This is a genomic window from Lamprocystis purpurea DSM 4197, from assembly GCF_000379525.1.
Taxonomy (GTDB): Bacteria; Pseudomonadota; Gammaproteobacteria; order Chromatiales; family Chromatiaceae; genus Thiodictyon; species Thiodictyon purpureum.
Genome location: NZ_KB902501.1, coordinates 1 through 54,264, shown reverse-complemented (window position 1 = coordinate 54,264; position 54,264 = coordinate 1). Strand labels below are relative to the sequence as shown.

Here is a 54,264-nt window from a genome sequence, read left to right as displayed (position 1 = left end):
CGTCATACTCGCCCGACTCCACTGCTGCCCTCACCCGACCAGAGCGACCCGATCGGAGCCATTTGCCCATCCGCCGGAGCCACGATGAAACCTGTCGCGATCCTTACTCTTGGGTTCTTTGTGCTGCTGCCGTTCGCCGGCCTGGCGGCGGTGGACGCGGATTCCCGCGGTTCGGCTGGAACGTCCGCGGAGCCCAAGACGGAACCGCCCGTCGCCAAAGCGTCGGTGCCCCGAGCGCCCTTGCCGCGAGCCCCCGGTGGTGCCAAACCGAGCCGCGACCAGGTCGGCGCCATGATCGATGCGGTGGCGGATGAGTTCGGCGTCGAGCGGCAGTTGGTGCGGGCGGTCGTCGCCGCCGAATCCAACTTCAACGCCCATGCGGTCTCACCGGTCGGCGCCGTGGGGCTGATGCAGGTGATGCCGGCGACGGCCGGCGACTACGGCGTCAAGTCTCACGAAGCCTTGTTCGACCCCAAGACCAACCTCAAGACCGGGACCCGTCATCTCAAGCGGCTGCTCAAGAAGTACCAGGGCGACTACGGGCGGGTGATCATGGCCTACAACGCCGGTGAAGGTGTGGTGGACCGCACCAACAGCAATGTAACCTACCAGGAAACCCTCAACTACACTGAGGCGGTGATCAAACACTACCGCCGTCAGGGCGGGAGCGCACCGACCCAGGGTGCCTTGTCCAAGGTCCACGCACTGCGCGGGATGCGCAACAAGGGGCAGGCCCGACGCCTGTTGAAGCGGTACCTGGATCCCTCGCTGTTGTCGCTGAAGGTCAAGCCGACCTTAAGTCTGCGCTCGCTCAACCCGGCATTACACCGGGTTGGTCCGGAAAGCCGCCCCATGTTCGAGCTGGATGTGGAGGCGATGCCCTGAAGCGTGCTGGACGAATGCGGGAAAACCCTGCAACATCGTCACAGTTTACCCGCACCTGGAGCCCTCCCGTGGTCGCCGATCCGCTTGCCGTCGTTGAAGCCTTTTTTGCCGCCCGCGAGTGCTTCGACTTCGAGCGGGCGCGCGGCCTCCTGGCCGACCACGGATTCAGTTTCCGCAGCCCCATCTTGTGCTGCGACAGCGCCGATCACCTGATCCAATATTCTGCCCACTCAAGCGGCATCATCCAGTCGACTGAGGTCCGCAAAGTGTTTGTGGACGGGCCCGATGTCTGTCACTTCCTCACCTACCGCATCCAGATCTCGGAGAAACAGGCGGTGGACGTCGCCCATTGGGCGCACGTCGAGCATGGCCGCATCCAACGCATCGAAGCCCTGTTCGATGCCTCGCTCTATCGCGAGCTCTTCCCTAGTAAGGATTCAGAACTAAGGTAAACAACGACAACGACCGAGAAGCCAAAGGAGTCCCCCAATGGACTTGTTTAACGGCCATGCAAGGAACATCCGCCACCCCGGACGATGAATGGCCCCCGTGGGAGCGGCGTCCCGCCGCGATGCGGTGCCGCGGTGATCGCGAACGCTGCGGTGACACGCCCGACCCCATCGCGGCGGGACGCCGCTCCCACGGGGTCGCTGCGCGACTTTCACGGTAAGTTATTAGTGAAGCGTTCTCAAGGCGTGTCACCCGCCGTCGATCCACTGGGCGAGGGTGCGGTACAGTTCGGCGAGTTTGACCGGTTTGGGGATGTAGTCGTCCATGCCGGCGGCCAGGCACTGCGCGCGATCACCCGACATGGCGTTGGCCGTCATGGCGATCACCGGGACCCGCGGTTCGCCGTTGCGGTGCTCTCTGGTGCGCAACGCGGTGGTCGCGGCGAAGCCGTCGAGCACCGGCATCTGCACGTCCATCAGCACCGCGTCGTAGTGACCGGCGGCAAGCAGGTCCAGGGCCTGGGCGCCATTATCCGCTACCGTGACGGTCAATCCCAGCTTGCGTAACATGCCGCAGGCCACTTTCTGATTGATCGGGTTGTCCTCTGCCAGCAGGACCTGACCGGTGAGCTGTTTCATGGTCGATGCGGCCATGGCCGTTGCGGCGGGCTCCGGGGTGCGGCCGTGGACCAATTGGAACAGGGCATCACGCAGCAGGGACAAGCGTACCGGCTTACCGAGTGACAGATCGATCCCGGGGGCGTCCTCAGGAGCCGGTTGACCCGCGGAACTCAGCAGCACGAGACGGATCGGTGCGATCAGCGGGTCCGCCCGGATCGTGCGGGCCAGATCCAGACCGTCCATGTCCGGCATCTGCAGGTCCAGGATGGCGACCTCGCAGGGCTGGCCGCGCGCCGTTGCCGCGCGTAGGTGCGTCAAGGCCTCCGCGGCCCGGCTGACGCAGTCGTAGTGCACGCCCCAACCGCGCAAATAGTGTCCCAGAATTTCCAGGTTGGTCGGGTGGTCGTCCACCGCGAGCATCCGCCGCCCATCCAGTCCGTCGGCCTGTGGCGGCTCACCCGTGTCGGCCTGGGGAGTGAAGGGGATACGGATCAGGAAACGCGAGCCCTGGCCGAGCGTACTCTGCAATTCCAGGGTACCGCCCATCAGCTCCACCAGGTTCTTGCTGATGGTGAGTCCGAGTCCGGAACCGCCGAAGCGGCGCGTGGTGGAGCCGTCGGCCTGAACGAATGGGCTGAAGAGTCGCCCTTGTTGTTCCGGCGAGATACCGATGCCTGTGTCACTGATCGCGAAACACAGGGTCAAGGTGGTCGGTTCGTGTCGGCACTCACTCACGTGCAGCAGCACCTCTCCCTGTGGGGTGAACTTGACCGCATTGCCCAGAATGTTGGTCAGGATCTGACGCAGCCGCGTCGGATCCCCGATGACGCGATTGCAAACGCTGGGCTCGACGAAGCAGGCGATCTCGATGTGCCGACTTTGCGCGCTCGCACTGAACAGCGCGGCTACGTCTTCCGCCAGCAGGCGCACATCGAACGGGATGGATTCCAGGTCGAGTTTACCGGCCTCGATCTTGGAGAAGTCCAGGATGTCATTGATGACGGTCAGCAGACCTTCGGCCGAATTGCGGGCGATTTCGACATAGCCGCGCTGGATCGTGCTGAGGTCGGTTTGCGTGAGCATCTCCAGCATTCCCAGGACGCCGTTCATGGGGGTGCGGATCTCATGGCTCATGTTGGCCACGAACTGGCTCTTGGCCTGACTGGCGGACTCCGCCCCTTCTTTGGCCTGGACCAGGGCCTCGGCGACGGCACGCCGCTCTTGTACCTCGCGTTCCAATTCCTGGTTGAGGTTGCTGATGCGCTCCTGTTCCCGCGTCAGACAGCCAGCGTGCGAAAGAAAACGGTGAAAAATGCGAAAGAATTGAAAAAAGGGGGTGGGCGGGAGGTAGGCGGGAGGTGGGCGGCCAACAGAGTGTTGGCCACACCAACAGGGCTTAGTCGCGGTCGAGGAGGCAGGCTACGGAGTGAATGGGGATGCGGGTGGGGGTGTGGCGTTGGCGGTCGCGCAGGGTGATTCCGTCGAGTTCGCCACGGTCGATCATCCGATAGATGCAGCGGCGGCTGACCTGGAGCAAGACCGCCAGCTCGTCGACCCGATAGCTGCCCTTGACCGCAAGGCCGGCAGCAGCCAGCCAGGTGGTCAGTTCGGGGGTGATGGTGGGGTCAGGACGCGGGCCGGGCATGGCCGTGTCTCTGGAGTCCCTTGAGCCCTTCGATGATGGCTGCGGCCGCCGCGTAGCTGCGCGGTGCGGTGGCGGGGTCTTGGTGGAGGTTGGTCTGGAGCCAGCCGTGATAGCCGTCCGCGGTGCGCCAATTGATCTCGTCCACCAGGCGGGCGATGAAGGCGCGTTGGGCGGGGGTCGGCAGGGGATGCGCTCCGGCCGCGGCTTGGGTCTGGGCGTCGACGCGGCTGCCGCTGTAAGGGCCGCCGACGGGGGCCCCGGCGAGGGTCCAGCGGGTGATGAGGGAGCGGGCTTGCCGGCGGCTCAAATGCAGGCTGGAGGTGCAGGGGGCGCCGAGCGCGGGCCAGTCCTCTCCGACCGGGCGCGGTCCGGTCGGCGCGGTGAGGGTGCAGCGGTAGTTGGCCAGGGCGCGGCGGTAGGTGGCCTCGTCCAAACCGAGCCGGGTGCGCTGGGTATGCAACGCGGCGATCTGCTTGCGGGTGGCGGGGGCGGCCGTGTCGGTGCGCGGTGGTGCGACGCTTTTAGCCATGGTGGCCTCCGGCGACGGCCGCGGGCGCGGCGCTGTTGGTCTGGGCCAGCAGGAAGTCCGTGATGCTCTGTTGGGCGGCGGGGTCGCTGCGTTCGCCACTCAAGATGCGCGAGACTTGGCTGTCGGAGACGTGGCGGCCGGTGGCTTCCTTGAGGTGGGCGGCGATCTGGACGTTGGTGACCTGGGCGGCCTTGGCGAGTTCGCGCAGGCCGCTGTGGGTGACGCGGATGGCATCGGTCTGGTCGATGGCGCGGCGCCCCGCAGCTTGGGCCAGGCCCAGGGCCTGATCGACACGATCTTGCAGGGTGAGCCAGTTGCGGCAGTCCCCACACTGGCTGAAGACCTCGCGGGCCGCGGGGGTGCAGACCGGACCCAGGGCCAGTTCCACGGCCTGGGCGATCTCGGCAGGCAGTAAGCCTTGCATATCCATGGTGTCACTGCGTAGCGCGATCTCGGCATTGCCGGCGAGGGTGTCACGCTGCCCAATCAGAATGACGCCGCACAGCCGGTCATCGACGCCGTGACGCAGCTCGCGCAGGCTCTTGAGCGCGCTGATGGTGGCGTGGTGGTAGCGGTGGGTCTCTTCCAGCACGACGACGACGGGGCCGGTGCGGTCGGCTTGGCCGAGGCAGCGGGCGAGTTGGCGCGAGCGGATTTCGCCGCGGGTGGCGATGCGCTCGGACGCGGGTCGCGGCAGGTCGGTGAGGATGGCCATTTCAATATCTGAGATGGTGATGCGCTCCTTATAGAGGCGCTGCACATAGACCCAGTGCGGGGCTTCGGGCTGCCCGTGCCGGTCGGTGGTGCGCTGGCCTTCGAGGGCGGTGGCGACGGCGCTGGACTTGCCCGCACCGCGCTCGCCCAGGATCTGGATGAGGGCGGGCGGGGTGCGGCGGCCAGCGCGGTCGCGGGTGCGCACGGTGGCCCGCACCAGGTCGTCGACGCGGGCCTGATCGGCGGTGCGCAGGCTGACACGTGACCACGGATCGGCGGGAAGGGAAAGGCCTAGACGGGTGAGGATGCGGCTCATGGTGGTGCTCTGGTGGGTCAAACGATGGACAGGGTTGGGCGGACGGGCGCGGCGGGCGCCGCCGCCAGGGTGGTGAGTTGCAGGGCAAGATCGCGGACGGCGGTGCGGTTGAGCCCGGACCCAATCACAACCTGCTCGACGAGTTGTTGCTGGAGTGGGTCCAGCGGCCCGGTGTAGATGGTGCGCAGGGTTTGCATGGCGTCGGCCAGGTTGCGATAGCTGGGGCTGATCTCCAACGGGTCCGGCAGGTCCGCGACGGGCTTGGCGCGCGGCGGCAGGTGGACCACGTTGGGGGCCTCGGCGGTGGCCGGCCCGAAGTGGGGGGTGGCACAGATCAGGTCGGCGCCGCGCACCTTGGCGCGCTCGGCCGGCAGTTCGGGGGGCTGTCCTTTGAACGTGCCGTAAGCCAGCGGCCGGTGCAGTTCCGCGGCGACGCGTTCGCCGGTCTCGGGGATTTCGATGATGACGCGGTCGGAACCGTCGAGCGCGCGGCGGGCGATGATCTTGCGGCTGTGCCACTTGGGCACTTCGTACTCGACACTAGCCCAACTGAAAACCCCGCAGGAATCGAGCGTGCGATAGACCTCGGTGGCCAGGGTCTCCAGGGCGTCGGCCGGGCACGGGCGCAGACCGCCCTCGCGATTGATGCCGCGGACCCAGGCATCACGGCGGCTGAGGTGGGTATCGCCGCGCGCGGGCTTGGCGTTGATCTCCACCAGGTATTCGGCCAGTTCGGCGGAGTACTCCGACAGGCGAAGGGTAAATTTTTCCCCTTTGTGGGTGCGCAGGAAGAATTGGTTCTCGAAGCGCGCCCACACGTTGCGCCAGGTGTTTTCGATGCCGCTCTGGCGGGTGTGCTGGTAGGGCTTGCCGACTTCCACATGCACGTCCAGTCGCTCCAGGAGGTCGCGCGTGGCGGGGTATTTCACCAGCGGGCCCTGGTCGCACCAGAGGTCTTCGGGCTTGCCGCGGAAGGGGTCGCGCGGGTCGTCGCTGCCGACCCAACTGGCGACCAGATAGTCCATCGCATCCAGGCCGGACTCGCCCAGGGCGGCGCGGGCGCGGGCGTGGCGATAGCCGGTGCACATGTCCCACTGACCATAGATGACGAGGCGCTCGCGGTCTTCGCCCAGGGGTTTGTTCTTGTAGCCGCTGGCCGGGTCCGGGCGGTGCCAGAGTGCCAACAGCCGATCGCCGTCGTCGAGCTGGCGCAGCACGCGGAATGACCGCGACGTCGTGGCATCGAACTGCACCGCCTGCATGGGGTATTCGGCGCTGAGCCGGCGGCCGCGCTGTTCGGTCTGGCGATAGCCGCGCTCGCGGATCAGGCGGGCGTATTCGTTGACGCGGACCTGGCCGGCGGCGGGCGGCAGCAGGCCATCGCGCAGGGCGGCTTCCAGGCACAGGTCGAGCGGGATGGTGCCGACCGGGGCTTTGAGGGTGAGCGCGGCAAGGGTGTCGGCCCAGGCGCCGCGTTCGGGGAATTTGGCCTGGCGCGGGTGCGCGGGGCCGGCGTGGCCGACCGCCGCGAACGCGCGATACAGGGTGGCGCGGCTGCAGCCCAACCGGGCCGCGAGCTGATCCGCGATGGCGGTGCGCCCCTTGGGGGGCGCGGCCGTCCATTCGGCCAGCGCGAGCCGGACCGCCGTTGGATCGATGGCCATTGCTGCTGCTCCGCGAGGTTCCAGGTCAGTCGTCCAAGCCCAGGTCGAGCACGCGGTCTTGCCAGTTGGCCCAGAGGTCCTTGAGGCGGATGGAGCCGCTGCTGATGCAGGATTCCAGATCCAGGCGCAGGCCGCGCAGATCGCCGCTCGGCAGCGGGGCGAGCTGGTCGATGAGGCGGTCGGCGGTCTCGGCCAGGGTCTGGACGGCTTCGCGCAGGGCGCGGGCGGTTTTGCGGGCTTGGGCCACATCGCCGTCGAGCGCGGCATGGGCTTGAGCGAGGTCGTCGCGCAGGGCGTCGTTCTCGCTGCGCAGGGTCTTGGTCTCTTCGGCGACGATGCGCTGGGTGTCGGTCCTGCGGCGGCGCAGTTCGTCCTTGAGCTTGCGCACCGGCATCAGTTCCACCTCGTCGAGGGTGAGTGTGGGGTGGGTGCCGTCGACGACCTTGGCGAGATCATCGCCGCTGATGCCCTGGATGAGGGAGAGGACCTTGCAGTATTGGTTGGCGGCCAAATGGCGCAAGGCGGGGTTTTCATCGACCGCATCTGCCACTTGGATCAAGCCATAGGCGGTGGAGCGGCTCAGACCTTGACGCTCCAAGAAATCGCGGAAGCGGAGGTCGTCAGCGTCGCAAAGGCCGCGGTACTTGCGCAGGATGGTCCCGTATTCGTAATGGGCATGGACGATCGCAGCGCGGGCGTCGTCGGCCTCACGCTCCAGGGTGGCCAGTTGCGCCTCGCGGCTGATCCATTCGCCGTCCATGGCCGCGGGGACCAAGTCCGTGCCGGGGCCGGCAGTTACCAGGGCGGTGCCGGTGCGCTCGATCTCGGCGATTGAGGCGTCCTCTTCGGCGCGGGTGCGCTCGGCATCGGTCAGGGGTTCGCGGGGGGTGCGACGCCGACCGCGGACGGGGCCGCTGAGATAGTTGGCCTTGAACGCCTCGCGATCGGCGGGGGCGTTGGGGTTATACCCTTGCTCCTGCATCTTGGTGCGCATCCACTCCGGCAGGATGCCGCCGTCGTAGACATTGGCGGGGTTCTCCGGATCGACATAGCGCGTGCGCAGGGCCGGCCCTTCGGGCAACGCGGTTCCGGCGCTGCCGGCGACGATCTCGCCGTCGATGATGCCGGCGTCGATGGCGGCCTGAGTGATGCTCATGCGGCTCTCCCGAGATAGGTGGTCAACAGGGCCGCGGTGCGCTGGCGGATGCGCTCGGCCGCGGTGGTGAGGACCGGGCCGATGGTCCAGCCGGCGGGGCTTTCATCGGCCTGGCGGGCAAGCGCCAGGTTCTTGAGACCCCGATAGCACTGGTCGCGGCTGTAACCGGTGCGCGCGGCCAGGGTGCTCGGGGTCTGCGGCTCGGGCCAGGTGTCGAGCAGGGCGCTGATGAGCGTCAGCACCACTTGCTGCGGCTCGCTCTGGTAGTCGCGGGCGGGGGGCGCGAGGTCGGTGGGGGTGTCGGTGGCCATCAGCGGTCCTCCGGCGCGGTCGCTGACTGGAGGTCTGCCTTATAGAGCGCGACCAGTCCGGTATAGGTTTCGATGAGTTCGCGGTCGAACGCGTCCAACTGGTCGAGCCAGCGGGCGGCGCCGGGGAGCGCGGGGTCGGTCTCGACCAGCACGCGGCTTTCGCGTTGGGCCAGCAGCCGCATGACATGCCGGGCGCCGATGGTGAACGCCGTCAGGGGGGCGTCCGTCATGGTGCGGCCTCCGGGGTCTCCACCACGACTTCAACCGCCCGCGTCAACGCCTGATCGGCGCGCAGCACGACGCGACGACGCGCCGGGACGCTGTAGGGCTGGCCGTTCGGACCCTGGCCAGTGCGGGCCGGGGTGTCCTTCGCCGACAGGATGCCGAGGCCCTTGATGCGCACGCGGCGGCCCTGGCCGAGTTCATCGCCGGCCAGCAGCGCCAGGGCGTCCAGGATCAGGTGCACGCGGGTGCGCGGGGTTTGGGTGATCTCGGCGAGTTGTTCGACGAGTTCGGTGTAGCCGAGCATGGGGGCCTTAGGGGTTGCCATCGGTGGTCTCCGGGCGACGGAACAGCGCGTTGTTGGTGTGGCGGATGTCGTCCGATTTGCCCCAGTCGCGCGAGTGGGCGCCGGGCGGCAGTTGGGTGGCAGCGCCCCCGGTGGCCGGCTGCGCTTTGAGGGTGGCGTCGGGCAGCGGCGCCAAGTCGCGCAGCGAGAAACCGGCCGGATAGCGCGGCCGGTAGTCGCGGAATGGCTGATCGACCGGGCTGGGGCCGTGGTGCAGGAAGTCCACGTTCGGCAGCAGGCAGAGGTTAGGCATGGGGAGCCTCCGGGGCGGCCGGACTGATGATCGAGAAGTCGAGCGGCACTTGCTGCCAGGGTTGGGTGGCGTCGGCCCGCTCGTAGGCGCGGAAGTAGGTGGTGCTGCCCTGGGCCTGGAGTGAGTCGCGGATGGCTTGCTGGGCGTTCTTCCAGCGCTGGTCGTCGATCTTGACGGCGACGAAGTCCAGCAACCGGGCGACGTTGAGTTGGCCGGTCTTGACGTTGCGACGGAAGGCACGGTCGACGATGGCGACCAAGGCCGGGCCGGCTTCGCGCGTCGCATCGGCCAGGTACTCACGCACCAGGGCCTCGGCGGCGTGGATCTGCTCACCGACCACGATGCGGTCGGCGCTGATGCGCTCGATCTTGGCGCGGCCGTTGTAACTGATCAGTACGCAGTTGCCGCTGGTGCCGGTGATGTCGACGTTGTAGTCGCTGGCGACCAGGGCGACATGCTCGGCCACCCGGCTGAGCAACTGCGCCTTGAGCGCGGCCAGGTCGGCATGGGCGGTGCGCACCTGGGCGATGAGGTCGGTGACCAGCGCATTGCGCAGGCGCTCGGCATCGGGGATGTTGCCCTCGAACACCAGGCGATCTTGCGCGTCGGCGAGGTAGCCGGCGGGGATGGCGGCCAGGGGCTGGACGGGGTTCTGGTCAGACATAGTGCGTTTCCTCAAGGCTGCTCAAGCAGCGGGTGTGATGGTCAACGGTGTGCGCGGCATGGGTGGCGACCGGGGTCACCAGCGCCGCCAGGTCGGGCCGGGCGCGCACCGCCCGGGCCAGTTGGCGCAGCGCGTGATTGACGCTGGCCAGTTCCTGGGCCAGGGAGCGGCGGCGCCACTGCGCCGAGGGGAGAAACGTGGTCATAGGCAACTGCTCATGCTCATGCTCAGGCTCAGGCTGAGGGGTTCGTGAAAGACGGCCGCGGTGCGGTCCGCCGGGTCGTGATGCGCGGCGCACCAGGCCACCAGGTGCCGCGCGGGATAGCGGACGTGCGTGCCGGCGCTGGTCTCGGTCAGCACTTGGCCGAGCGGGAAGCCGGGCACGGCGCGGCAGTCCGGCGGGATGATCAGCGTGAGGCCGGCGCCAAAGCCTTCGCAGCCGATGGCGATGCCGGCCAGGCGGATCAGGTCATCAATGGTCGTCATGGCGCGGCCTCGCCCCACAGGGTCTTGGTGAGTGCGGCGATGCGCGTCTCCAGATCGGCAATGGCCGCGGTGTGGGTGTTGGGGTTGTAGCGCTCCAGTTGGCGCAGGGCGGCGAGGTCGGCGCGCAACTCGCGCAGGTCGGCCACGGGCGCGGGCGGCGGCATGGCGCCGGGTGCTGGTGTGGCGGCGGCCAGGGCGGCCAGCGCGAGCGCGGCGGCCGGGTCCGCGGCCTTGGCGGCGGCCACCGTCTTGAGCCAGCCGAAGCCATCGGGCAACGGCACGCGCAGGGTGCCGGCTTGGTGCGCGTCGGCCGCGGCGTCCATGGCTAAGGCCCAGTGCGCGGGGGTAATCGGCAGCGGGCCGGCCGGACCGCGCACGGTGGGGGCGAGGATGAGGTCGACCAGTTCCCCGATCAGGCGCGCGGCCTTGGGCCAGTGCATGGTGTGCTCTACGGGCGCGTGCAGGTCCAGGTAGGGCAGCACGCGGGTGAGCAGCGCCGGGTGCGCGGCGAGGCGCGCGACCAGCAGGTCCCAGGCAGTGCGCGCGCCGTCGTGGGTCAGGAAGGCGCCGATGGGGGCGGCGCCGTGACAGCGCGGACAGGTGCCAATGAGGGGCGCCATCAGCCGATCCCCCGCAGGTGGCGATGTTCATCCTGATCGGCGCGCACCGCGTGACGGGCGCGGGTGAGGATGAACAACGCCAGGGCCAGCGGCGCGAGGCTCAGCAGCAGCCAAAGGGTGGCGCTCATGCCGCGGCCTCCCCGGTGTGCACTTGGGGCACAAAGACCCGGTTGATGACCGCGGTGATCAGGCGGAAGTCGCGGGCGAGCGTGGCGGCACGGCTGGGCGGCTGGGCGGGAGCGGCGGGCGCGGGGCGGGCCGGCCGCGTTGGCTGCCCATGCGCATCCATCCATGCCAGGCGGTAGTAGCGCGCGCCGATCGCTTTGATGGTCCGGTGGACGCCGGCCGCGGCCAGGGCGGCGACGATGGCCGGGCCGAAGGGCGATGCGCCGGTGGCCAGCACGGCCCGCAAGAGGGCGTCTTCGGCCGGGGTCCAAGGGTCCCCGCTGCTCTTCGTTGGGATGTTGATCTGACGTGCCCGCGCCATGATCGCCTTGCCGGTGCGGTCGTAGCCGGCGGCGAGCATGGCCGTCTTGGCGGTGCGCTCGGTGAGCGGCGCACCGGCAGACAGGGCGATGAGCACGGCGTCTTCTTGCGGGGTCCAGCGGGGCATGCGGTTCATGCGGCACCTCGGCGCGGCTCGGTCCAGGCGATCTGCACCGGGCCGAAGGCGGCGTGATAGTCGGCACTGTGGGCGTCCAGCCGCAGGGTGCCGGGCTGCAAGGTGAGCGCGGCCGGGCGGCGGTCGACGACGATGACCGGGCGCTGGTCGTGACAGTGCGCGGCCAGCAGGGTGCAGCCGGCGCGTGAGAGGGCGATGCAGGCCATGAGGCAGTCGGCCGCGGCGGGCGACAGCGGGGCGGCGGGGGTGGGAGCGGGGATCTGGCGCATGGGGGTGGTTCCGGTGGTGCGGTGGGTTAGTGGGTGGTTGCCGGGTGGCAGGTCTAGTCGCGAGGGCCCCAGGTCGCGCATTCATCCGCCGCGGCGTCGTCGTCCATGGGTTCGATGCTGGTCAGCCGGTTGAGCCACATCGGCAGGTACTGACCCCCCAGGGCGACGCAATCGCCCTCATCATCATCGAAGTGCTCGCAGTTGCCGCAGGTCTGGGGTTCGGTGGCCTCCTGAGTCAGCGCGTGGCAGGAAGCGATGTCGATGCCGGCCGCGGCCATCTGGTGCAGCAGGGCGGTGACCCACTCCATGAAGGGCTCCGCTTCGGGCTTGTCACTGCGCAGGACGGCCCGATACAGCCCCGCTTCGTCCAGGCACAGCATTTCCTGCGGTCCACCACGGGTGGGCACCAAGAAAGTGCGCTGGTGAATTGCAGGCACTGCGCGACAGGCGGCGTTCGCTGTGGCATGGCCGAGGATGTCGGCGATGTCCTTAGCGACAAACCAGAATGACGGGTCATCCATGATCGGGAGTACGCGCAGTTGATGCGTGTGGAACTCGAACAAACGAACAGGGGACGGGGACTGAGACATGGATTGCTCCGGGGTGGTGGTGGCTCAGTGGGCGAAGGGGTCGAGGGTGACCAGGCCGTTGCGCACGAGGGTCACCATGTCGTGATGTTCCTGGCTGAGGCTGGGGCAGAAGCCGGCGGCTTCGGCGCGGGCCAGCAGGTCGGCGACGAGGGGCTCGGGGAGGTCGGTCAAACGATGGATCTGGTTGGCGTCGAGATCCTTGCGGGCGAAGTGCAGGACGCTGGACAGGTGGGCATGGCCGTCGAGGGCGAGCGCCTGCGCGGCGCTCAGGCAGGCGGCGAGCCGGGCGCTTTCGGCGCGGGCGTTGCTGAGTTCTTGGTCGCGCTCGACGGCGTGCAGCCAGGCGGTCTTGGCCTCGCGCTTGGCGCGCTTTGCAGCCGCCTCGCGCCGCTCGGCCTGAGCGATGAGGGTGTTGGCGCGGTCTGCGATGGCTTCCAGATCGGCTTTACTGGTCTGGCCCTGGTAGCTGCCGGTGCGGCGGATTTGGGGGAGGACTTCGGCGGTGACCCACTCCATAAAAGGCTCCGCTTCGAGCTTGTCACTGCGCAGGACGGCCCGATACAGCCCGGCCTCGTCCAGGCACAGCATTTCTTGACTACCGCCAAGGGTAGGCACTGAGTGCCTACCCTTGTGGTGCTCGGGGACGATGCGGCAAACATCCTTTGCCGTGGTGAGTCCGAGGATATCGGCTACATCCTTGGCGACGACCCAGAATGAGCCGCCGTCCTCGGTCGGGATGACGCGCAGTTGATGTGTGTGGAACTCGAACAGGACAACAGAGGACGCAGACTGAGACATGGATTGCTCCAGGGTGGTGGTTAGGCCGCTTGGCGGCCAGGGAATGGACTTGGCGGGATGCCGGGGACAATGGTTATCTCCAGATCCCGCGTCAGGTCGGCGATGATTCGGTAGCTCAAGACCCCTCGACCAGTGGCGGAAGACTCGTTGAAAACCCGCCACATCACGCGTTGGACCGTGCCTGGTGAGTACCCGTTGGCCCGGGCCCAGCTAGAGAGGGTGTGCCCTCTGGAAAGCAGGGCAAGACGAAATTTGAGTGATGCGTTCAAGCTAGTTACTCTGTCTGACTTGCGGACATGTTAGTCCGTATTTCAGACAGAGGCAAGAGAAATGTCTGACATTCAGACTGATTTCGGGCGCCGTATTGCCCACTACAGAAAGAGTACGGGCAAGAGTCAGGTGGACTTCGCGCGAGACGTAGGTGTTAGCCGGAGCTACTTAGCGAATGTCGAGACCGGAGCGAACGAACCTTCTTTCAACTTTTTGGCGAGCGTGGTTGCAAGTACCTCGCTAAGCGCGGACTGGGTGATCACCGGTGTCGGTGATATGTCTCGCGGCCAATCCATTGCGTGCTCGGCGTTAATCGATCCTGCGTCGCTCGTAGACGATTTAGGGAAAATAGTCGCAACAGCCGAGCGCTTACGCAGCATTTTGTTGTCAAAAACTGTCTGCTAATCAGACACTGGAGGTGAGGCGGTGGGGTGGGATACGACTTCGGTTTTTCTGCAAAAAACCATTCTCTGTACGCGTCGGTGGCCATTGTTGCCGGTGCGCGACGACATCCTGGTGCTACATGCCGATGCGCCGGAGGGTGGCCGCATGGGGGCCCTGATCAGGGCTTGGCTACAGGGCATTGGCGTCGAACTGCCAAACCAGGGCGCGGCAGCGCAACGAGCCGCCCAGGCATGGCATGACTTGAAGCATTTGCCGCTAAATCGAGGGGCAAAAAATGTGGTGCTGGTGGTGCATCACAGCGAGCGGCTTGATGCTGTGGTGTTGGCCCGCATGAAAGCGGTTCGGGAAACTTGGGATTGGACTCCGGTCGTGGCGACCGTGGTGCTGGAAGGTGATCTCGCCGTGCTGGAGCCTCGCCTTGGGGGCATCGACGAGTTGCGGGGGCGTTACGACATCGTTCCAGAATTTGTCTTGCTGGACTAGCCGCCGTAAAGGGTACTCTCTCAGAGAGGGCCGTAGGTTGGGGTGACGAAGGAACCCCAACGACCAACGCTCAGCGGCCTCGCCCAGGGCCAAGGGGCGAATGAATTCGCCCCGACAGGCTTCCATGGGAAAAAGGACGGTCCGCCAACCATTGTGTCGGCACCGACCAAATGGTCCGCCGCTCCGCCAAAAATCCGCAATCAGTGACTTAGCGTCACGTCTTCAGGCGTCACGTGACTGACAGTCCAAACTGTTTGGACAACGCCCCGGTGAGGACCCTGGTCTCCCCGGCAGCCCTCGACCCGGCGACTGACAGTCCAAACTGTTTGGACAACGCCCCAAAAATCCGCAATCAGTGACTTAGCGTCATGTCTTCAGGCGTCACGTGACTGACAGTCCAAACTGTTTGGACAACGCCCGGCACCGCGTGCCACTAAGGACACTCCGCACGCGGGTGCCTGCCATGCTCGCGGCCATGGACCCGATACCCACCTTGTCTGAACTGGTGCCTCTGCTGTCTGAACGGCTGGGGTTGGCGGCGATCTTCGCCCTGGCGATCTATGCCGGGGTGGTGGTGGCGCGGGCGTATATCGCGTCGATGCGGGATATCGAACTGGCCCGCGTGGCGGTGCAGCAGACGCTGGCGGCGGCGATCCAGACGCAGGCCGGGGCGGTGGCTGAGCACGCGGCGGCGGATCGGGAGATGCGCCAAGCGGTGTCGGGGCTGGAGATTGTGGTCACGCGGGTGTCGCAGATGATCGAGAGCCAACGGGACAGTCAGCGGGGGAGTCATGGTTGAGCAGTATTTGATGGGGCGGCAGATCGCCGAGCGCGGCTGGATCATCGTGATCCTGGCCGACTTGGTGGTCGGGGCGGCCGATGCCGGGACGGTGCGCAATGCGATGCGCCAGTTGGGCGTGGCGATCGACGGGGTGCATTTCCGCAATCACTTGAGCTACCTGGAGGAGCGCGGGTATCTGCGCATCCAGCATCATGCGATCGGCCAGATCAGTAACGCCTTGCTGTCGATCACGGCCAATGGGCGCGACTTGCGCGCGGGGATCGTGAAGGATGCGGGGGTGGACCCGGACGTTGGCGGGGTCTAGCGATGTCCGAACAGCCGGGGCGCTATGAGGTCGCGGAGCGCGAACTGGCCTATCGGGCGTGGTGCGCGAGCGGCCAGAATCTGGCCGAGACGTTGCGCGTGCTCGAGCGCGAACACCAGTGGCCGCTGGCTAAGGCGACCTTGGCCGACTGGCGCGATACGCTGGGCTGGGTGGCGCGGGCGGCGGCCGATGCGGCCGAGGCAACGCGGCAGGCGCGGGCGGCGAGTCTGGACCGGGCGGCGAGCCTGGCCAGTCTGGACTTGCAAATCCAGCGCTATGAGGCGGCCTTTGCCGCGGCGGCGGCGGCCGGCGAGGTGCCGGACCCGCGCTCCATGAACGCCTTTGCCAACCTGATGCGGCTGCGGTTGATGACGCAGCGCGAGCTGGAAGGCGGCGCGGGGCTCGATAAGCTGAGCCTGGCGATGGAGGTGCTACGCACGGTGTCGGAGTTGATCCGCACCGACTATCCGCAGCACGCGGGGGTGTGGCTGGAGGTGTTGGAGCCGGCCGGGCAGCGGTTGGCGGCGCAGTATGGCTAAGCGGGCGGCGAGCGGCGTTCAGCGGGAATGGCTGGACGAGTTGGCGGCCTATGCGGCGGGGCTGCGGGATCAGATTGAATTGGAGTGCGTGGGCTTCGCCCCAGGGGCGGAGGCTGCGACGACGCGGCGGGCGCGGGCGCGCACCGACTTCGGCTACTTCTGCCGGACCTATCTCCCCCACTATTACCAGCCGGATGGCCGCGAGGTCGCCCCCTCGACCTTGCAGGCGCATTTGTTCGCGCGGCTGCCGGACCTGGCGACCAATGGCGCCGGGGATCATGACGCGATTGCCGCGCCCCGCGGCGAGACCAAGAGCACGACGTGCGCCTTGGCGTTGCCCTTGTGGTGCATCGTCTACGCCCTGAAGCGCTACCCGATTCTGTTCTCGGATACCTACCGCCAGGCGGCGGAACAACTGGCCGCGCTGCAAGCGGAGTTGGAGGCGAACCCGCGTCTGAAGGCGGACTTTCCGCAGGCGGTGGGCCGCGGGCGGGTGTGGAAGGAAGGGGTGATTGTCACCACGGGGAATGTGAAGGTGCAGGCGTTCGGCGCCGGACAGCGGGTGCGCGGGTTGCGCCATGGACCGCACCGGCCGGACTTGTGCGTGCTCGATGACCTGGAGAATGACGAGAACGTGCGCTCGCCGGAGCAACGGGATCGGCTGGACGCTTGGCTGAATCGCACGGTGCTGCCGTTGGGGCCGCCCGATGGGTCGATGGATGTGCTGTATATCGGCACCGTGCTGCATTACGACGCGGTGTTGGCGCGGGTGTTGCGCTCGCCGCTGTGGAGCGGACGGCACTTCCGCAGCCTGATCCAGGTGCCGGACCGGCTGGACCTCTGGGAGCAGTGGGAGCTGGTGTTGCGCGAGCATGGGCCGACCGCGGCGCGGGCCTTCTACGAGGCGAGCCGGGACGCGATGGAGGCCGGGGCGGTGGTGTCGTGGCCGGCGGTGCGGCCGTTGTATGCGCTGATGTTGATCCGCGCCCAGAACCGCGATGCCTTCGAGAGTGAGCATCAAAACGAGCCGGTGAGCGGCGAGGCGAATCCGTTTGCCGAGGCGTTGCAGTATTGGGCGCAGGTGCCCACGGGCTGCGAGTGCTTTGGCGCCTGCGATCCGAGCCTGGGGCGGCTGAACCGCCGCGGGGACCCGAGCGCGCTGGTGGTGGGGGCCTTTCATCGGCCGTCCGGGCGGCTGTTTGTGCTGGAGGCCAGTGTGCGGCGGCGGACCCCGGACCGGATAATCTCGGACATCATCGCGTTGCAGCGGCAGCATCACTGCCGGTTGTGGGCGGTGGAGTCCGTCCAATTTCAAGAGTTTCTGCGCACCGAGTTGGTGAGCCGTTCGGCTGCCGCGGGGGTGCCGGTGCCAGCGCGCGGGGTGCTGCCGCACGCCGATAAGGGGCTGCGGATCGAGGCGTTGCAGCCGCACTGCCAGAACGGGTTGATCCTGCTGCGGCCGGATCAGCGCGAGTTGATCGAGCAGTTGCGGCATTACCCGGATGCCGATCATGACGACGGGCCGGATGCGCTGGCGATGTTGTGGGATTTGTGCCTGGCGGGGTCTAGGCATACCTATTCACCGATGCGGTTGTTGGGGTTGTAACGAATCATGGCGCTGACGGATACCCAACGCCTGGACGCCTATCGCGGTGCCGGCGGCTATGCGGACGGCACGTATCTGGTGCGCCATCCACGCGAGACCGATGACAAGTTTCAGCGGCGCCAGGCGCTGGCCCGGTATCTGAACTACCCGCGCAAGATCATCGACGCCTACCGCGGGACGCTGTTCGCGCGGCCGGCGCAACGCAGTGGCGAGGCGGCGGCCTGGCAGGCGCTGCAAGTCAATGCCGATGGGCGCGGCGGGCAGATCGATGATGTGATGCGCCGCGCGACGCTGCTCGCCATGCTGTTGGGGACGGTCTATCTGGTGGTGGACCGGCCGGCCGGGGCCTCGGTGACGCGGGCGGATGATGCCGGGCGGATGCCCTATGTGGTGTTGCGGCTGCCGGGGTCGGTGGCCCGGTTGACGCTGGGACCGCTGGGAGAGATTACGCAGATCGTCTTTGCCGAGTCCGGCGCGGACGGGGTGAGTTACGGGACGGGGGTGACGACCGAGACCACGCTGCGCTATCGCGGCTGGGACGCGACGCGCTGGTGGGTGGCCGAGGATGTGGAGGGCCAGACGCTGCTGACGGACCAGGCGACCGGCGCACCACTGACCGGTGAGCATGGGTGCGGCCAGGTGCCGGTGGTGCGGTTGCACTCCACGGAACTGCTGGAACTGACCGATGAGCGGGCGGCGCCGTGGGCGGAGGGGGTGATCGCGCTCACCGACGACCTATTCAATCTATGGAGTGAGCAGCGGGACCTGCTGCGGTCGCAGACCTTCAGCATCCTCACCCTGCCCTTCAAGGATCCGGGCGAGGTCGACCGCTTGCGCGAGTCGGGTCTGACGCTGTCGACCGAGAACGCCCTGCCCTACTCCAGCGACGGCGGCGGCCAGCCGGCCTATGTGGCGCCGCCCGATGGGCCGGTGACGGCGTATCGGGAGACGATTCGGGACTGTGTGGCGCGGCTCTATGAGCTGGCGAATTTGGAATTTACCGGGGGCGTGCAGTCCTCGGGGGTGGCGTTGGGCTTCCACCTGCGGGCGGCGGACGACACCTTGAGCCTGCTTGCGCAGGCGCTGGAGGCGGCCGAGATCGCGTGCGGTCGGCTGGCCTGTGGGTGGATGCGGGTCGACCCTGGCACCGATCTGCGGGTGGTCTATCCACGGGCCTTCCAGGTGCAGGATTTGGCCGCGCGGTTGGCCGAGGATATGGATGCGCTGACGCTGGGGCTGGGGGCGACGACCGAGCGGTTGATCCGCGGCCGGGCGGCGCGGCGGGTGCTGGGGGATGCGGCCTCGCCCGATGATTATGCGCGGATCGATGATGAACAGGCGGCGGGGGCCGATCCGTATGGGGATCGGGTGGCCGCGGAGGTGGGGGCGTGAGCGAGCCGGCGATCCGCAAGATCACTCCGCAGATGATCCCCGGCGAGATCGACCGGATCAAGCAGGAGCGGCGTGAGGGGTTCAGCGGGCTGCTTGCCGCGCAGGAGGCAGCGCAACGGCTGCGGAAGATCGAGCAGTTGCAGTACGAGGCCGAGACGCATCTGTGCGCGGCGCAGGCGTGCTTTGATGCGATCGCGCTGCTGACATGATGGACGCGGCTGGCCCCCCTCCCCCCCCGGACCCCACGGCGACGCTGGGGCAGTGGAATTATTGGCTCGCGCAGGGGCGCGATGCGGCAGAGACCGCGCGGCGCCTCGCCCTGGTGCCCGCGTGCTATCGCGAGCAGGTCGCGGCTCATCTGCGGGTGGTGGTGCGGCATCGTGGCGACTGATTGGGCGGCGGTGCAGCGGGCGCTGTGGGCCGCGGTGCAGGCCCATGATGCGCGCCTGGGCGAGACGGCCGCCGACTATGCGGCGGCGATTGCCGAGGCGGTGCGGGCCGGCGGGGTGATCTTGGATGCGGCGGGCGCCCAATTTGTGAGTGACTATCTGGATGCGGCCGAGGCGCTGATCCGCGAAGGCATCGCCGCGGCGGTGCAGCCGGTGGCCGCGACCGTGCCGGCGGAGCTGCGTTCCGCGCTGATCGCCGAGCGCACGGCCGCGGCCTATGCCCAGCGCTGGCCGGATGGGTTGACGCTGAGCCAGCGGGTGTGGGCCTGGCAGGAGCAGACCCGCGCCGGGGTGAGCGCGGCGGTGGCGGCCGGGGTGCGCACCGGGCGGGCCGCCGACGCGGTGGTGATGGACATGCAGCGGGCGATCGAGGCGGCCTCTGGCGAGCGCTTTACCATCGCCCAGCAGGCGCGCGAGGATTGGGCGGACCGGCTACGCCAGGCGGCGCGGGGCAGCATCAAGACACCGGGGGCGATGGCGCACTGGGTCAAGACGGTGAAGGAGGCCGAGGAACACGTCGCCTCCTTGCGCGTGGGCGGGACGCGGCGCCAAGCCGAACATGCCCTGGCCAGTATCCGCCAGGCGGTGGCCGCGGGGCGGCTGGACCTGGTGGACAAGCATCTGGAATGGTGGCTGTACGATCGGCAGTTGTACGGGCTACGGCGCATCGCCCGCACCGAGATGTCCACCGCGCATCATCAGGCGGTGATCGCGGTGTCCGAGGAGGACCCGGAGGTGCTGGGGTATCGGTGGCGGCTGTCGGCCAGTCACCCGGTGGCGGATATCTGCGACTATTACGCGGACGTGGATTTCGGGATGGGGGCGGGGGTGTGGCCCAAGGAGCAGGTGCCGAAGGGCAAGGCGCATCCGCACTGCGTGCTAGGAGATACCCGGATTCAGGTCCCTGGCCGGATCGTCGCCGCAACCAAGTCGGGCTATCAAGGCCGGGTCATTGAAATTGTGTTGGCCGATGGACGCGGCCTTGCCTGTACCCCGAATCACGCGGTATTGACTGCGCGGGGGTGGGTTGCGGCGCAGTTCATCCGCCAGAGCGATCAGGTAGTCACGGCAGGCGTCGCGCAGCCCGGAACGCCGTACCAGGATCACGACGACATGCCACCCAGCGTCGAGCAGGTATTTCTGGCGCTCCTCAAAACGGGCGGCGTGTCGGCCGTAACTGTGCCAGTTGCCGCCGAACACTTCCACGGCGATGGGGGGGGCATGAATGGCGAGGTCCACATTGTAGATGTGGACGGCCTTCTGTTGAGTGAGATCGAGGCCCGCCTCCCGCAGCATTGTCGCGAGCTGATCCTCGGCGGGGGCGATGCCTGCGGGTCTGCGCTCCTTGGCGAGCGCGTTGGCGACGCGATGCGCCACGCTCTTGGGCTTGCCGCGGACGGCGGCGTGGGCAGGGGCAGTGAGGCGCTGACGAAACTCCCGGCTGGTGCCGGACATCCAGAGCCTTTGACTTTCGGTCAGCGGTCTGACGGCGATGCCGCGCGCGCGCAGTCGGTGCGTGATGATGGAGCGGGATATCCCGGTTTCGTGAGCCAGGCGGTTGACCGAGGTGCCGGCCTGGTAGCGCTGCACGAGGTCGTCGAGATTCGGGATAAAGAGTTCGCGGGGCATGTCTATGACCTGGAGATCGACCGGCATCATTGGTATGCGGCAAACGGTATTGTGGCACACAACTGCATGTGCTCCTTGACCCCCACCACGCGGCCGATGCGCAAGGATGGGGTGCGGGGGGCGACGGATGTGGCCGACTTCATGGAGCGGGTGACACCGGCCCAGCGGGAGGCGATGACGCCGCGCTGGGCGCGGGACTTGAACGCGGCGGGGATGCCGTGGGCGCAGATGCAGCGGGCGGATGGGCGTTGGTTGGCCGGCAAGGAGGATCTGCGCACCGCCCTGGGGCCGGAGCGGTTTGACGCGGTGCAGGCGGTGGGGTCGGCGCTACGGGAACCCCGGTGGCCGACCCAGGATGTGAGTCTGACCGGCGGGAAGTGGCGGCGCAACGCGGCGTTGCTGGCACCCCATGCACAGGTGCCGGAGGTGGCGGGCTTTCTGGCACGCACCCAGGCCAGCGCCGGCAAGGGCATCGACTCGCGTGAACTACACTATCTATTGAGACGCTACGGGGCGGGCTGGCCGTTGCAGGCGCCGGCTGATCTGGATGTCGCTTATGCGGGGGTGCTGAGTGACGCGGCGGCCGTGGTGATCCGCGATCCGCAAGGCGGCACGCGCTACAGCGTATACTCCAAGCAACTGGGGCGGGTGGCAGTGGTGGAGAGTAGCGGTCGGCGGGTGACGGTGTTCCCGCCGGATCAACAGTATTTAGAGCGCATGGGGGAACCAGCGTGGACGATCAGCAAGCTCTCCGGACGCGGACCTATAACGTCTGGGTAATGGACGCGACACCCGTTGGCGCCGAGGCCCGAACGGAACGTGAGTGGCTGTCCGGGTTGATGCTCAGTGATCAGGAACGCGCGGATTGTGATGAGTTGGACGGCATCCTGATCGAGCAGACGCTGGCCGGTGCGGTGCTGCCGGAGCTGTTGGCCGATCTGCCGGCCGAACCCCTGGATCATTGGTGGTGGCACCTGGGCGCGATCCGGGACCGCAGCTACCCGGCTGATCGCTTGCCCGCGTCGGTGCGGGCGATCTATCTCGACCGTTCCGCAGCGTAGGTTGGGGTGAGCCCCGTAGGCTGGGGTGAGGAACGAACCCCAGCATTCCCGGCTGTACCGACACATCAAGACCGGGAAAATCTACCGCTGGCTCGCGGCTGGAGTGGATTGCACCAACAGTCGAGACGGAACAGCGGTGGCGATCTACTGCCCAGCCGACGATGAGCACACGATTTACGTGCGGGCCCGCGGGGAGTTTGATGTCAAGTTTGAGCCTTGGTTATCTGGAGACTAAGCCGCCACCTAGCGGCATCGCCGGCCGCACAGCGTTGGGGTTCCTTCGTCACCCCAACCTACACCACTGAGGCACCTTAGCCTTCTTGCGCAAGGCGGTGCCAGCCGTCCGGCGACCCATCGCACCGGCGCAGCAGCCAGCGCCTTAAATCGCCTCCTACGCGCTCGCCCTGCCGCGACGCTGATCCGCCGCGTTTCCCCCCGCTGACCGGTCCAGCCGCGTCGCGTGCCACTAAGGACACCGCGTGCGCCCGCGTGCGGAAGAATGCCGCCGTGGCCTCGGGCGGTCCGGGGTTTCTGGTGAGCAGTGAGAAAATAGAAGTGAGAAGTGAGAGGGTGCCTCCCCTCTTCTCACTTCTCGCTCCTCACTTCTCGCTTCTCATCTATAGAGTGGAGCGCATCCCATGGCTGAGCCGCAAGGCACCCCAAGTCCCGAATCCCCTCCGGCCGCGGCGCCTCCGGCCGCGGCCGCCGCGGCTGCCGCACTGGTCTCGGTGGAGGCGCTGCGCGCACAACTGGCCGCGGAGTTCGCCGCGGGGCTGAAGGCGGCGACCGGGCATGAGTCCCTCTCTGCCCTGAAGGCGGCGCAAGATCAAGCGGCGGCCGACAAGCTGGCCGAACAGGGGCAGTTCAAGCAACTCGCCGAACAGGCCCAGGCGCAACTCGGCGAGGTCAAGGCGGCCTATCACGCCGAGCGGATTCGCGGGGCGGTGCTGGCGGCGGCGACCGACGCGATCGATCCGGAGACGGTGCGGGCGCTCCTGGCCGGCGAGGCCCAGGTGGGCAGCGATGGCACGGTGACGATCGGCGGCCAGACGCCGGCCGCGGCGGTGGCCGCGCTGTTGGCGGCCAAGCCCTTCCTGGCGCGGCCGGCCGGGTCGGCGGGGTCGGGCTCGGCGGGGGCGGCCGGGGCGGCGGGGCCGAGCCGGGCGCCGGTGCGGTCGGACTATCCGTCCGCGATCGAGTTCAGCAAGGCCGCGGCCAAGCACGCGGCACAGCAGGGGTAAGCCATGGCGATCGGTGTCGCAAGTAATTTTCAGATCTACAACGCACAGTTCTGGGGCGGGTTCACCGAGGAGCTGGCGCAGTCCACGGCCCCGCTGACCGGCGCCGGCATCCGGGTGACGGCGCGGCCGGTGGCGGGTCATTACGAGTTGCAGAGTTTCGTGAAGGCGATTGCCGGGCTGGTGTCGCGGCGCGATATCACCAGCGTGGCGGCGGCGACCGACACCGCGCTGACGATGGGCGAGAACGCGAGCGTGAAGCTGTCGCGCAAGATCGGCCCGGTGGCGCAGGCGGTGGATGCGTTGCGCAAGGCGGCGCTGCCCTTTGTGGCGGACTGGGACGCGACCGGCGAGCAGGGGCTGAGCCGGTATCTGGGCGGGCAGATCGCCAAGGCGCAGGCGATCGATATGCTGGATGCGGCGCTGCTGGCGCTGCGCACGTTTTTGGAGAACGCCAACACCAACAGCAACCGTCATGTGATCGCGACCAACGGCACCATGACCAACGCGGCCTTGGTGACGGCGCTGGGGCTGCTGGGCGATGCCAGTCAGCAGGTCGCGGCCTGGGTGATGCACAGCAAGGTCTACTTCGATTTGCTGGCGCTGCAAACGGCACTGGCGACCGGCGGGACGGATATGGCGTTCGGCACCATGATGTCGGGCACGCCGATCTCGCTCAATCGCCCGATTCTGGTGAGCGATTCGGCATCGTTGGTGGTGACCGGCAGCCCGAACCTGTACCGCACGCTGGGGCTGGTGGACGGCGCCGCGGAGCTGGTGACCAGCGAGGAACAGACGCTGGTGAGCGATCTGGTGACCGGCCTGGAACAGTTGGTGGTGCGGTTGCAGGGCGAGTTCGCCTACAACCTGGGGGTGAAGGGCGCGACCTGGGATATGGCCAACGGCGGCGCCAACCCGAATCCGACCGCGCTGGGCACGGCGACCAACTGGGACATGGTGGCGACCGACAAGCGCGAGCTGGCCGGTGTGGTGATTATTTCGGGTTAACGGGGGCTGCGATGAGCGAGACGCTGCTGATTTATGCGCCCACGGGCGCGCTGGCGGAGGCCGAGCGGGTGGCGGGCGAGACCCGTGCCGCCGGGCGGCACGCGCTGGTGCGGGGGTTGGAGTTGCTGACCCCCGACCAGGCCGAGCCGTGCACCGCGGTGCGGCTGCTGGGGGCGCGCTCGCCCGCGGACGTGGAGCAGGTGCGCGCGGCGTATCCGCAGACCCCGATCGAGGTGGTGGTGGGACCGGTCGCGGCGGGTGGTGCTGCCGCGACTGCCACGGATGGCCCTATTCTTCATGACCCAAAGGCCTCGGAGCGGCCACTGAATGGCCCCGGCCGCCCGTCGCGGCGGCCGGGCGGCGGGCGCGATCCGGCGGCGGCGTCATGAGCGGAGGATTCAAGGTCGAGGTGTCGCCGGCGCTGGCCGCGCTGCTCGGGCAGCCGCAAGCGCTGGTGCAACGCGCCGGGCGGCTGGCGGTGTTGCGGGCGGCGGAGTCGTATGCGGATGATATTCACGATTGGGTGCGGGCCGGCCGGGCCTATACCGACCGCACCGGGCACTTGACGCAGGAAACGGACTGGCACCCGACGGGCGATGGCGCGCTGATCTATTCCAATAAGGAATACGCGCGGTACGTGGAGTTCGGGACCGCGGCGCATGTGATTGCGCCCAAGCCGGGGCGCCAGGCATTGCGGTTTTTCACCGGTGGACCGGGCGGCGGGCAGGTGATCCGCCGTGCCGTCACGCATCCGGGCACCAAGCCGCGGCCGTTCTTCTTTGCCGACGCAGCCGCACGCGAGGCGCGGATGCTGGATGAGGGGCGCAAGGCGGTGGCTGAGGTGGTGCTGGGCGCGAGCAGTGAGAAGTGAGAAGGGAGAAGTGAGAAGTGAGAAGACACCCTCTCACTTCTCACTTCTATTTTCTCACTGCTCACCAGGAGAACGGGTGATGTTTCGGTTTTCGCAACAGTCCTATGACCGGCTGCGCGGGGTGCGCCCGGAGTTGATCGCGGTGGCAACGCGCGCGCTGGCGTTGTCGACGGTGGATTTCGGGATCTCGGAGGGGCTGCGCACCAAGGAACGGCAGGCGGCGCTGGTGCGTCAGGGGGCGAGCCAGACCCTGCGCTCGCGGCATCTGACCGGCCATGCGATCGATGTGGTGGCCTATGTGGAGGGCGCGGTGCGCTGGGATTGGCCGTTGTATGAGCAGTTGGCGGTGGTGTTCAAGCAGGCGGCGGCGGAGTTGCGGGTGCCCCTGGAGTGGGGCGGCGACTGGGCCAGTCTGCGCGATGGGCCGCATTACCAGTTGCCGTGGGCGCGGTATCCCTGATGGCGCTCTATGCGACGGTGGAGGATTGCCGGGACCCGCTGGTAAGCGTGGGGGAAGCGGATTTGTTGGCCGCCGACCGGGCGGTGGAGGCGCTGCTGCGCAATCTGGGGATTGATCCGGCGGCGGTGGTGGACGCGGCCGGGCGGGCGCTGTTGCAGGATTTGGCGGTGGCCGAGGCGACCGCGACGGCCGCCACGGGCGCCGCGGTGGAGAGTGATAGCCCGCTGTGGGCGAAGGCCGCGGCCTACCGGGCACAGGCCAAGGTGCTGGCCGCGCGGTGCAACCGCGAGGCGCTCGGGGTGGCCGCGCTGGGGTCCGGGGCGGCGGGTTACGCCAGCATCACGCTGGGGCGGGGCTGAGCATGGCGCAGGTACGCATTCCGCTGCCGACCGGCTGGAGCGCGGACTTAGGCCCGGCCCGGCTGAGTGTGCGGCTGGTGGATGCCAGCGGGGCGCAGGTGCTGGGGTTCGCCGGGACGGGGTTGCGCACCGAGTATGCGGACCTGGCCATGAGCGCGGAGGTGGTGCTGGACCTCACTCCCACGGCGCAGTTGGCGCTGCCGGACGGGGCGCCGACTTGGTACGCCCTGACGCTGGCGACGCGGGCGGTGGCGACGCGCTATCGCATCCAGGTGGCGGATGTGCCCCAGGTGCAGGAGTTGCGTGACCTGGTGGGGGCGGCGGGGATTGACCCGGCCGAGCTCCTGGGGCCATGGCGCGCGCAGACCATCGCCCTGGCGATCGCGCTGGGCTGAGACAACACCCATGAAAACCCTGTTCGACCATGCCGGTGGGACCTACACCTTCGACCCCGCGGCCGGCACCATTACCTTCACCGGCGTCGTGCCGACGCTGCCGGAAGTGCTGCTGATCACCGATGTGAGCGCCGGGCTGCTGCTGTACAGCTTCGCCGATCCGGCGCTGGGCGGGACCCTGGCGGAGGGGGTGCTGACGCTGGCCGCCGACACCAGCGGGCTGCTGGCGACCGATGCCCTGCAGATCTGGGTCGACCTGCCGCGGCCGGCGGCGAGCGCGCAGGAGACCCAGGGCCTGGACCCGGCCTATGTGCTCGATACCAATCTGGCCGAGGTGTTCGGCAGCCAGCCGCTGGCGGACAACGGCACGCTGGCGACGACGATGGCGCTCAAGCGCTGGGCGCCGGTGCGCGGCAACCTGATGGGCGTGGGCAACGAGGTGCGCATCGCGTGCGCGGGGGCCAATACGGTCGGGGTGCAAGTGGTCGGCACGTTCGCCGGCACCCTGACGTTCCAGGGGTCGGTCAATGGCATGGACTGGGGCAGCGTGGTCGCCCTGCCAGTGATTGGCGGCTCGGGGGTCACGACGGCGACCGTGGTCGGCCAGTGGGTGATCAACTGCGCGGGCCTCGCCGCGGTGCGTGCGCTGCTGACGGCCTGGACCTCGGGCGCGGCGCTGCTGACGCTGACGGCCGATGCCGCGGCGCCGATGGTGGTCGCCTTTCCGGCCTCGCAAGTGACCGCCGACAGTCAATTACCCACCATCTTCGGCGCCACCGGGCTGTTTGCTCCGGCGCTCACCGATGCGCCGGTCGCGCGCGTGGCGCCGCTGACCGCCCCGGCGCAGCCGACCACGTTCGTCACCCCGCTGGCGGCGGCCTGGCCGCAGCGGCTGCGCCGGCTGCGGGTGGAGATCGGCGGTTCCCAGGGGCTGGCGTTGGCGCAGGAGCCGTATACCAATCGGCTGGAGGTGGCCACTCCGGAGGTGTTCTCGCTGCTGGAGCAGCTCCTGATGGAAGTGCGGGTCACCAATCAACTGCTGGCGCGAGCCGGCGATCTGTCGCTGCCCCACGGGGCCGACGAAGTCTGTTAGGAGCACGACATGCTGGCTGAAATCACCACCGGGGTGGTCACGCGGGGCGATGGGGCGGTGGGCGGGGCGCGCGCCACCCGGCTGGGGGCGCTGGTGACCGCCAAAGGCCAGGGCGACTTTACCGAGGCGGCGCTGCGCGCGCGGATGTTCGATCTGGTCACGCCGGTGGCCGGGGTGGCGCCCGGCACGGTGTTGAGCACCACGCCGCCGCTGACGCTGTGGAATCCGCCCAGCAGCGGCACGCTGGTGGCGGTGCTCAAGAGTTATCTGGGGTACATTTCCGGCACGCTGGGCGGCGGGAGCGTCGTCTATGCGGTGGTGCCGGCGCAGATGACGGTGCCGACCACCGGCACCGAGTTGGTGCCGCAGTGTTCGTTGGTCGGCGCCCCGCGCGGGGTGGCCCGCGGGTTCACCGGAAGCACGCTGGTGGCGATACCGACGCTGTTGCGCCCGGCCTATGTGTTGGGCGCCTTTGCGGCAGCGACGGCGGTCGCGCCCGATCCGGCGCTCGATCTGGTGCATGGGGCGATTGTGCTGCCGCCGGGCACCTGCTTGTGTCTGCAAGGGGTGGCGGCGGCCGGCACCACGCCGTTGATGCTGCTGTCGCTGGCGTACGAAGAGCTGCCGCTGTAACCGGGGCCGCGGATGAGTGCCCCGTTTTTTGACCTCGCGGTGATTGCCGCGGCACTGGCGCCGCTGCGCGACACCGGTCTGGTGCGCGACCTGCGCTTGCTCGGGTCGGCCGAGCGTGCCGACCCGGCCAGTGGGGTGCGGCAGCCGCCGAGTGTGCTGATCGTGCCGGAGCGCACGGTGTGCACCGGCCCGGAGGGGATCGGGCGGGGCCGCACGCTGACCGAGACGATCGGCATCCTGGTGCAGGTGCGCAATCTCGACAGCGACGACGCGGCGGCGGCGACGGCGATCGGCGCGATCCGCGCGGCGGTGTGGACGGCGCTGGAAGGCCAGCGCCTGGCGCCGCCGACCTGGGGGCCGCTGCGCTATCAGGGGGGGCAGATGATCGCGATTGCCGAGGGGCTGTTTACCTGGATGGACCGCTATGACACGGCGGCCCCGGTGAGTGTTTTGTAACTGGAGTGATGCCGCTATGACTGAGGTGTTCCGCGCGCTGCTGCCGATCCATGCGCAGGGCCAAGACTACGCGCCCGGCGCGGCGGTGCCGATCGAGCCGCCGTGGCAGGCGCTGTTGTTGGCGCAGGGGGCGATCGCGCCGCTGGAGGACGCCGACGAACCCGCGGCGGCGGCCAAACGCCGGCCCGGCGCACGGGCGCCGCTCGACCCCACTCCCACTCCTACCCCAGCACCGCCGGAGGGCTAAGCCATGCCACAAGCATCGGGTACCAATGTTGTTGTCAATGTCTATCACGAGGCGACTTGGGGGTCGCCGGACGCGACCGGGCGCAAGGTGGTGGTGAATAGCGTGGCGCTGGATGCCAGCGTGGAGTTGATCAAGAGCGAGGCGTTGCGCGGCGGGCGCGGCAGCATCCGCGGGGCGCGCGGGAATGTGAAGGCCGACGGCAGCATCAAGACGGAACTCGCCCCAACGGTGGTGGGGTTTTGGCTGAAGCACCTGCTGGGCGCGCCGGTGACGACCGGGGCGGGGCCCTATGTGCATACGTTCGTGCCGGGGACGCTGCCGGCGGGATTTTCGGTGGAGAAGGATTGGCGCACCGATATCACCAGCAAGGTGGAGCTGTTCAAGGGCTGCCGGCTGAACGCGGCGACCTTCACCTTTCCGCAGGCGGGCTTTGTGACGGCCGACCTGGAAGTGATGGGCCGCGAGCGCACGATTGCCACCACCCCGCGCGATGCCGCGGCGGTGGAGCCGGGCACCGGGCACGCCGGGTTTACCTCGCTGGAGGCGAGCTTGAAGCAGGGCGGGTCGGTGCTGGCGGCGGCGATGGAGGGGTCGCTGAAGGTCGAGAATAATCTGTCGGGCGATGTCTACACGCTGAGCCTGGCCGGCAAGCGCTATGCGCTGGCCTCCGGGCGGTGCGCGATTTCGGGCAGCGTGAAGGTGGTGTTCGATGCCTTTACGCTCGTTGACCTGGCGGATGCCGCGACCGATACGACCGTGGAGTTTGTGCTGACGCGCGGCACCGGGGCCGGGTCGGCGGGCAATGAGATGCTGACGTTCACGGTGACCCACTGCGAGCTGATGCCGACCTCGGTGCCGGTGGATACCGAGGCGGGGATTATCGCGACCTTTGAGTTTGTGGCGTTTTCCAGCGCTGCAGATCCGGGGTTGTCGGTGGTGTTGAAGAACGCCGTGGCCGCGGCGAGCCTGTGAATAGTAGTGAGAAGTGAGAAGTGAGAAGTGAGAGGGTGCCTCGCTCGCTTCTTGCTTCTCGCTTCTCGTTTCTCACTTCTCGCTTCTCGTTTCTCGTTTCTCGCTTCTCTTTTCTCGTCACTGGAGTGCACACATGATTCGTCTCTCTCCCCGCGCCCGGCCCGAAGCCTGGACGACGATTGATATCAACCTGGACGGCACGCCGACCCCGCTGCGGGTGCGCTACTGGCTGCTGACGCCGGTGGCGGCGGCCGAGTTCGCGGCCGAGCGGCTGAAGGGGTTTGCCGCGCTGAAGGCCGAGACGCCCGAGGGGCTGGATTTCCTCCTGCATGAACTGGCGCCCGATCAACTGGCGACGGTGCGCGCGCTGCTCCTGGAGCGCGTGATCGACTGGGACCTGGTGGATGCCGACACCGGCGAGGCGCTGGCGCTGACGCCGGAGAGCCTGAGCGCGGTGCTGGATCATGGGGCGTTCTTCCGGCCGCTGTTTCAGGGGCTGCTGGATGCCTCGAGCGGGGCGGCCCGAAAAAACGCCTAGACTGGCTGCGCTGGTGGCTGGATGCCGACCGGCGCAGTCGCTATAGCGCGCACGCCTGTGATGGCTGCATGACGATCCGCGGCGAACGCACCTGGTGCGCGGCCTGTCAGGCGCCGGAGGTGTTCCCGGAGAACCTGCCCGTGATCGATTTGTTCATCGACGCGTTGCCGACCTATCAGGTGCCGGGACTGCAGGGCGGTGCGCTCCAGGAGGGGTTTGACCGCGGCGCGGTGCGCGCGCTGTTCGACCTGCACGGCATCGCCGCGGCGGACGCGGCGCCGACCTGGGAGGCGCTGCGGGAACTGGAGGCGGAATTGCGCACGGTGCGCACCGCACGGCAAGCACAGCAGGCACCACCAGCGGGAGCGGGCCATGGCCGGTGATCTGAAGTTAACGATCAAGCTCAACGCGGATGGCACCGCGGCGGTGACCGGCCTGGAGCGGGTGGCGGCGGCCGAGAAGAAGGTGGTGGCCGCCGGCCAGCAGGCGGGGACTGAGCTTGGCCGCCTGAGCACGACCGCCGCGGCGCTGGCCGGCAAACTGGTCGGGGTGTTCAGTGTGGCGACGCTGGCCAGCGCGGTGGCGTTCTCGCGCCAGGTGGCGCTGGTGTCGGACGATCTCGCGATGATGACGGTGCGGATGTCGCGCCTGGGCGGGGACGCGGGGTTCGCCAAGCTGATCCAGATGGCCGATGACCTCGGCGTGTCGATGCAGAGCGCGGCGGAGCAGGTGCAGGGACTGTCGCCGGGGATGACCAAGCTCGGCAAGAGTTTCGATGAGACCATTGCGTTCGCCAGCAAACTGTCCACGGCGTTAACGGCCTTGGGTAGCAATGCGGCGCAGGCGAATTCGTTCGCGCAGCAGTTGGCACAGTCGCTGGGCGGCGGCGCCGCGCAGTGGGAAGAACTCCAGATCATGCAGGACGCGGCGGGCGGACTGACCGCGGAGCTTGAGAAGACGCTGCAAAAGAGTTTGCAGACGACGGACAGCCTGAAGGCGATGGCGGAGCAAGGCAAGCTGACGCCGCAGATCCTGGAGGAGGCGTTTCGCACCACCTTTGAGCGGCTGGCCGGGGATATGGCCCAGATCCCGGTGCTACTGGAACAGCAGCAGGCGCGGCTGGGGGCCTCCTGGGAGCGGCTGCTCAAGGGGATGGATGATCAGCTGCATCTGTCGGATCTCTGGAAGTCGCTGACCGGGGCGCTGGATACCGGGCTGAGCCGGGCGGCGGTCGGGCTCGGTAACCTGGATGCGCCGCTGGATGATTTGCAGCACCGGGTGGAGGAGTTGACGCTGAAGCTCCTGGAGCTGCGGGACGCGCGGGCGCGGGCGTTGGAGAACAGCCCGGCCGGGCTGGTGAACACCGCGGGCATGGATGCGCAGATCCGCAGCACGGTGGAGGAACTGGACCGGCTGAAGGCGAAGATTAAGGAGATTCAGGCGCCAACGGCGGCGCCGGTGGTGTCCGCCGCGGTGACCGCGGGCGTGGCGAGCATGACGAAGGGGCTGAATGCGGAGTTTGCGTCCAATCTGACGGCGATGATCAGCGCCGCCTCCGCGCAAGGGATCACGCTCGGCATCAGCTCGGGATTGCGCACGACCGAGCGGCAGGCGGAACTGTGGGCCGGGGCGCTGAAAAAGTACGGCAGCGCGGCGGCGGCCCGGAAGTGGGTGGCGCCGCCTGGCCATAGCCAGCATGAGAAGGGGATGGCGGCCGACCTCAAGGCGACCGGCGACGGCTATCGCTGGGTGGCGGAGAATGCGGAACGATTTGGGTTGGCCGTGCCGCTGGCGAATGAGCGCTGGCACGTGGAACTGGCGGGGGCGCGCAAAGCCGAGACGGCCGCGGCCGAAGCAGCCAGGAAGGCCGAGGCGGAGTCGCAGCAACGACGGCTGGACGCCAACCGCGCGTTCACCGAGCAGATGGTGGCGTCGGTGGCCGGGCGCACCAGCCAGGTGGCCGCGATCGAGGCGGAGTATGCGGCCAAGATTGCCGCGGCCCAGCGCAACCCGGATGCCGATCCGGCGGTGATCAAGGCGACTGTTGCATCCTTAGAACAGGAGCGCCAGGACGCGATCTACCAGGTGCAGAGTGCGGCCGCGCAGAAGCTGCTGGGGCTGCAGAGCGCATCGGCCAGCGACGAGGTGCGCCTCCGCATGGAGGCGGCGCAGACGATCATCGGCATTCAGAACGATCTGAGCTTGTCGGTGGAGCAGCGTCAGGCCGGGGCGAACGCGGTGCTGGCGACGCTCAACCAGCGCCTGGCGGAACTGAACCAGACGGCGCCGCTGACTACCGAGCAGATGCAGGCGCTGGGGGCGGCCTACGGCACCAGCCAGTCGGCGATGGACGCCTATACCAAGGAGACGAGGGATCTCGATCAGGCGTTTGAGGCCGGGGTCTTTACCGCTGATGAGTATCAGCGGGCGCTCGAGCAGATCGGCCTGACGTATGCCAAGTCGCAGGGACCCCTGGCGGCCTATGTGGCGGGGCTCGAAGAGTCGGCGGGGACGCTGGAATCGGTGACGGTGGATATGCTCGACCGCTTCCGCTCCACCTTGGTGGACGGGCTGGCGGCCGGCAAGCTGTCGTTCGATGATTTTGTGGACTATGCGAAAAAGCGGCTGATCGAACTGGCCGTGAACAAGATTTTCGTCGAGATCGTGGGCGTGGTGTCGGGGTTGACCGGGACCACGGGCGGGCTGACGCAGGTGGTGGGCGGCGGCAGCGCCGGCAGCGGCGGCAGCGGCGGGAGCCTGACCAATGTCGTGGGGTCGCTGTCGAAGCTGTTCGGCGGCAGCAGCATGGGGACGACGGCGGCGAGTTGGCTGGAGACGGGGGCGAGTTGGCTGGGTTACAGCGGGGCGGCGCCGACCGCGGCCGGGTTGACGTACAGCAGCGGCCTGGGCGGGGCGCAGGCTGGCATGATGGGGGTCGCCAACTGGGCGGGCGCCGGGGCCGGCTTGGCGGGTGGGTTTATCGGCTCAGCGATGTACCCCGATTCGCCCTATGCCGGCCTCGGCGGGAGCGTCGGCGGGATCGCCGGGCTCTATGGCGGCGCCGCGGTGGGCGGGGCGATGGGGCTGACCGGCGCGGCGGCGGGGGCGATGATGGGCTCCGTAGTGCCGGTGATCGGGACCATCATCGGGGCGGTGCTCGGCGCCGTGGCGGGCAACGCGCTGGGGGGCGGAGAGGCGAAGGCGCCGATTGCGACGATGGCGACAACGGGGGGGCGGCTGGAGTTTGCCGGGGCGAACCAGTCGTTGGGCAAGTCGGGCGCGGTGCCGGAGATCAACGCCGCCAAGGATCAAGCCAATGCGAACCTGGATGCGCTGGCCTCCCAACTGGGGGACGAGGCGGCGGCGGCACGGGCGAATTTCAGCACGGGCGCGGCGCCGAAAGCCCCGGAGGAGATCGGTGCCTGGATTACGGAGCAGACGCAGGCGATGGCCGAGGCGATGGTGCAGTCCACCACCGGGGTGCTCGGGGACATGGTGAAACAGGCCTGGGCGGACGGGGGCAGCAGCGATCTCGGCGGGTTCATGGAGACGGTCGCGCAGCTCAAGGTCCTGGAGGGGCAGTTGCCGGATATCGCCGCGGGGTTGCAGGCCGCGGGGATGCACCTGGGCGACAATGCGCTGAGCGCGACCGCCAGCCTGGTGATGGTGGCCGGCGGGGTGGATAACCTCGCCCAGCTCCAGGGGACCTACGCCAGCCTGTTCACCACGGTGGCCGAGCAGACGGCGACCCAGAACGCCGCGATGACCAGCACCTTCGCCGCGCTGGGGTCGGCGGTGCCGCCAACCCGCGCGGCGCTGGATGACTTGGTGAAGTCGTTCGACCTGTCGACCGACGCAGGACGCAAGTCTTATGTGGGGGTGATGGGGATGGCGGAGGCGATGGACGCCTATTACAGCGCGGCCGAGGCGGCTGAAGCGACGTTGCAGGGGCTGCTGTGGACCCCTGCGCAGCAGCAACAGGCGCAGCTCGAGGCCGCGCGCGCGCAGGCCAATGCGCTGGGCCAAGCGGCGCTGGGGATCGATATCGGCGCGCTGTCGATCGAGGGCCTGGCCGCGGCGATCGAGGGGCTGGGCGGCATCGCGGCGGTGGTGGGCCTGCTGGGGACGGGCGCCGGGGCCTGGGCGGCGGCGGTGCAGACGTATTATGCCGCGGCGAACGATGACGGCAACATCGCCAATGCGGCGGCAGCGGCCGGCTTCGCGCAGCGGAAACAAGCAGCCGATGACGCGCTGCGGGACCTCGGCAAGAGTCTGATGGAGTGGGTGGAGCGGGTGCGGGAGGCGGAATCCGCCCTGGCGGAGGGGCCGGACGGCTACGCCACGGCGCGCGCGGCGTTCCTGACGCAGTACAGCGCGGCGCGCGCCGGCGACCGGGAGGCGCTGGAGGGGCTGACCGGCTACGCCGATACCTACCTAGCCGCAGCCAAGCGCGAGTCGGCCACGCGCCTGGAGTACGCGCGCACGGTGGCGCGCGTGACCGCGCAGGTGGAGGCCCTGGCGCGGACCGCGGGCGGTGACCGCCCAGAACGGCTGCCGGGGTTCGCCGCCGGCGGTATCGCGCGCGGTCCGGCGAGCGGCTATCCGGTGATGCTGCATGGTACCGAGGCGATTATTCCGCTGAACGGCGTCGCCGCGGCGCCCCCCGCGACGGATGCGCTGCTCACCGAGGTGCAGGGGTTGCGCGCCCAACTGCGCGAGGCGCACGCGCAACGGCTGCGCCTGGCGCAGACCGCGGGGCGCGTGCTCGAGCAGTGGGACTATGACGGCCTGCCGGCCGCACGGAGTTGAGCGATGCAATTGATTCGTCCTGCCGCGATGACCTTGACGGCCGCGACCGCGCCGCTGTCGGATGAGACCGCGTGGTTGTCCACGCGTACCTACGCGATCGGGGCGCGGGTGAGTGTGGCGACGGCCGACTGGTGCACGGATTATGAGGCGGTGCAGGCGGGCACGAACAATGCGCCGGCCACCAACCCCACCTATTGGCTCGACCTCGGGGCGAGCAATCGTTACAAAATGCTGGACGCCTCGGTGTCGAGCGCGACCAAGGACACCACGGCGGTGACCGTGACGGTGGCCGTGGAGCAGCGCTGTTCGCACCTGGGGTTGTTCGGCCTGACCGGCGCCAAGCAGGTGACGGTGGAGCAGGCGCTGATCGCCAACGGGGCCGCCCCGTGGTCGATGACGCGGAGCCTGGCGCGATCGGGCGGGTCGGCGTCGTGGTCCGACTGGTGGTTCACGCAGTTCGAATACGTCGGGGCGCTGGTGCTGGCGTTTCCCCGCAGTGTTGGGAATTTCGCGCTGACGGTGACCGTGGCGGGCGATGCCGACACCATGGTGGGGGTCGGGCACCTGGCCATCGGGCGGGCGGTGTGGCTCGGCGAGACGCTGGTGGATGCCGAGGTCGGCATCACCGACTACTCGCGCAAGGAGACCGATGAGTGGGGCGAGACGCAGCTGGTGCAGCGCGCGTATGCCAAGCGGGCGACGCTGCGGTTGACGCTGCCCGATGCGCACGCCGACACGGTGCAGGCGCAACTGGCGGCGGTGCGCGCGGTGCCGGTGATCTGGGATTGCAACGGCCCGGATACCGCGTTTGAGTCGCTGCGGATTTTCGGCATTTATAAGGAGTTCGCCCTGCAGTTGGGCGGCCTCAATCAAACCACGTGCACGCTCAACCTGGAGGGGATGACATGAGTATCAGCGTGATCATTGCCGCATTGCCCGACCCGCCCTCGCGGGCCGATCCGGTGAACTTCGACCCGCGCGCGGATGCGTTTGTGGATGCGCTGGTGCAGTTCGGCACGGAACTCAATGGCTACGCGAGCCAGGCCAACGCCATGGGGGCGGCGGCCAACGGCGCGTTGGCGGCGGCCACGGTCGCTGTCACCAGCGCGCAGGAAGCGGCGGCGGCGGTGGTGTCGCAGGGCACGGCCACGCCCTACAGCGCCGGCACCAGCTATGCGCAATGGGCGGTGTGTATCGGCGCGGACGGGCGAGTGTATCGGCGCACCGCTGCCGGCAGCGCGGTGGACCCGGTGACCGATTTGACCGGGGCCTGGGTGCCGCTGAACCCGGATCTGCATTTTGCCGCCGCGCTGATTTTGGGCACGGGGGTGTATCCGGGGTGGGCGTTAACGGCCACCGGGGTGGATGGCGTCTCGGCGCCGGTCGATCCGGCGCAACCCGCCTGTCTGGTATGGGCGCGGGGCGTGGAGCGCTATCGGGCGACGCTGACCTGGGGCGTGGCGGGCGGCGCCGCGGGCTGCGTGACGGCGGCGGCGCTCGCCCATTCGATTAACGCGGGGACGCACTACACGGCCCTGGCCCCGGTGGCGACGCTGACGATCGGCTACGACAGCGCGGGCAACGTGACCGGGACAACGTGGAGCTGACGGTATGATTACGCTGATGGGTATCCCTAGCCGCTTGCTGGCGCTCGCGTCCGGCATCGCCAACCTGAACCAATGCGCGGCCTTGACGTCCTCCGGCAGTTACACCGTGCCGGCGGGGGTGACCCGGCTGATACTGACGCTGGTGGGCGGCGGTGCGGGGGGCCAAGGGCGGTTTAGCGCGCCGACAAATCAAGGCGGCGGCGGCGGGGCGGGAGCGACCATTCATCGGATGTTCTTCCCGGTGACGCCGGGGCAGGTGATTGGCTATGTGATCGGGGCCGGCGGCGCGGCGGGTACGCTGGCGGCGGCGCCGACAGCGGGCGGGATCACGCGGTTCGGCTCAAGCCTGAAGGGCGTGGCCGCGGCCGGGGGCCAGGTGGGCGCCGGCGCCAGTGTGGGGGGGCTGGGCGGGGCTATCCCCGCGCACTTGACACTGGTCGGGGTGGCCGGCGGGGCCGGGGCGGGCTATAATACTGGGTATCTGGCGGGCGCTGGGGGCGCGACGCTCTTCGGCGCGGGCGGGGCGCCCGGAGCGGGTGGTAGCGTGAACGGGGGCGTTGGCCCGGGGCCGGGTGCTGGCGGCGGGGGCTGTTACGCCGTCGCGGGCAGCCTGGGCGGGGCCGGTGCCGCCGGCATCATCTGGGTGGAGGTGTGAGATGACGCGGCTTGCCCTGGTCGACGGTGACACTGTGCGCAATGTGATTGTGGGGGAGCCGGGGGAGTGGCCAAACGGGCTGGTGCTTGGCAACGGCCTTGAGGCATCGCCGGGGGATCGGTGGACCGGCTCCCGGTTTGTCACGCCGGATTCGGGTCCGGTGGTGAAGACCTGGGACGAGCTGCAACTGATGCGGGAGTTCACCCTCGCCGAGCGGGTGGCGATCATCGCGGCCGCGTCGACCGACCCGCTGATCGCCTCCCTACTCACGATGGCGCGGGCGACGGTCGTCAGCGGCGGGCGGGTGCGCGCCGATGACCCGGACCTGATTGCGGGGCTTGGCTACCTGGTCGCCGCCGGACTGCTGGCGGACGTGCGGCCTTCCGAGATACGCGGCAGCTAACGTTCTAACCAGTGGCTTGCTGCCCCCGGGTCCGGCGTCCGGGTGCCGGGGATTACCGGGTTAAGCGTTCCGTTACATAGGGTCGCTCGCGGTGACCCATAGTCCGGCGTGCGCGTGCCGGGGATCGTCGGGTAGACCACCCCGTCGCGTATCTCCCCGACTCGGCGACCGTAATCCGGGGTCCGCGTGCCTGGGATCACTTGGTAAATCCCTGCCGCCTGGCTGGTGCCGGTGAGGCGCGCATGATCGCGCGCGCTGACCTGGTACGAGGCCACGAGGCAGGCCGCGAGCAGGGCGGGAATCAAACGATCGGGTGTGGATTTCATGCGGGTACTTCGTCGGGTGGTGGAGGTTGGTCCGTCGTCCTCCCCCGTGCCGGGCGGTTTCACGGGAATCGCTCAACAAACTGTTGGTGTGGCCAACAGTCTTTTTTATAAATCTTTCGCGTTTTTGGGAGAAATCTTTCGCACGCCGCCTGTCAGGTCAGCCACCAGATCCAGGTTGGCGCGGCCCAATTCCAATGAGCGCCGCAAGGTGTCGTGATAGCGACGGGCGTTGATCCACATGAACAACCCGAACAATGTCACGATGACCAAGAACGTATAGGCGAGTTGATCACCCAGGATCGCCATGCGGATGCCGAAGGGGACCAGCGCGGCCAGCAAATAGGCGCGATAGGCCAGCAGGTGAGGGCTCAGTGTCGGGATGGCTCCGGCCGCCATGCCGGAAATGACGAACCCCAGGAACACCTGATACGCGAGTTCGTCACTCGGCAGGAGCACCACGGACAGACCCCAGGCAAGACCGGTGGCGGCGGCCCCCAGCGCGAACCGGCTGGACCAGAATGCATCGGGGTGCAGGTGGGGGGCACGGTGGAAGCGCACCAGCAGCAAGGCACGCGCTGCCAGGACCAACACCAGCGAGCCGAACCAGGTCCAAGCCGCCCACGCACTGCTGACCAAGCTCATGGCGGCCGCCACCAGCAGGCCGTTGACCGCGGTGACGGCAAGCCCCGGCGGCGCCTGTGCGTAAAGCATCCGCGTCAGATCGGCCTGGATCTGCCGCGCTTGCTCCTGGCCCCGGGCGGGGGATGATGATGGGGGAACTGGCTCGTGCGGCTCTGGCATGTGGCGTCCTGGCGTCTGGGCGTGCAAATATCCGGATCAGCCCGGCCCCGTCTCGGCGACGCCCTCGCTCAAGACCTGCTCCTGCAGGGCATGCAGGGCGATGATGAAACCGTCACGGGCGGCAATGATGTCCGCGATTGCCGCCTCGGTCGATTGGCCTTGCGCGCGTGCCTTGGTCAGGGTGCGCGCCAGTTCATGAATGCCGTGATGCAGCGGATCGAGTTGCCGGAACGCCGGCAGTGTCCCGTAGAGACGGCGCCCTTCGGCATGGTACCAGCGGCCGAATCCACACCACTTTTCCTCCAGGGTCGGCGGTGTTTGGTTGGCGTTCGGGCCGAGCGCGCGGATCAGGCTCGCCACCCAGTCGCGGTGTTCGGACTCCATGGTCAACAGACCCAGAAGCGGCTCCGACCACTCGAACTCGGCGGTGACGCGCCACAACGCGGGGAAGCGGTAGCGGCTCACCCAGTCCGGGAACTGCCCGGCCGGCATGGGCTCCGCGATGCCATAGCCTTGAGCGCGGTTGCAGCCCAAGCGCAACAGCATCAATCCGTGGGCGGCGGACTCCACCCCCTCCGCGATGACTTCCCGCCGGAAGGCGTGGGCCAGCCCGACCACGCCCTCGACAATGTTGCGGTCGTCCGGGGAGCGGAGCATGTCGCGCACGAAGGTCTGATCGATCTTGAGTACTTGGGCCGGCAGACGCCTGAAATAGGTCAAAGAGGAATAGCCCGTCCCGAAATCGTCGAGGGCGAAGCGCACCCCGAGTCTGGCGCAATGCAGCATGACCCGGGCGACCGCCTCCAGATCGCCCAAGGCCTCGGACTCCAAGATCTCCAGCGACAGCACGCCCGTCGCAAGTCCGGGGTGGGCATGCAATTGCTCATCCAGGTTGTGGATGAAGTCGTTATGCTGGATCGAACGGGCCGAGATGTTGAGGCTGAGCTCCAGGTCAAGTCCATGGTCATGCCAGGTCTGGAGTTGATTCAGACCCGCCTGCAGCACCCACCAGTCGAGCCGCTGCTGATACTCGGTTCCAGCGAGCAGTGGAATAAAGACACCCGGGGGCAGCAGGCCTCTTTCCGGATGCTGCCAGCGCACCAAGCCCTCGGCTCCGATGACCTTGCCGCGGCGCATGTCCACCTTGGGCTGATAGTAGAGCACCAACTCGCCGCTGTCGATCGCCGCACCGATGCGCTCCAATTGCGAGAGACGGTCATGGACACGGCGGTCGCGCAACGGGTCGAAGAAGCGATAGCGATTGCGCCCGCGTTGTTTCGCCCGGTACATGGCGTGATCGGCATGGCGCAACAAGGTGTCGGCATCATTCGCGTCCCGCGGGAAGAGGGTGACGCCGGCGCTGGCGGTCACGCGCAGTTCCTGGTCCCCGACAACATGGGGCTGCGCCAAGGCCGTGATCAGACGGTCGAGCAGGTTGGCGCATTCCAGCGGATTCTCGAAGCCGCCCAGCAGCAGAACGAACTCATCACCGCCGAGTCGTGCCACGGTGTCGCTTTCGCGAATCTGGTCACGCAGTCGGGCGCCAACCGCCACCAGTATCTGGTCGCCGACCGCCTGGCCACAGGCGTCGTTGATCGCCTTGAAGCTGTCCAGATCAAGGGAGCAAACGGCCAATTCGGTGGCGCTCTCCAGCGCTACGCCCATGGCCTCGCGCATGCGTTCGGCCAACAGCCGGCGGTTGGGCAGGCCGGTGAGGGTGTCGAAGCGCGCGGCCTCCTCCAGGCGTTGCCGGCCTTCAACCAGTTCTTGCTGGACCCGATGCCGCTCCAGCGCGACACCGATCAGATCCGCCAGCAGGCGCAGGACGCGGATTTCGGGATCCTGCCAGGTTCGCGGTGCGCCTTCCACTTCCGTGACGACGCAGCCGGCCAACCGGCCGCCGACGCGTAACGGAACTGCCAGGACCGCGCGGACACCCTGCGCCAGCAGGATCCGGCGATCCAGCGACCAGGGGTCCGGCAACAGGTCGATATCACCGATGGAGACGCTTTCCCCATGGCGCAGGGTGTCCATCCAGCGTGGCAGGCTTGCCAGCGGTACGGGGTCGGCCGTGACCCGCCGCTCCGCGACGTTCATCGCGCACCACTCATGGGTGGCGCTCAACTGTTGGCTATCGTGACTGACTTGATAGAGGCAGGCACGCTCCACATCCATGCGTCGGGCGACGGCGCCCAGGACGCGAATCACCACGTGATCCAGGGCTTCGGGCTGGGCGGTCAGCAAGGTGCGCGAGGCTTCGACCAACACCGTGTCCAATGCTTCCAGATAGGACAGCGCACGTTCGATCTGCTTGCGCTCGACCGCAACCGGGCGCGTGTCGGTGGCTTGCAGGCTGTCCTGTGCCCGGAGCTGTTCGCTCAAACGGTCGAGTGTGGCGGCCAAGTCGGCGACTGCGCCGATGCCGCCGACCCCTGACACGCCCTCGTAGCGACCGGCGGCCAACTGCTCGGCGTAGGTGCGCAAGCGGCGCAGCGGGGCGAGCAACCACCGCTCCAGCAGCATGAGGGCCAGGGTCAGGGCGCCCAGGATCAGCCAGGGACTCCAACCGAGGGGCGCGTGGGCGGCAACGTCGACCCGGTCCGGCACGCTGACGTCACCCGGAACTGCCAGCCCCAGGATGAGCAGCGTGATCAGCGCCAGGGACCACCGCCAGCGGCCTGCGCCGGGAACGCTGTTCACCCCCCGGCCTCCCTGCGGGGTGGGCCGGACGGACCGAAGCCAAGTCGTGGCGGATGGGGCGGAGTCATGGTCTTCGAGCCAGGCTGTGCGATTCGTTTTGACTGGGGACCGGGCGGCCCGCCCGCTGAATCCCCGATCGGCCTTATCGTCTGACTCACCCGATGGTGCCACTCAATAGCGTCATTCAGTGGTGCCACCTGGGCCGGGACTGGGGAGCATCTGCCGGCTGGCTGACAGTCGACAGGATACACGATTAACTCCGTGGCTCAAGACGTGGATTGGCGTTTGTGATAGGTATAGCATTCCGACGCCAGAACCGGACGTGGGGGCGGGTTTCAAACCCGCCCCTACTGGATATCAGGTACGAAGGCTATATCAACCCTCAGGCCGCGGGTAGAGGTGTGGTAGTGGGTCGACCGGTAATGCCCGCCTCTGGTGCTCGGCCATTCGCAAGGTCGGCTCCAACGCGCGCCAGGCCGCGGCCCCGTCCCAGGCTGCGCCGCCGGGAGCGTAAACCGCCCGGTCGATATGTTCCAGTACGTCTGCCGTTGCGCTTCCCGCCGGACCCAGGCGCGTGCCGATGTCACCCAGCCCGCGGGGTGGGTCGTGCGGCCAGCGCGCCAGTCCCCAATCGAGCAGGGCGGCACGGGCGGCCCTGGGATCAGCCGCCGTGCAGGCCCGGCGCACCCGAGTCCGCGCCGCTGCCTCGCCGCGCTGCGGTTTCATACGGGCCGCTGTAACTTGCCCCGTCCCGCCGCGCCCGGATCGCCGCAGCAGATTCCATGACAGGGTTGCGAGCCAGGCGAGCGCGAACAACAGGGTCAGCCAGGGCCAGGGGACCTTGGTGCTGTCGGTGGCTGATGAGTCGACGCCGGTGTCACGCGCGGCCGGCGGAGCGTCCGCGCTGACTTGGTTGGGCGCGGACGCGGCCGGGCGGTTGGCCGCCGCGGTCTCTGGCGGCGGTGATGCTGGTTCACCAGGCGCCGGTTCCACCTGGACCCGGCGTAGCGGGATCACCGCGACGCGCTCCTGATCCGCTGTCGTGTCCCACCAGGGCACGCGGACCTCCGGCAGGATGAGTTCACCCGCGCGGCTCGGTACCAGGGCGATCTTGAGGGTCTTGAGTGCGGTCGGGGCGGTGCCCGGCAGGTCTTCGCCCTTCGGCGGTTCGGGATAGACCTTGGCGCCCTCGGGGGTGCCGGGATCGAGGGTCGGCAACTGGGCCGCGGTGACACCGCGGGCGGTGATCACCAGGGTGCGGGTGACGGGCTCGCCGACGCGAAAACGCGGCGGGGACGGGGTCCACTCCTCCGACAGTTGGACCGACTCGGCGGGCAGCCAGGTTGCGGTGCCGACGTTGGGTTGGGGGCGGACCTGGACGGTCAGATCCTGCCCCCGCTCGATCACGCGGCGGCCGGAACCCCGGTCGAAGAGATCCGGCAAGTCCTGGAAGGGCGCGTTGCCGAAGGGATCATTGAAATCGGCGAATGGGCCGCGGCGCCCCGCGGACCGGCTCTCCGGCAGCAGCGCCTCCAGCCGCGGCGACGCGATGGTGAGCGGGCCGCTGCGCTGCGGTACCACCAGGTAGCGGCGTTCGATGACCGTATAGCGCTGCCCCTGGATGGTTTCGGAGCTGCTTTGATCCTCCCCTTGCCGTTCCAGCGTTGCCCCCTCGGCTTGCGGCTCGGACAGGACTGCCCGTCGCGGCTGTTCCCGGTAGAGCACCCGGATCCGATAGACAAAGGACTGCTGCACATAGGGCGTGGCGTTCTCGACCCGCGTCTCCACGAAGATCGGTTTGGAACCAGTGTCCGCGGCGGCCTGATCGGCCGGTAGCACCTCCACCGCGACCGGGCTCGACTGCTTGCCGCCGAGCGCAAGCGGCGGGACCTGGAGCCGGCCGCCGCGCCGCGGGGCCAACTCCAGGGTCCATTCACGGGTCTGGCTGACGGCGCCGTTGATGATGCTCATCCGGGTGCCGCTGCTCTGGTCCAGGATCTCGAAATCCTGGTTCAACGGCGTCAGGTCCGGCTCGCCCGCGAGCCGACCCTCGGCACGCAGCCGCAGGGTCAAGGTTTCATTGGCGCGCACCTGGGTCCGGTCCAACTCCGCGCTGAAGTCGTCCGCCGCTCCGGCAGGTCCGACCAGAAGCAACAGCATCAACAGTGAAAGCCAGGTAGTGATGGGTCTGTGCATGAGGATTATGACTGAACTTGAAGCATGGAATTCCGGCCGTGCCAACTCGCGGCAAGCGGTCGTTGGTCCGCACAGCGGACCCTACGGATCAAGGCAACCGCCCCTCCCGCCGCAGATGCTGTAACAGAAAGCGCTGCCGCAGCAGACCGGCCGGGTCGTCCGGGACGCGCTGCAACTGCGCCTCCAGGGCCTGCTGTTGCTCACGCTCCTCCATGCTGAGATCGGCGGCACCGGTCTGGGCGCGGCGCGCGGTCCCGGCCTGCGCCGTGGTGCCCGGCGGTTGGCCAGGCGTGGCGCCGGCCTGAGGCCCTTCCTCGTTCGCGTCTGGATCGGCGTCGGTCGCATCCGGAAGCGACACCTCGGGTTCCGCCGCCTGATCCTGGGAACCGAGATCGCCCGCGTTGGGCGGTGCCGACTGGCCGGTGCGCCCGGCCGCCGGATCGGGCGCCCCCGGCGTTCCCGGGTCCTGACCGGCCGGCGCTTGCTCGGTGTCCGCCGGAGTGTTCGCGGTGTCGCCGGGGCGCGCGCTTGAAGCGTTGTCCTGCCCGCCGGCCTCCTGGGGTTGTGCCCCGTCCTGTCCGGGGCCGGCTTGCTGGTCCTGAGGCTGATCCGCGTTCTGCTTGCCTGCTTGATCGGCAGCGTCCGGCGGCTGATCGCCGCCCTGGGAATCCTGGTCCGCGCCGGTCGATGCGTCCTCGCCCTCACCGTTTTCGCCCGGCTGCCCTTGCTCGGACGATGGGTTTTGTTGCTGTTGTTGGTCCCGCAGCCGTTTGACCTGCTCCAGGTTGGCGCGGGCGTCGGCATGATCCGGGGCCTGTTCGAGCGCGCGCTCATAGGCGGCAATCGACTGGTCCAACTGGCCCAGGCGAGCGAGGGCGTTGCCGCGGTTATAGTCGACCTCGGCCCCCTCAAGTCCGGCAAGGTCGTCGACGGCGCCCGCATAGTCGCCGCCGCGATAACGGGCCGCGGCGCGCCAGGCCGGGTCTTGAAAGCGCTCCGCCGCGGCCGTGGCGTCACCCGCCGCGAAGGCTCTGGCCGCCTGCTGATCCGGCCGGCGCCACAGGTCGTCCCAGCCGAAGGCCCAGCCGGGGCCGGGCGGCAGCACCAGGACGAGGGCCATGACCGGCACCAGCCAGCCGCGCCGGAACGCCAGCGCGGCGATCGGCAGCAGGGCCAGCAGCAGCCACGGACCCTCCTCGCGCCATTGATCCGCTGTCAGGTGCTGTTGCTCGACCATCGCACCCAGGGGGGCCGGTGCCCCCGCGGTGATCAGTGTCTGGGTGTCCCGACCCGCCGGGTCCAACTCCACATAGCGGCCGTTGCCGACCTGCGCCAGGGTCTCCAGGGCCCCGCGGTCGAGCCGCGACAGCGCGATGGCACCGTTGCCGATCGCGGAGAAGCCGCCGCTCGCATCAGGCACAGGCGCTCCCTGCGTGGTCCCGACCCCGAGGACCGACAGCCGATGGCCGGCCGCCGCCAAGGCGCGGGCCGCCCCGTTGACCAGGGTGCCCAGTCCGGCTCCGCGCTCCGTGACCCCGTCGCTGATCAGGATGACCTCGCCGCCGCCGGCACCGGCCTGGGCCAGCAGTTCGCCGGCCAGCGCCAGCGCGCGCTCCGGGCGGCGCGGACCCGGCACCGGAATCAGATCGGTGGTCAGGCGCGGGACCTGCGCCGCGATGGTCTGGGCGTCGCCGGTCAGCGGCGAGACGATATAGGGATCCGGACCGAAGGCGATCAGGGCGACCTGCCCCTCGTGGGTGGCGTTGAGCAGGTCCAGGACCGCAAAACGCGCTCGGGCCAGCCGTGAGGGCGCCAGATCCGCGGCATTCATGCTCGCCGACAGGTCCAGCAGGATCACCCGCTTGGCCCCGGTGGTGAACACCGGTTGCGGCAGGCGTTCCCAGACCGGTCCGGCCAGCGCGGTCACGCCCGCCAACCAGGCCAGCGCGAGCAAGGCAAAGGGAAGGCGGCGCGGGCGGGACTCTTCGCCAACCAGAAGATGCGGCAACAGATGGGCATCCACCAGGCCCTGCCAGACAGTGGCGGTTTGGCGGCGGCGCCACAGTCCAATGACCAGGGCGGCGAGGGGGATCAGGGCGAGGAACCACAGCGGCCGCAGAAAGTGCAGATCAGCCGGCATTGCGCACCCCCAGGCCCGGCAGGGCGATCAGGACACTCAGGATCAGCGCCGCAGCCGCGGGCCAGACGAACAGCGACTCCCGCGGCCGATAGGTGCGCTCGTCGCGGCGGCTCGGCTCCAGCCGATCCAATTCGTCGTACACCGCCTCCAGTTCAGCGCGGCCGGTGGCGGAGAAGAAACGCCCTCCGGTGAGTTCGGCGATGCGCTTGAGTGTCTCCGGATCGACATCGCCCCCCTGGCGCATCAGCCGCATCCCCAGCGGGGTGCGGATGCCGATCTCGCCGCCGCCGATGCCGATGGTGTAGATGCGCACCCCCGCTTCCTCGGCCAACCGCGCGGCGGCCAGGGGTTCCAGTTGACCGGCCGTATTGGCCCCGTCGGTAAGCAGGATCAGCACCCGATTGTCGTCCGGCTGGTCGCGCAGGCGCTTGACCGCGAGCGCGATGGCATCGCCGATGGCCGTCTCCCGACCGGCGAGCCCGACCACGGCATCGCGCAGCATGGTGGCCACCGTGCGGCCGTCGAAGGTCAGGGGCGTCTGCACATAGGCGTTGCTGCCGAACAGGATCAGGCCCAGTCGATCCTGGGTGCGGCGCTCGACAAAGCGGGCGGCCACCGCTTTGATGACCGCCAGCCGCGAGACCATCCGGCCGTCCAGCTCATAGTCTTCCTGCTCCATGCTGCCCGACACGTCAACCGCGAGCATCAGATCGCGCCCGGACACCGGCAGATTCACCGGGTCCCCGACCCACTCCGGCCGTGCCGCCGCCAGCACCAGGAGCACCCAGGCCAGGACGGCGGCGAGGCGTTGCCACCAGGGGCGCCGCCGCGCCGCGCCGGTCGCGATCCCCGGCAATTCACCATAGAAAGGCACCCGCAGGGCGGCCCCGCCGGTCGCTTTAGCGCGGGGCAGGAGCAAGGCCAGCAGCGGCAGGGGCAAGGCCGCCAGCACCCAGGGCCAGGAGAGCGTGATCATGGTGTCGTCTCCTGCTGGGCGCGGATCCAGCGGGCGGCCAGGTCCGTCACCGCGACGGGGTCCAGGTCCGGTTGGGCCGTCAGCGCCGGGTCGTTGGAGCGCGGCGCGGAATCACCGGGGGCACGATAGGGGCGATCGGCCAGCACCCGTCCGGGACCCTGGGTAAACCCGTCACCCCCGCCGGTCGTATCGAGGAAAGCGAGCCAGGCGGACCCGGTCAGCCCGGCCACCCGCTCGCGCGGATAACGGATCAGGGCCAGCCGCCGCAACAGTTGCGAGACCTCCGCGGTAAAGCGGCGTTGATCGCCGCCGGTGTGCAGCGCCTGATTCAGCGCCGCCAGCCGGCTCAGGGCGGCCCGGACCGCGGCGCCCTGGCGCCGCCGACGGCGCCACAGCGCCCAGCCGAGCACGAGTGCGGCCAGGGCGAGCCCGGCGACCAGCCACCACCCAGGGGCCGGCGGCCACCAGGCCACCGGCTCCGGCAGATGCCAGTCGCGCAGCCCGGCCAGCGGGTCGGCCATGGCCGGCGACTGGGTCGTGGGAGCAGGAATGAGGGTGGGGTCGGCCATCGGCGGGTCGCTAAACCGCCTCCAGCGTGAAATGCGTAGTTTTCATGGTGTGTTTGGCCTTGCGGATTTAACTCATTTCGGTGGAGACGCGGCTGAAAATTTAAATTTTTTCGAACTGTAAACCGCGCCGGCTCCAGCAATCGTCGAGTCTGCCGGGGCCGATCCTATCCAAAAACATGGCCTTGATCGTAATCCCGGCCAGCGGCATGCGTAGTCAGGGCTTCCAGCCCTGACGGTGTCAGGCCAGGATGGCCTGACTACGCACCCAGCGAGCCCAAGTGGCCGGAACCATGATCAAGGCCAAAAACATCGCATACCGCGCCGGGCGCGGTTTACCAGTCAATCATCACAGCGTGATCCATGGTCCGATTCCTTCTTTACGCCTTCGCGCCTTCGCGTGAAATACCTTTTTCGACAAGCATATGCGGACGAATCGGCCTCACCCGGCCCGCGCCCGTAACCCGCGGGCCAGCGCGGGGCCGACCGGTTCGTCAGTCACCAACTGCAGCAGGTGGGCCCGATGACGCCGCGCCAACAACTCCAGCGTTTGGGTGCGCGTGGCGTAGCGCTGCTCATAGGACGCCCGGCTGCGCATTCCGGTCAGGTCCAGCACCCCGCGGCGCAGGCCATCGGTCACCGGATAACGACCCGGCGGCGGCGCTGCCGCTTCTATGGGGTCGTGTACCATGATCAGCAGCAATTCGCTGCCCGCGGCAAGCTGTGCCAGCCACCGGCCGGACTGCGGGTGCACACCGGCAAAATCGCTGATCACCGCCACCAGGCTGCCCGGACGCACCAGCCGCACCAGGTGACCGGCCGCGACTTCCAGTGAGTCATAACCCCGACCGCCGGCCATGGGGGGCTCGGTCAGGCGCTCGAGCAAGGGCAGCAACCCGCCGCCGCGGGCCGCCGGCCGCCGCTCCAGATGGCGGGTCTCGTCGAACACCAAGCCGCCCACTCGGTCCGCGCGGTCCACCGCGGCCCAGCCGAGCAGGGCCGCGGCACGCGCCGCGAGCACCGACTTGAAGGCGACACGGGTCCCGAAGCGCATGGCCGGTCCCTGATCCACCAGCAGCCACACCGGGCGCTCCCGTTCCTCGCGAAACAGTTTCACATGGGGCGTGCCGGCCCGGGCGGTGACCCGCCAGTCCATATTGCGCGGGTCGTCCCCCGGCTGATAGACCCGCGACTCGTCGAACTCCATCCCGCGCCCGCGAAAACGCGACAGATGACCGCCGCTGCGGGTCGCCAGCACCCGCCCGCGCGGGGCCAGATCGAGCCGCCGCGCCTGTTCGCGCAGGGCGATCAACTCGGTGAGCCCGGCGCGGATGCCGGGTTGCGCCTCCGGCGATGGTGTCGACGCGAGGAAGGACATCGCTCAAGGCGCCGGGACGCGCGCCAGCAGTGCGGCGATGAAGTCGTCGGGGTGTTTGCCCTCGGCCTCGGCCTCATAGGACAGCAGCACCCGGTGGCGCAGCACGTCCGGGGCTACGGACTGGAGGTCCTCCGGCGAAACGTAGTCGCGCCCTCCGAGCCAGGCGCGGGCGCGGGAGCACCGATCCAAAGCCAGGGTCGCGCGGGGGCTGGCGCCGAAGCGCAGCCAGCCGCCCAGGTCCGCGGCATACTCCAGCGGCCGCCGGGTGGCCATCACCAGATGCACCAGATAGTCCTCCACCTCGGGGGCCATGTAGAGGCCGAAGATGGCGCGGCGGGCGGCGAAGATGCTCGCCTGACTCAGCCGAACCCCGGCCGCCTCGGGACCCTCGCGCAGCGCCTCGTCGCGGTTCAGGTGCAGGATGGCGCGCTCGGTCGCCCCGTCCGGGTAGTCCACCCGCACATGCATCAGAAAGCGGTCGAGCTGGGCCTCCGGCAACGGATAGGTCCCCTCCTGTTCGATCGGATTCTGGGTCGCCATCACCAGGAACAGGCGGGGTAACGGATAAGTCTCCCGGCCCACGGTCACCTGCCGCTCGCCCATCGCCTCCAGCAGGGCGGACTGCACCTTGGCCGGAGCCCGGTTCACCTCGTCGGCCAGCAGCAGGTTGTGGAAGATCGGCCCGCGGTCGAAGCGGAAAGTGCCGTCGTTGGGCCGATAGATTTCGGTGCCGGTCAGATCGGCCGGCAACAAGTCCGGGGTGAACTGGATGCGGTGAAAATCCCCTTCGAGCCCCAGCGCCAACTGCTTGATGGCGGTGGTTTTGGCCAGCCCCGGAGCGCCTTCCACCAGCAGATGCCCATCGGCCAGCAGGGCGATCAGCAGCCGTTCGACCAGGTTGGCCTGACCGAGGATGACGCGGCCGACACGATCACGCAAGGCGGCGAACTCGGCCGCGAGGGCGTGTGCCTGATCGGACTGCGGGTCTGATGGCGGGTCGGATAGGGTCTGATCCAAGGCGATGCTCCTCTGTCGGATGGCCCGGACCGCGGGCCTTCAGGCGTGGATTGTCTGAAATTCGCGGGCGTTTGGATAGGCCGGCGGCTTACCGCTTTATTACAGATGGGTAAGCCATCATGCGCGCCGGATCAGGTCCAGCAAGGCGGCCGGCGGGATGATCGGGCACGCGAACGGCTCCGGGTGGCCTCGGCGAGCCGCATCCGGCTCAAGAAGCACTACCCGGCAACCGGAGGCCGAGGCTTTAGCCGGCGGCCTCCATCAAGGCAAGACACCGCCCTTCGGGCACCCTCCGGTTAACGGCCATGACGCCTGCGTCACCCCGGAACATGAACGTCCTCTCGACCACGGTCGCAACTGTCGGCATGCAAGGCTGCGTAGTCAGGGCTTCCAGCCCTGACTGTTCCAGCCCCGACGCCGCCAGGCCAGGATGGCCTGACTACGCACTTTCACGGTAAAGCCTCGGCCTCCGGTTTTCTTGTGGCCGGGACGGCGATCGAGGCCCCCGCCGGGGCACGCGCCAAGCGTAGCGCGGCGACGACCTCCTACCCATCGATCCCGGCTCGGCGAGCTTGACCCTAGAAGTCGCCTCCGCCGGGGGATTTGTGTGAGGATGGGGCATCACCGGTCCGGGGCGGCGCGAGCGCCGGATTTCGTGGTACCTTCCCCATTTCCGTGGACGGTGACTGGTTCGAGGTTGCGCGACCACGGAAGCGGACCGCCTTTGACAAACTGCGGGGTTCTTGGTGAACTTCGCCGGCTAGGCATATCGTCACGGTAGCGAGGAGTACAAATGGGCGATTTTTGACGTTCTTCGTTGACCGCAACGAACTCAGTGAAGGATGGGCCTTATTTTTGCTCGCCCTTCTAATGACCACGCTGGTTCCATACCAGATGGCGAAATTTGCCGTGTCTGCACCAAATTATAAGGCCAGTGAGATCGTCGCTATCTTCTTTTGCCTGGCGATTGCAGGGATCACGGTCATGTCCATTTTCTATCTGATCTTTATTGGTCTATCCGGGAATATGCGGTTCTTGTTCATTGCGCCCCTGGTTCACGCTGTCTCGGCGATCCCAGGAGCCATTAGCGGCGGCTATGCCGGCGCTGCTCCGCGCGATCCAGCGCGCCTCGGGGCCAACCCGGTTGAGCACCTCGCGAATGACGGTGCGGCTGGGGATCAGGTAGCGCCGCGCCCGCCGGCAGCAGCGCAAGCGTCATGATCCAGATCACTCCCCGCATCCGCATCGACCCGCTCGAGCTCGAAGAGCGGTTTATCCGCTCGCCCGGGCCCGGCGGCCAGAATGTGAACAAAGTCGAGACGGCGGTGCAACTGCGGTTCGACGTGGCCGGCTCGCCGTCGCTGCCGGAAGACGTGCGGCGGCGGCTGATCCGGCTGGGCGGCCGGCGCGTCGACAACAATGGCGTCCTGATGATCGAGGCCCATCGCTTCCGCACCCGCGAGCGCAACCGCGAGGACGCCCGCGAGCGTCTGGTGGAACTGATCCGGCTCGCCGCCCACAAGCCCAAGCCGCGCGTAGCCACCAAGCCGACGCGCGCGTCCAAGGAGCGGCGGCTGGAGACCAAGCGCGCCACCTCCGCCACCAAGCAACTGCGCGGGCGTCACCAGGCGGACGACTAAGGCGATTTCTGTCAAATCCTATACCATCTCGCTCGTCTTTTCGCCCGCCTTCCCCGTCGTGCCGACAGTCACATAGCCCTGCTATGCTCCTGTCGGCGCTCCTTGAAGGCAGACGAAAATCCTTCGCGATCTGGCACAGGATTTTCCGGCAATCGCCTAAACCGGTCGACGACCGGCTATTCGTCCGTTTCCACGACCATCCCTGAACCATCCTTGCCGATGACGATGACCAGCTTGCCGAGTGTCGGGTGTCGGGCGGTGACCACGGTGAAGGAGACCCCCGACTTCTCGGTCAGCACGTCGCTCTCGTCCTTTAGATCCTGAATAATCGATGGCTCGGCGTCGAATAGGCGCATGGCTTGCTCTCCTCGCGTAACATCGGCGTGAGCCCGCCTGTTGATTCCAGGCCGGCTTTCAATCGAACAAATTGCGAAGCCTCGTCTTTACTGAGGTTTTGCGACGCCTCATCATACCGCGATTCGCGAAGAAGTCCGTGTCGTTGCGCATCAGGTGCCCCGTCCGACCGCGACGATCGATCCACCGTCAACCCCCGTGTCAGTCGGCGGACGCCTCGCGCATCCTTTCTCAATCAAGCATGTAGAGGACACACCGATCATGAGCCGATGCTTTCCGACCCGCTCGCCCCGGCATGGTGCGGCGGCACTGACGTTGGCCGTGGCCGTGGCCGTGGCCCTGGCCCTGGCCCTGGCGCTCGCGGCGAGCGGGACCCTGGCCGACGCACCGGCAGCGAACCCGCGCGGCGCCGCCACCGGTCCGACGACCGCCGCGGGCTATGACCACCCGGACCAGTTCATTCATTTGAAGGACGTGAAGCCGGCGGACAACATGTACCCGGTCATCGCACACCCGGCGCAGGAACAGCAAGCCCGCGACAAGCTCGCGGCCTTGGAAAAGAAAACCGGCAAGAAGCCCAACATCCTGATCTTCTTGTTGGATGACGTGGGCTGGATGGATCCGGGCTTCAACGGCGGCGGCATCGCGGTCGGCAACGAGACACCCAACATGGACCGGCTGGCCGCCGGGGGCCTGGTGCTCACCTCGGCCTACTCCACGCCCTCCTGCTCACCGACCCGCGCTTCGATCCACACCGGCCAGAACCCCCTGCATCATGGTCTGCTCTATCCGCCCATGTACGGCCAGCCGGGCGGCTTGGAGGGCGCGACGACGCTCCCGATGATCCTCAAGCAGCTTGGTTATGTCACCCAGGCGGTCGGCAAATGGCACATGGGCGAGAACCAGGGCTCGCTGCCGCAGAACACCGGCTACGATGACTTCCTGGGCTTCCTCAGCGTCTCCGACATGTACAGCGAGTGGCGGGACATCTATTTCAATCCGGAGGTTGCGCTGAGCCCGGCCCGGTTCCGGATGATGGAGCAGATGCCGTTCAACAAGACCGAGGTCCACTGCACCCCGGCCAACAAACAGGCGTGCGAGAATGGCCGGGTCATCGATCTGAACAGCATCAAGGATCTCGACCGCAATTGGATGGACTACAGCATCGCCTTCATCCGCAAGATGAAGGACAGCAAGGCGCCGTTCTTTCTCTACCACGGCACCCGCGGCTGTCACTTCGACAACTACCCGTCCGATACATGGGCCGGCCGCTCGCGCGCCCGCACCGTCTACAGCGACTGCATGGTGGAAATGGACCACATCCTCGGTCAACTGGTGAAGACCCTGGATGAGACCGGGCAGCTTGAGAACACCCTGGTCTTCTTCAGCTCCGACAACGGCCCCGAGTGCGAGGTGCCGCCGGCCGGGCGCAGCCCGTTCCGCGGGTGTAAAGGGTCGAGCTGGGAGGGCGGGCAGCGGGTGCCGACCTTCGTCTATTGGCCGGGCATGATTCAGCCGCGCCGCTCGGAGGGGCTGTTCGACCTCGCCGACCTCTTCAATACCAGCATCGCGCTCGCCGGCAAGCCCGGTGCCCAAGTCGCGGACCTGGTACCCAAGTCGACCTATATCGACGGCATCGACCAAACCGGCCTGCTGCTTGCCGATCAGGGTGAATCGGCCCGCCGCAGCCGCATCTATACCCTGCTGCAATATCTTTCGGCAATCCGCGTTGACGAATTCAAATACATCTTCACGGCCGAAATCGAGGACGGTTTCTTCCAGAAAGGCTTTACCGGCGGCTTCAGCGGCCCCATCGCCACGGAAACCGGCGGGGTGGTGATGGTGAACCTCTACACCGATCCGCGGGAGGACGTGACGGTCGGGTTGCGCCACCTCCCGCTGGAGGTGCTGGTTCAGGGGGCGCTCAAGCCCTACATGGATGATCTCGTCAAATATCCCCCGCAGGTCAAGACCGAATTCGCGCCGAACAACCCGCCGCTTTATGATCTCTTGCCCCGTTTGAAGGCGGCGGCCGGGCAACATCCGCCGACACAGCCGCCGGCAGCGGTGCATTCGCGTTAAGGCGATTGGTGTAGGGGCGGGTTTGAAACCCGCCCCTACATCCGGTTATCACGTCCGAAGGCGATATATCCATATCGAGTTCCAGGGCGGCCACGACAGCGCCTTCGCGAAATGCATGTTGGCCTTGATCGTAATCCCCGCCCGCGGCGTGCGTAGTCAGGGCTTCCAGCCCTGACGGTGTCAGGCCAGGATGGCCTGACTACGCACCCGGCGAGCCCAAGTGGCCGGAATCTTGATCAAGGCC

At 68.1% G+C, this 54,264-nt stretch carries 64 protein-coding genes; 35 read left to right on the top strand and 29 right to left on the bottom strand.

Going from position 1 to position 54,264, the window contains the following annotated elements:
- Nucleotides 1-84: 84 nt before the first annotated feature.
- Both A39O_RS0116060 and A39O_RS0116055 read left to right on the top strand, forming a co-directional pair.
- Nucleotides 85-885, top strand: a complete 801-nt coding sequence (locus A39O_RS0116060; RefSeq protein WP_020505688.1) for a lytic transglycosylase domain-containing protein — start codon at nt 85-87, stop codon at nt 883-885.
- A 68-nt stretch (nt 886-953) separates the two neighbouring features.
- Nucleotides 954-1,337, top strand: a complete 384-nt coding sequence (locus tag A39O_RS0116055; RefSeq protein ID WP_020505687.1) for a nuclear transport factor 2-like protein — start codon at nt 954-956, stop codon at nt 1,335-1,337.
- 246 nt (nt 1,338-1,583) lie between these two features.
- Here the strand turns inward: A39O_RS0116055 and A39O_RS33810 are convergent, their stop codons facing one another.
- The 19 genes from A39O_RS33810 to A39O_RS36700 all read right to left on the bottom strand — a co-directional run bounded on the left by A39O_RS33810 (nt 1,584) and on the right by A39O_RS36700 (nt 13,160).
- Nucleotides 1,584-3,194 carry a response regulator gene (locus A39O_RS33810; protein ID WP_020505686.1) on the bottom strand — a complete coding sequence of 537 codons (1,611 nt, stop codon included), beginning with the start codon at nt 3,192-3,194 and terminating at the stop codon, nt 1,584-1,586.
- A gap of 157 nt (nt 3,195-3,351) precedes the next feature.
- The gene (locus A39O_RS0116045) at nt 3,352-3,600 is read right to left on the bottom strand and encodes a helix-turn-helix domain-containing protein (RefSeq protein ID WP_020505685.1); all 249 of its coding nucleotides are present in this window, start codon (nt 3,598-3,600) and stop codon (nt 3,352-3,354) included.
- Nucleotides 3,581-4,129, bottom strand: coding sequence for a hypothetical protein (locus A39O_RS0116040; RefSeq protein WP_020505684.1), 549 nt, complete (start codon nt 4,127-4,129; stop codon nt 3,581-3,583). The genes A39O_RS0116045 and A39O_RS0116040 overlap by 20 nt, the downstream gene beginning before the upstream one ends.
- Nucleotides 4,122-5,159 (bottom strand): AAA family ATPase, encoded by a 1,038-nt coding sequence (locus tag A39O_RS0116035; RefSeq protein ID WP_157640183.1) that lies wholly within the window; start codon nt 5,157-5,159, stop codon nt 4,122-4,124. The genes A39O_RS0116040 and A39O_RS0116035 overlap by 8 nt, the downstream gene beginning before the upstream one ends.
- 17 nt (nt 5,160-5,176) lie before the next feature.
- The gene (locus A39O_RS0116030; protein WP_020505682.1) at nt 5,177-6,823 is read right to left on the bottom strand and encodes a hypothetical protein; all 1,647 of its coding nucleotides are present in this window, start codon (nt 6,821-6,823) and stop codon (nt 5,177-5,179) included.
- A 25-nt stretch (nt 6,824-6,848) separates the two neighbouring features.
- The gene (locus tag A39O_RS42200) at nt 6,849-7,979 is read right to left on the bottom strand and encodes a hypothetical protein (RefSeq protein ID WP_020505681.1); all 1,131 of its coding nucleotides are present in this window, start codon (nt 7,977-7,979) and stop codon (nt 6,849-6,851) included.
- Entirely contained in the window at nt 7,976-8,290 is a 315-nt protein-coding gene (locus tag A39O_RS0116020) for a hypothetical protein (protein WP_020505680.1), read from the bottom strand. The genes A39O_RS42200 and A39O_RS0116020 overlap by 4 nt, the downstream gene beginning before the upstream one ends.
- Entirely contained in the window at nt 8,290-8,520 is a 231-nt protein-coding gene (locus A39O_RS0116015) for a hypothetical protein (protein ID WP_020505679.1), read from the bottom strand. Before A39O_RS0116015 ends, A39O_RS0116020 begins: the two co-directional genes overlap by 1 nt.
- The gene (locus A39O_RS33800; protein ID WP_083924710.1) at nt 8,517-8,840 is read right to left on the bottom strand and encodes an HU family DNA-binding protein; all 324 of its coding nucleotides are present in this window, start codon (nt 8,838-8,840) and stop codon (nt 8,517-8,519) included. Before A39O_RS33800 ends, A39O_RS0116015 begins: the two co-directional genes overlap by 4 nt.
- A complete protein-coding gene (locus A39O_RS0116005) occupies nt 8,827-9,111 on the bottom strand; it encodes a hypothetical protein (protein WP_020505677.1) in 285 nt (94 codons plus the stop codon). Before A39O_RS0116005 ends, A39O_RS33800 begins: the two co-directional genes overlap by 14 nt.
- Entirely contained in the window at nt 9,104-9,775 is a 672-nt protein-coding gene (locus A39O_RS0116000) for a DUF3164 family protein (protein WP_020505676.1), read from the bottom strand. Before A39O_RS0116000 ends, A39O_RS0116005 begins: the two co-directional genes overlap by 8 nt.
- Nucleotides 9,768-9,980 carry a hypothetical protein gene (locus tag A39O_RS0115995; protein ID WP_020505675.1) on the bottom strand — a complete coding sequence of 71 codons (213 nt, stop codon included), beginning with the start codon at nt 9,978-9,980 and terminating at the stop codon, nt 9,768-9,770. The genes A39O_RS0116000 and A39O_RS0115995 overlap by 8 nt, the downstream gene beginning before the upstream one ends.
- Nucleotides 9,977-10,261 (bottom strand): hypothetical protein, encoded by a 285-nt coding sequence (locus tag A39O_RS0115990; RefSeq protein ID WP_020505674.1) that lies wholly within the window; start codon nt 10,259-10,261, stop codon nt 9,977-9,979. Before A39O_RS0115990 ends, A39O_RS0115995 begins: the two co-directional genes overlap by 4 nt.
- Nucleotides 10,258-10,881, bottom strand: a complete 624-nt coding sequence (locus A39O_RS36710; protein ID WP_020505673.1) for a hypothetical protein — start codon at nt 10,879-10,881, stop codon at nt 10,258-10,260. The genes A39O_RS0115990 and A39O_RS36710 overlap by 4 nt, the downstream gene beginning before the upstream one ends.
- Nucleotides 10,881-11,009 carry a hypothetical protein gene (locus A39O_RS43150; RefSeq protein WP_020505672.1) on the bottom strand — a complete coding sequence of 43 codons (129 nt, stop codon included), beginning with the start codon at nt 11,007-11,009 and terminating at the stop codon, nt 10,881-10,883. Before A39O_RS43150 ends, A39O_RS36710 begins: the two co-directional genes overlap by 1 nt.
- Nucleotides 11,006-11,503: a hypothetical protein gene (locus A39O_RS0115975; RefSeq protein ID WP_020505671.1), complete on the bottom strand. Its 498-nt coding sequence runs from the start codon at nt 11,501-11,503 to the stop codon at nt 11,006-11,008. Before A39O_RS0115975 ends, A39O_RS43150 begins: the two co-directional genes overlap by 4 nt.
- The gene (locus A39O_RS0115970) at nt 11,500-11,772 is read right to left on the bottom strand and encodes a hypothetical protein (RefSeq protein WP_020505670.1); all 273 of its coding nucleotides are present in this window, start codon (nt 11,770-11,772) and stop codon (nt 11,500-11,502) included. The genes A39O_RS0115975 and A39O_RS0115970 overlap by 4 nt, the downstream gene beginning before the upstream one ends.
- 53 nt (nt 11,773-11,825) lie before the next feature.
- Nucleotides 11,826-12,362 carry a BRO-N domain-containing protein gene (locus A39O_RS36705; RefSeq protein WP_083924709.1) on the bottom strand — a complete coding sequence of 179 codons (537 nt, stop codon included), beginning with the start codon at nt 12,360-12,362 and terminating at the stop codon, nt 11,826-11,828.
- Between the two features lie 24 nt (nt 12,363-12,386).
- Entirely contained in the window at nt 12,387-13,160 is a 774-nt protein-coding gene (locus A39O_RS36700) for a BRO-N domain-containing protein (protein ID WP_083924708.1), read from the bottom strand.
- 330 nt (nt 13,161-13,490) lie between these two features.
- Here A39O_RS36700 and A39O_RS38600 point away from each other — a divergent pair, with 330 nt between their 5' ends.
- The 30 genes from A39O_RS38600 to A39O_RS0115815 all read left to right on the top strand — a co-directional run bounded on the left by A39O_RS38600 (nt 13,491) and on the right by A39O_RS0115815 (nt 37,844).
- Nucleotides 13,491-13,835, top strand: coding sequence for a helix-turn-helix domain-containing protein (locus A39O_RS38600; protein ID WP_040527969.1), 345 nt, complete (start codon nt 13,491-13,493; stop codon nt 13,833-13,835).
- 21 nt (nt 13,836-13,856) lie between these two features.
- On the top strand, nt 13,857-14,318 hold the full coding sequence (locus A39O_RS0115955) for a hypothetical protein (RefSeq protein WP_157640181.1): 462 nt from the start codon (nt 13,857-13,859) through the stop codon (nt 14,316-14,318).
- Between the two features lie 475 nt (nt 14,319-14,793).
- Nucleotides 14,794-15,117 carry a hypothetical protein gene (locus A39O_RS0115950; protein ID WP_211211611.1) on the top strand — a complete coding sequence of 108 codons (324 nt, stop codon included), beginning with the start codon at nt 14,794-14,796 and terminating at the stop codon, nt 15,115-15,117.
- A complete protein-coding gene (locus A39O_RS0115945; RefSeq protein WP_020505665.1) occupies nt 15,110-15,424 on the top strand; it encodes a hypothetical protein in 315 nt (104 codons plus the stop codon). Before A39O_RS0115950 ends, A39O_RS0115945 begins: the two co-directional genes overlap by 8 nt.
- A 2-nt stretch (nt 15,425-15,426) precedes the next feature.
- Entirely contained in the window at nt 15,427-15,963 is a 537-nt protein-coding gene (locus tag A39O_RS0115940; protein WP_020505664.1) for a hypothetical protein, read from the top strand.
- Nucleotides 15,956-17,569 carry a phage terminase large subunit gene (terL, locus tag A39O_RS0115935; protein WP_020505663.1) on the top strand — a complete coding sequence of 538 codons (1,614 nt, stop codon included), beginning with the start codon at nt 15,956-15,958 and terminating at the stop codon, nt 17,567-17,569. Before A39O_RS0115940 ends, terL begins: the two co-directional genes overlap by 8 nt.
- Nucleotides 17,570-17,575: 6 nt before the next feature.
- On the top strand, nt 17,576-18,961 hold the full coding sequence (locus A39O_RS0115930; RefSeq protein WP_020505662.1) for a hypothetical protein: 1,386 nt from the start codon (nt 17,576-17,578) through the stop codon (nt 18,959-18,961).
- The gene (locus tag A39O_RS0115925; protein WP_020505661.1) at nt 18,958-19,170 is read left to right on the top strand and encodes a hypothetical protein; all 213 of its coding nucleotides are present in this window, start codon (nt 18,958-18,960) and stop codon (nt 19,168-19,170) included. Before A39O_RS0115930 ends, A39O_RS0115925 begins: the two co-directional genes overlap by 4 nt.
- Nucleotides 19,170-19,352: a hypothetical protein gene (locus A39O_RS40870; protein WP_020505660.1), complete on the top strand. Its 183-nt coding sequence runs from the start codon at nt 19,170-19,172 to the stop codon at nt 19,350-19,352. Before A39O_RS0115925 ends, A39O_RS40870 begins: the two co-directional genes overlap by 1 nt.
- A complete protein-coding gene (locus A39O_RS0115915) occupies nt 19,342-21,819 on the top strand; it encodes a Hint domain-containing protein (protein ID WP_020505659.1) in 2,478 nt (825 codons plus the stop codon). The genes A39O_RS40870 and A39O_RS0115915 overlap by 11 nt, the downstream gene beginning before the upstream one ends.
- A complete protein-coding gene (locus A39O_RS0115910; protein WP_020505658.1) occupies nt 21,819-22,100 on the top strand; it encodes a hypothetical protein in 282 nt (93 codons plus the stop codon). Before A39O_RS0115915 ends, A39O_RS0115910 begins: the two co-directional genes overlap by 1 nt.
- Nucleotides 22,101-22,738: 638 nt before the next feature.
- Nucleotides 22,739-23,341: a hypothetical protein gene (locus A39O_RS0115905; RefSeq protein ID WP_020505657.1), complete on the top strand. Its 603-nt coding sequence runs from the start codon at nt 22,739-22,741 to the stop codon at nt 23,339-23,341.
- Between the two features lie 3 nt (nt 23,342-23,344).
- Nucleotides 23,345-24,346 (top strand): major capsid protein, encoded by a 1,002-nt coding sequence (locus A39O_RS0115900; RefSeq protein ID WP_020505656.1) that lies wholly within the window; start codon nt 23,345-23,347, stop codon nt 24,344-24,346.
- An 11-nt stretch (nt 24,347-24,357) separates the two neighbouring features.
- On the top strand, nt 24,358-24,735 hold the full coding sequence (locus A39O_RS0115895; RefSeq protein ID WP_020505655.1) for a hypothetical protein: 378 nt from the start codon (nt 24,358-24,360) through the stop codon (nt 24,733-24,735).
- Nucleotides 24,732-25,217: a hypothetical protein gene (locus tag A39O_RS0115890; RefSeq protein ID WP_020505654.1), complete on the top strand. Its 486-nt coding sequence runs from the start codon at nt 24,732-24,734 to the stop codon at nt 25,215-25,217. The genes A39O_RS0115895 and A39O_RS0115890 overlap by 4 nt, the downstream gene beginning before the upstream one ends.
- A gap of 79 nt (nt 25,218-25,296) precedes the next feature.
- Nucleotides 25,297-25,677: a M15 family metallopeptidase gene (locus A39O_RS0115885; RefSeq protein WP_020505653.1), complete on the top strand. Its 381-nt coding sequence runs from the start codon at nt 25,297-25,299 to the stop codon at nt 25,675-25,677.
- A complete protein-coding gene (locus A39O_RS0115880) occupies nt 25,659-26,036 on the top strand; it encodes a hypothetical protein (protein WP_169338451.1) in 378 nt (125 codons plus the stop codon). Before A39O_RS0115885 ends, A39O_RS0115880 begins: the two co-directional genes overlap by 19 nt.
- 2 nt (nt 26,037-26,038) lie before the next feature.
- Complete coding sequence (locus A39O_RS0115875) at nt 26,039-26,431, top strand: hypothetical protein (RefSeq protein ID WP_020505651.1); 393 nt, start codon at nt 26,039-26,041, stop codon at nt 26,429-26,431.
- Between the two features lie 10 nt (nt 26,432-26,441).
- A complete protein-coding gene (locus tag A39O_RS0115870; protein ID WP_020505650.1) occupies nt 26,442-27,524 on the top strand; it encodes a hypothetical protein in 1,083 nt (360 codons plus the stop codon).
- 9 nt (nt 27,525-27,533) lie between these two features.
- Nucleotides 27,534-28,157 (top strand): hypothetical protein, encoded by a 624-nt coding sequence (locus A39O_RS0115865; RefSeq protein ID WP_020505649.1) that lies wholly within the window; start codon nt 27,534-27,536, stop codon nt 28,155-28,157.
- A gap of 12 nt (nt 28,158-28,169) precedes the next feature.
- On the top strand, nt 28,170-28,613 hold the full coding sequence (locus A39O_RS0115860) for a phage tail terminator protein (RefSeq protein ID WP_020505648.1): 444 nt from the start codon (nt 28,170-28,172) through the stop codon (nt 28,611-28,613).
- Nucleotides 28,614-28,629: 16 nt separating this feature from the next.
- The gene (locus A39O_RS0115855; protein ID WP_020505647.1) at nt 28,630-28,860 is read left to right on the top strand and encodes a hypothetical protein; all 231 of its coding nucleotides are present in this window, start codon (nt 28,630-28,632) and stop codon (nt 28,858-28,860) included.
- Between the two features lie 3 nt (nt 28,861-28,863).
- Entirely contained in the window at nt 28,864-29,832 is a 969-nt protein-coding gene (locus A39O_RS0115850; protein WP_020505646.1) for a phage tail tube protein, read from the top strand.
- A 133-nt stretch (nt 29,833-29,965) separates the two neighbouring features.
- Nucleotides 29,966-30,370, top strand: coding sequence for a hypothetical protein (locus A39O_RS0115845; RefSeq protein WP_020505645.1), 405 nt, complete (start codon nt 29,966-29,968; stop codon nt 30,368-30,370).
- Between the two features lie 68 nt (nt 30,371-30,438).
- On the top strand, nt 30,439-30,753 hold the full coding sequence (locus A39O_RS0115840; RefSeq protein WP_020505644.1) for a DUF1799 domain-containing protein: 315 nt from the start codon (nt 30,439-30,441) through the stop codon (nt 30,751-30,753).
- Nucleotides 30,743-35,179 (top strand): tape measure protein, encoded by a 4,437-nt coding sequence (locus A39O_RS36695; RefSeq protein ID WP_020505643.1) that lies wholly within the window; start codon nt 30,743-30,745, stop codon nt 35,177-35,179. Before A39O_RS0115840 ends, A39O_RS36695 begins: the two co-directional genes overlap by 11 nt.
- A gap of 3 nt (nt 35,180-35,182) precedes the next feature.
- Nucleotides 35,183-36,088: a hypothetical protein gene (locus A39O_RS0115830; RefSeq protein WP_157640173.1), complete on the top strand. Its 906-nt coding sequence runs from the start codon at nt 35,183-35,185 to the stop codon at nt 36,086-36,088.
- The gene (locus A39O_RS0115825) at nt 36,085-36,786 is read left to right on the top strand and encodes a hypothetical protein (protein WP_020505641.1); all 702 of its coding nucleotides are present in this window, start codon (nt 36,085-36,087) and stop codon (nt 36,784-36,786) included. Before A39O_RS0115830 ends, A39O_RS0115825 begins: the two co-directional genes overlap by 4 nt.
- A 16-nt stretch (nt 36,787-36,802) precedes the next feature.
- Entirely contained in the window at nt 36,803-37,441 is a 639-nt protein-coding gene (locus A39O_RS33770) for a glycine-rich domain-containing protein (RefSeq protein WP_157640171.1), read from the top strand.
- A 1-nt stretch (nt 37,442) separates the two neighbouring features.
- Nucleotides 37,443-37,844 (top strand): hypothetical protein, encoded by a 402-nt coding sequence (locus tag A39O_RS0115815; RefSeq protein WP_020505639.1) that lies wholly within the window; start codon nt 37,443-37,445, stop codon nt 37,842-37,844.
- Here A39O_RS0115815 and A39O_RS40865 read toward each other — a convergent pair.
- From A39O_RS40865 to A39O_RS0115770, 9 genes are all read right to left on the bottom strand, one after another.
- Nucleotides 37,841-38,170 carry a hypothetical protein gene (locus tag A39O_RS40865; RefSeq protein WP_157640169.1) on the bottom strand — a complete coding sequence of 110 codons (330 nt, stop codon included), beginning with the start codon at nt 38,168-38,170 and terminating at the stop codon, nt 37,841-37,843. The two genes, A39O_RS0115815 and A39O_RS40865, sit on opposite strands and share 4 nt — an antisense overlap.
- Before the next feature lie 105 nt (nt 38,171-38,275).
- A complete protein-coding gene (locus A39O_RS33765; RefSeq protein ID WP_157640167.1) occupies nt 38,276-38,971 on the bottom strand; it encodes a hypothetical protein in 696 nt (231 codons plus the stop codon).
- Nucleotides 38,972-39,007: 36 nt separating this feature from the next.
- Complete coding sequence (locus tag A39O_RS36690; protein ID WP_020505637.1) at nt 39,008-41,671, bottom strand: EAL domain-containing protein; 2,664 nt, start codon at nt 41,669-41,671, stop codon at nt 39,008-39,010.
- A gap of 375 nt (nt 41,672-42,046) precedes the next feature.
- Nucleotides 42,047-43,867, bottom strand: a complete 1,821-nt coding sequence (locus A39O_RS0115800) for a BatD family protein (protein WP_026199459.1) — start codon at nt 43,865-43,867, stop codon at nt 42,047-42,049.
- 88 nt (nt 43,868-43,955) lie between these two features.
- Nucleotides 43,956-46,007 (bottom strand): VWA domain-containing protein, encoded by a 2,052-nt coding sequence (locus A39O_RS0115795; RefSeq protein WP_020505635.1) that lies wholly within the window; start codon nt 46,005-46,007, stop codon nt 43,956-43,958.
- Nucleotides 45,997-46,983 carry a VWA domain-containing protein gene (locus A39O_RS0115790; RefSeq protein WP_020505634.1) on the bottom strand — a complete coding sequence of 329 codons (987 nt, stop codon included), beginning with the start codon at nt 46,981-46,983 and terminating at the stop codon, nt 45,997-45,999. The genes A39O_RS0115795 and A39O_RS0115790 overlap by 11 nt, the downstream gene beginning before the upstream one ends.
- The gene (locus A39O_RS0115785; RefSeq protein WP_020505633.1) at nt 46,980-47,552 is read right to left on the bottom strand and encodes a DUF4381 domain-containing protein; all 573 of its coding nucleotides are present in this window, start codon (nt 47,550-47,552) and stop codon (nt 46,980-46,982) included. The genes A39O_RS0115790 and A39O_RS0115785 overlap by 4 nt, the downstream gene beginning before the upstream one ends.
- Before the next feature lie 439 nt (nt 47,553-47,991).
- The gene (locus A39O_RS0115775) at nt 47,992-48,927 is read right to left on the bottom strand and encodes a DUF58 domain-containing protein (RefSeq protein ID WP_020505631.1); all 936 of its coding nucleotides are present in this window, start codon (nt 48,925-48,927) and stop codon (nt 47,992-47,994) included.
- Nucleotides 48,928-48,930: 3 nt separating this feature from the next.
- Nucleotides 48,931-49,944, bottom strand: coding sequence for an AAA family ATPase (locus A39O_RS0115770; protein ID WP_020505630.1), 1,014 nt, complete (start codon nt 49,942-49,944; stop codon nt 48,931-48,933).
- Nucleotides 49,945-50,748: 804 nt separating this feature from the next.
- On the opposite strand from A39O_RS0115770, the gene A39O_RS0115760 reads away from it, so the two are divergent.
- Both A39O_RS0115760 and arfB read left to right on the top strand, forming a co-directional pair.
- On the top strand, nt 50,749-51,165 hold the full coding sequence (locus tag A39O_RS0115760) for a hypothetical protein (RefSeq protein ID WP_020505628.1): 417 nt from the start codon (nt 50,749-50,751) through the stop codon (nt 51,163-51,165).
- The gene (gene arfB, locus A39O_RS0115755) at nt 51,162-51,584 is read left to right on the top strand and encodes an alternative ribosome rescue aminoacyl-tRNA hydrolase ArfB (protein WP_020505627.1); all 423 of its coding nucleotides are present in this window, start codon (nt 51,162-51,164) and stop codon (nt 51,582-51,584) included. Before A39O_RS0115760 ends, arfB begins: the two co-directional genes overlap by 4 nt.
- Nucleotides 51,585-51,760: 176 nt before the next feature.
- Here the strand turns inward: arfB and A39O_RS0115750 are convergent, their stop codons facing one another.
- On the bottom strand, nt 51,761-51,940 hold the full coding sequence (locus A39O_RS0115750) for a hypothetical protein (RefSeq protein WP_020505626.1): 180 nt from the start codon (nt 51,938-51,940) through the stop codon (nt 51,761-51,763).
- Between the two features lie 259 nt (nt 51,941-52,199).
- Here A39O_RS0115750 and A39O_RS33755 point away from each other — a divergent pair, with 259 nt between their 5' ends.
- Nucleotides 52,200-54,020: a sulfatase-like hydrolase/transferase gene (locus A39O_RS33755; RefSeq protein WP_020505625.1), complete on the top strand. Its 1,821-nt coding sequence runs from the start codon at nt 52,200-52,202 to the stop codon at nt 54,018-54,020.
- Nucleotides 54,021-54,264 lie beyond the last annotated feature (244 nt).

Coding starts and splice junctions, on each gene's coding strand:
- A39O_RS0116060 (WP_020505688.1), top strand. CDS start 85: ATGAAACCTGTCGCGATCCTTACTCTTGGGTTCTTTGTGCTGCTGCCG.
- A39O_RS0116045 (WP_020505685.1), bottom strand. CDS start 3,600: ATGCCCGGCCCGCGTCCTGACCCCACCATCACCCCCGAACTGACCACC.
- A39O_RS0116040 (WP_020505684.1), bottom strand. CDS start 4,129: ATGGCTAAAAGCGTCGCACCACCGCGCACCGACACGGCCGCCCCCGCC.
- A39O_RS0116035 (WP_157640183.1), bottom strand. CDS start 5,159: ATGAGCCGCATCCTCACCCGTCTAGGCCTTTCCCTTCCCGCCGATCCG.
- A39O_RS0116030 (WP_020505682.1), bottom strand. CDS start 6,823: ATGGCCATCGATCCAACGGCGGTCCGGCTCGCGCTGGCCGAATGGACG.
- A39O_RS42200 (WP_020505681.1), bottom strand. CDS start 7,979: ATGAGCATCACTCAGGCCGCCATCGACGCCGGCATCATCGACGGCGAG.
- A39O_RS0116020 (WP_020505680.1), bottom strand. CDS start 8,290: ATGGCCACCGACACCCCCACCGACCTCGCGCCCCCCGCCCGCGACTAC.
- A39O_RS0116015 (WP_020505679.1), bottom strand. CDS start 8,520: ATGACGGACGCCCCCCTGACGGCGTTCACCATCGGCGCCCGGCATGTC.
- A39O_RS33800 (WP_083924710.1), bottom strand. CDS start 8,840: ATGGCAACCCCTAAGGCCCCCATGCTCGGCTACACCGAACTCGTCGAA.
- A39O_RS0116005 (WP_020505677.1), bottom strand. CDS start 9,111: ATGCCTAACCTCTGCCTGCTGCCGAACGTGGACTTCCTGCACCACGGC.
- A39O_RS0116000 (WP_020505676.1), bottom strand. CDS start 9,775: ATGTCTGACCAGAACCCCGTCCAGCCCCTGGCCGCCATCCCCGCCGGC.
- A39O_RS0115995 (WP_020505675.1), bottom strand. CDS start 9,980: ATGACCACGTTTCTCCCCTCGGCGCAGTGGCGCCGCCGCTCCCTGGCC.
- A39O_RS0115990 (WP_020505674.1), bottom strand. CDS start 10,261: ATGACGACCATTGATGACCTGATCCGCCTGGCCGGCATCGCCATCGGC.
- A39O_RS36710 (WP_020505673.1), bottom strand. CDS start 10,881: ATGGCGCCCCTCATTGGCACCTGTCCGCGCTGTCACGGCGCCGCCCCC.
- A39O_RS43150 (WP_020505672.1), bottom strand. CDS start 11,009: ATGAGCGCCACCCTTTGGCTGCTGCTGAGCCTCGCGCCGCTGGCCCTG.
- A39O_RS0115975 (WP_020505671.1), bottom strand. CDS start 11,503: ATGAACCGCATGCCCCGCTGGACCCCGCAAGAAGACGCCGTGCTCATC.
- A39O_RS0115970 (WP_020505670.1), bottom strand. CDS start 11,772: ATGCGCCAGATCCCCGCTCCCACCCCCGCCGCCCCGCTGTCGCCCGCC.
- A39O_RS36705 (WP_083924709.1), bottom strand. CDS start 12,362: ATGTCTCAGTCCCCGTCCCCTGTTCGTTTGTTCGAGTTCCACACGCAT.
- A39O_RS36700 (WP_083924708.1), bottom strand. CDS start 13,160: ATGTCTCAGTCTGCGTCCTCTGTTGTCCTGTTCGAGTTCCACACACAT.
- A39O_RS38600 (WP_040527969.1), top strand. CDS start 13,491: ATGTCTGACATTCAGACTGATTTCGGGCGCCGTATTGCCCACTACAGA.
- A39O_RS0115950 (WP_211211611.1), top strand. CDS start 14,794: ATGGACCCGATACCCACCTTGTCTGAACTGGTGCCTCTGCTGTCTGAA.
- A39O_RS0115945 (WP_020505665.1), top strand. CDS start 15,110: ATGGTTGAGCAGTATTTGATGGGGCGGCAGATCGCCGAGCGCGGCTGG.
- A39O_RS0115940 (WP_020505664.1), top strand. CDS start 15,427: ATGTCCGAACAGCCGGGGCGCTATGAGGTCGCGGAGCGCGAACTGGCC.
- terL (WP_020505663.1), top strand. CDS start 15,956: ATGGCTAAGCGGGCGGCGAGCGGCGTTCAGCGGGAATGGCTGGACGAG.
- A39O_RS0115930 (WP_020505662.1), top strand. CDS start 17,576: ATGGCGCTGACGGATACCCAACGCCTGGACGCCTATCGCGGTGCCGGC.
- A39O_RS40870 (WP_020505660.1), top strand. CDS start 19,170: ATGGACGCGGCTGGCCCCCCTCCCCCCCCGGACCCCACGGCGACGCTG.
- A39O_RS0115910 (WP_020505658.1), top strand. CDS start 21,819: ATGGACGCGACACCCGTTGGCGCCGAGGCCCGAACGGAACGTGAGTGG.
- A39O_RS0115905 (WP_020505657.1), top strand. CDS start 22,739: ATGGCTGAGCCGCAAGGCACCCCAAGTCCCGAATCCCCTCCGGCCGCG.
- A39O_RS0115900 (WP_020505656.1), top strand. CDS start 23,345: ATGGCGATCGGTGTCGCAAGTAATTTTCAGATCTACAACGCACAGTTC.
- A39O_RS0115895 (WP_020505655.1), top strand. CDS start 24,358: ATGAGCGAGACGCTGCTGATTTATGCGCCCACGGGCGCGCTGGCGGAG.
- A39O_RS0115890 (WP_020505654.1), top strand. CDS start 24,732: ATGAGCGGAGGATTCAAGGTCGAGGTGTCGCCGGCGCTGGCCGCGCTG.
- A39O_RS0115885 (WP_020505653.1), top strand. CDS start 25,297: ATGTTTCGGTTTTCGCAACAGTCCTATGACCGGCTGCGCGGGGTGCGC.
- A39O_RS0115875 (WP_020505651.1), top strand. CDS start 26,039: ATGGCGCAGGTACGCATTCCGCTGCCGACCGGCTGGAGCGCGGACTTA.
- A39O_RS0115870 (WP_020505650.1), top strand. CDS start 26,442: ATGAAAACCCTGTTCGACCATGCCGGTGGGACCTACACCTTCGACCCC.
- A39O_RS0115865 (WP_020505649.1), top strand. CDS start 27,534: ATGCTGGCTGAAATCACCACCGGGGTGGTCACGCGGGGCGATGGGGCG.
- A39O_RS0115860 (WP_020505648.1), top strand. CDS start 28,170: ATGAGTGCCCCGTTTTTTGACCTCGCGGTGATTGCCGCGGCACTGGCG.
- A39O_RS0115855 (WP_020505647.1), top strand. CDS start 28,630: ATGACTGAGGTGTTCCGCGCGCTGCTGCCGATCCATGCGCAGGGCCAA.
- A39O_RS0115850 (WP_020505646.1), top strand. CDS start 28,864: ATGCCACAAGCATCGGGTACCAATGTTGTTGTCAATGTCTATCACGAG.
- A39O_RS0115845 (WP_020505645.1), top strand. CDS start 29,966: ATGATTCGTCTCTCTCCCCGCGCCCGGCCCGAAGCCTGGACGACGATT.
- A39O_RS0115840 (WP_020505644.1), top strand. CDS start 30,439: ATGACGATCCGCGGCGAACGCACCTGGTGCGCGGCCTGTCAGGCGCCG.
- A39O_RS36695 (WP_020505643.1), top strand. CDS start 30,743: ATGGCCGGTGATCTGAAGTTAACGATCAAGCTCAACGCGGATGGCACC.
- A39O_RS0115830 (WP_157640173.1), top strand. CDS start 35,183: ATGCAATTGATTCGTCCTGCCGCGATGACCTTGACGGCCGCGACCGCG.
- A39O_RS0115825 (WP_020505641.1), top strand. CDS start 36,085: ATGAGTATCAGCGTGATCATTGCCGCATTGCCCGACCCGCCCTCGCGG.
- A39O_RS33770 (WP_157640171.1), top strand. CDS start 36,803: ATGGGTATCCCTAGCCGCTTGCTGGCGCTCGCGTCCGGCATCGCCAAC.
- A39O_RS0115815 (WP_020505639.1), top strand. CDS start 37,443: ATGACGCGGCTTGCCCTGGTCGACGGTGACACTGTGCGCAATGTGATT.
- A39O_RS40865 (WP_157640169.1), bottom strand. CDS start 38,170: ATGAAATCCACACCCGATCGTTTGATTCCCGCCCTGCTCGCGGCCTGC.
- A39O_RS33765 (WP_157640167.1), bottom strand. CDS start 38,971: ATGCCAGAGCCGCACGAGCCAGTTCCCCCATCATCATCCCCCGCCCGG.
- A39O_RS0115800 (WP_026199459.1), bottom strand. CDS start 43,867: ATGCACAGACCCATCACTACCTGGCTTTCACTGTTGATGCTGTTGCTT.
- A39O_RS0115795 (WP_020505635.1), bottom strand. CDS start 46,007: ATGCCGGCTGATCTGCACTTTCTGCGGCCGCTGTGGTTCCTCGCCCTG.
- A39O_RS0115790 (WP_020505634.1), bottom strand. CDS start 46,983: ATGATCACGCTCTCCTGGCCCTGGGTGCTGGCGGCCTTGCCCCTGCCG.
- A39O_RS0115785 (WP_020505633.1), bottom strand. CDS start 47,552: ATGGCCGACCCCACCCTCATTCCTGCTCCCACGACCCAGTCGCCGGCC.
- A39O_RS0115775 (WP_020505631.1), bottom strand. CDS start 48,927: ATGTCCTTCCTCGCGTCGACACCATCGCCGGAGGCGCAACCCGGCATC.
- arfB (WP_020505627.1), top strand. CDS start 51,162: ATGATCCAGATCACTCCCCGCATCCGCATCGACCCGCTCGAGCTCGAA.
- A39O_RS0115750 (WP_020505626.1), bottom strand. CDS start 51,940: ATGCGCCTATTCGACGCCGAGCCATCGATTATTCAGGATCTAAAGGAC.
- A39O_RS33755 (WP_020505625.1), top strand. CDS start 52,200: ATGAGCCGATGCTTTCCGACCCGCTCGCCCCGGCATGGTGCGGCGGCA.